Raw genomic sequence first — 55,994 nt, 5'->3', positions numbered from 1 at the left:
GCGAAGCGGCGGGGGCAGGAATGAAAAAAATAGCGGCCACGATGGCCTGGGTTTGCGCGTCCAACCTGGGCTACAGCCACGACCTGACGGCGCTGCCATTGGGCGACGGCAAGCTGTCGCAGGCGCCCAAGGTGGGCTGGATCTGGGCCTGCCATGTCGATCCGCAGGCGGGCGGCGCGCAGCGTGATGGGCCTTGGATCAACGCGGTCCAGGGCACCTATGACGCGACGGCCAAGGTTGTGGTGCCGGGGCAGGTGGGCTGGCCTTCGCAGTTCAGCCTGGCGGTGCGGCAGGACCAGCGCGTGTTCAGCAGCAACGACCTGCCCAACCACACCACGGGCACCTTCCCGGTGCCCAGCGATAGCGAGGCCTACCGCTACGACCGCAATCCCAACCGCGTCGGCGCGCAGACCATCCAGGTGGCTTGGCCGCTGTGGCCCGCGCTGGCGGGGCAGGCCAGTTGCGCGCCCGGGGCGCTCGGTTTTCTGTTGACGGGGGCGGTGCTGTTCAATGCGCTGGACGCACCGGGGCGCGACGCTGTGGCCCGTGAAACCCAGGACGCCTGCCAGGGCCACCCGCAGGAAAGCGGCGTGTACCACTACCACAGCCTCAGCAGTTGCATGCCCGACAAACGCGAGAGCGGCGGGCATTCCGCGCTGGTGGGCTATCTGCTGGACGGCTTTGGGCTGTACGGCCCGTATGGTGAAAACGGCCAGGCCTTGGCCAGCCAGGACCTGGACGAATGCCATGGCCACATCCACACCATCGCGTGGGAAGGCAAGCAAGTCGCCATGTACCACTACCACGCCACGCCGGACTTCCCCTACACCGCCGGCTGTCTGCGTGGCAAGTACAGCAACGCCGATGTGATGGCGCTCAGCGGCCCGCGTCCTCAGCGCGGGCAGGGTGGGCCCGTAGGTGGCGCGCCGCGCCCCATGGGCGGCCCGCCAGACCTGGAGCGTGCGGCGGCCAGGCTGGGTATTTCGGTCCAGAAACTGCACGACGCTCTGGGTGCGCCGCCGCCGGACCTGGGGGCGGCAGCGGGCCGGCTGGGTATCAGCGTGGATGCGCTGCGCTCGGCGCTGGATGCGTCACGTTAAGCGGGGGCCCACTATGCCGTTCTCATTTTCTTTCAGCCGCCTCTCGCTCAGAACCAAGCTCATCTGCTATCTGCTGGTGACCAGCCAGGTGTCCATCGCCATCGTGGGCGTGCTGTCGCACCAGCGTTTGATGCAGAAGTTCGACACCCTGGTGATGGGCGAGTCCAGTCGCAACTTCCAGGCCGATGTGCAGCAGTATTTCCGCACCTACGGAACCTGGGCCGAGGGCTTGCGGCACGAGCCCTTCCGTGCGTTTGCAGAGCGTCGGCGCGCCACCATGGCGCCGGATGCCGGGGGCGTGCTGCGCCCACCGCCGAACGAGCAGCTCGTCCCCGTGACCGAGTCTGGCGGGCGCCCTCCGCCGCCGGAAGACCTGCGTCGCCCGCCGTTCCGCTTCTATTTGTTTGATACGAACTTTCGGTCTTTGTTTGACCTCTCGCCCTACCACCCGGGCGATAGCATCCGGGACGAGGACAAAGCGCGTATGCAACCCATCTTGCTGGACGGCAAGGTGGTGGCGTATTCCTCGCCGCAGGGTGAAGTCAATTACTCTGCGCTGGACCTGGGCTACCTGGCCGCCATGCGCGAATCCCTGCTGGTGGGCACAGCGGCGGGCATGCTGTTAACCCTGTTGATAGGCGTGGTGCTGGGCAACCGCCTGAGCCACGCCCTGCGCAAGCTGACCCGCGCTGTGCACGCCATGGGCCAGGGCGATTTGCGCCAGCGTGTGCCGGTGGAGACGCAGGACGAAGCCGGCGTGCTGGCCCAGGCTTTCAACCGCATGAGCGATGAAATCGCCCAGCAGTACGAGGACCTGCGCAAGTCCCACGCCCAGATTGAGGCCATGGCAGCGCAGATGCGCGAGCTCAGCCTGCGCGATGTTTTGACCGGGCTGCACAACCGCCGCCATTTTGATGAGCAATGCGCGCAGTTCTTTGCTGCCGCACAGCGCTACCAGCGCCCGTTCAGCGTCATGCTGGGAGACATTGACCACTTCAAGAGCGTCAACGACAAGTTTTCCCATGCGACTGGGGACGAGGTGCTGCGCCGCATAGGGCAGATTTTGCAGACCACCATGCGTGCGTCTGACCTGGTCGCGCGCTATGGCGGAGAGGAGTTCGTGGTGGCATTCCCTGAAACGGACCTGCAGCACGCGCGTGAAGCGTGTGAGGTGCTGCGCCGCCGGGTCGAGACCTATCCCTGGCACGAGGTGCACCCCGATCTGCGCATCACCATCAGCCTGGGCTTGAGCAGTGACACAACGGTGGCCAGCTTCCATACCATGCTGGAGGCGGCCGACGCACAGCTCTACCGCGCCAAGCGCGAGGGCCGCAACCAGGTCTGTAGCGATGCGGCGATACCAGCTGCAGACTGACTACAAAAAGCCCCGCACCACCTGCGCCAGCCGTGCAAAGCTGGGCCCAATATCTTCCTCCGGCACCGCGCCGTAGCCCAGCAGCAGGCCTTTGTTCGCGGCGGGTTGTTGCAGGTGGTAGAGCGATAGCGGCCGGGTGCTGATGCCGGCGCGCTGGGCGGCATCGGCCACGGCGGCGTCGTCCACATGCGGGGGCAGGCCCAGCACCAGGTGCAGGCCGGCATCGCCGCCGATGACGGGCAGCTGGCCGCCAAACTCCTGGCCGATGGCGTGGATCAGCGCGTCGTGCCGGCTGCTGTACACGCCGCGCATGCGCCGGATGTGGGTGGCGTAGTGTCCTTCGGACAAGAACTGCGCCAGCACCGCCTGTTGCATGGTTTGCCCCTCGCGGAACAGCTCGTTGAGCGCACGCGCGAAGCCGTCCACCAGGTCGGGTGGCAGCACCAGGTAAGCGATGCGCAGGGCAGGGAACAGGGTTTTGGAAAACGTGCCCAGGTAGACCACCCGGCCATGTACGTCCAGGCCCTGCAACGCGGGCAGGGGGCGCGTGCCGTAGCGGAATTCGCTGTCGTAGTCGTCCTCTACCACCCACACGCCGTGCACCGCTGCGTAGTCCAGCAGCTGCTGGCGCCGGCCGTGGCCCATCAGCGCACCCAGCGGGTATTGGTGGGAAGGCGTGACGAACATCAGGCGCGGCGGCTGGCGCAGCTGCTCGGGTGACGGCGCCATGCCTTCGGCGTCCAGCGCCACCGGCTGCAGATCCAGCCCGTGGGCGCGCAGCACGCTACGGGCGCCCCAGTAGCCGGGGTCTTCCAGCCACACCTTGTCGCCCGGATCGCTGAGCAGCTGGGCCACCAGGTGCAGCGACTGTTGCGTGCCGCTGGTGATGACCACCTGCTCCGGGCTGCAGACCACGCCGCGCGTGCCCTGCAGGTAGTCGGACACGGCCTGGCGCAGGCCGGCGTCCCCCGGGCCGGTGGCGTAGGTCAGCTGGTCGGGCGTGTGCTTGCGCGCCAGCCGGGCCTGCAGCCGGCTCCACACCTGGGCGGGGAACATGCGCACCTCGGGCACGCCGGGGGTGAACGCGCCCCACTGCAACCGCGCGGCCCGGGCCTCGCTGACCAGCTGGCTGCCGCGCTTCGATAGCAGGGCACTGCGCGCGCGGGCGGGTGCGGCGCTGCGGTCTACCAGGCGCGGGCCTATGGCTGCCACATAGGTGCCACGGCCCACGCCGGCCTGCACATAGCCCTCCAGCGCCAGCTGTTCGTACACATGGACCACGGTGTTGCGTGCGATGCCCAGGGCCTGGGCCAGGGCGCGCGTGGGTGGCAGCTTGGTGTCCGCTGCCAGCACCTGCTGGCGTATGCCGCCCTGCAAGATGGTGTAGAGCTGTCGGTGGTCCGGCTGGCCGCTGTGCCGGTCGAACTGGCGCAGCACAAAGTCGGGCAGGGTGCTGGCCTTGGCCACCCGGTTGCGCTTAATTGGTTCCATAAAGTATTCGATATTGGTTCTAATTTTGGGGCCAAATTAATTTTAAACTTCGTCCCACTCACCACCTACCGTCTTCAAGGACCCTATGAACTCCGCTACTGATATTCAGCATCTCCGCCCAGCCACCGCTGCCAGCAACGCCGCCCTGGACGCGCGCCGCGTGGCTGCCACGCCGCGTGGTGTGGGCATCGGCACGCCGATGTACGCCGCCCGCGCTTTGAACGCCGAGCTGTGGGATGTGGAGGGCAGCCGCTTCATCGACTTCGCAGCGGGCATTGCGGTGCTGAACACCGGCCACCGCCACCCGCGCATGGTCGCCGCCATCCAGGCCCAACTGGACTGCTTCACCCACACCGCCTACCAAGTCATTCCCTATGAAAGCTCGGTGCACCTGGCCGAGCGTCTGAACGCACTGACCCCCGGCAGCCACGCCAAGAAAACCGCCTTCTTCACCACCGGTGCCGAAGCCGTTGAAAACGCCATCAAGATCGCCCGTGCCGCTACCCGCCGCCCCGGCGTGATCGCGCTGACCGGCGCCTTCCATGGCCGTACCTTTATGGGTATGGCGCTGACCGGCAAGGTCGTGCCCTACAAGGTCGGTTTCGGCCCCTTCCCTGGCAGCATCTACCACGTGCCAGCCCCCACGGAACTGCACGGTGTGACGGTGGACGACACGTTGCACGCCATCCAGCAGCTGTTCAAGTGCGATATCGACCCCGCGCAAGTGGCGGCCATCATCGTCGAACCCATCCAGGGCGAAGGCGGCTTCTATGTGATGCCGTCCGAGCTGTTCGTGGCCCTGCGTGCCCTGTGCGACCAGCACGGCATCTTGCTGATCGCCGATGAAATCCAGACCGGCTTCGCCCGCACCGGCAAGATGTTCGCCATGGACCACCACAGCGTGGTGCCCGACCTGATGACCATGGCCAAGAGCCTGGCCGGTGGCATGCCCTTGTCGGCCGTGTGCGGCCGCGCCGAAGTAATGGACGCGCCCGCCCCTGGCGGCCTGGGCGGCACCTACGCCGGCAACCCGCTGGCCATTGCCGCAGCCCATGCGGTGCTGGACGTGATCGAAGAAGAGCAACTGTGCGCCCGTGCCGAGCGCCTGGGCCAGGTGCTGAAAGCCCGCCTGGAAGGCCTGCGCGCTACCGTGCCGCAAATCGCTGAGATCCGTGGCCTGGGTTCGATGGTGGCGGTGGAATTCAACAAGGCCGACGGCAGCCCTGACGCCGACTTCACCAAGGCCGTGCAAAAGCGCGCGCTGGACGCGGGCCTGATCCTGCTGACCTGCGGCGTCTACGCCAACGTGATCCGCTTCCTGTTCCCGCTGACCATTGAAGACGGCGTGCTGGCCGAAGGTCTGGACATCCTCGCCGCCGCAATGACTGCGGCCTAACGCTCACCCCCAGGCTGCAGTGCTGCGCATCTTTCGCCAACCCCCTTGCAGGGGGCAACACCAGCAGCCTGGCAAAGCCAGTTCTGCGGTGTTTCTGGAAGGGACGTGCTTTGGCTCTGGCCAGTATCTGAATCGCTGCTACCGCCTCAACAGAAATACCAAATGACTACCACTCTGAACCTCAAAGACCCCACCCTGCTGCGCCAGCAGGCCTTCATCGCTGGCGCCTGGGTTGATGCCGACAACGGTGAAACCGTACCTGTCACCAACCCCGCCACTGGCGAGGTGCTGGGCACCGTGCCCATGTGCGGTACCGCCGAAACCGTGCGCGCCATTGCCGCCGCCGAAGTCGCCCAGCGCCAATGGCGCCATGTGTCGGGCAAAGACCGCGCCGCCATCCTGCGTAAGCTGAACGACCTGATGCTGCAGCACCAGGACGACCTGGCGCTGATACTCACCTCCGAGCAAGGCAAGCCCCTGGCCGAAGCCAAGGGCGAGATCGTGTACTCGGCCTCCTTCATCGAATGGTTTGCCGACGAGGCCCGCCGCAGCTATGGCGACACCATCCCCACGCCCAGCGCCGACCGCCGCCTGATGGCCATCAAGCAGCCCATCGGCGTGACGGCCGCCATTACGCCGTGGAACTTCCCCACCGCCATGCTGACCCGCAAGGCCGGCCCCGCGCTGGCGGCAGGTTGTTCCATGGTGGTCAAGCCCGCTACGCAAACCCCGTACTCGGCATTGGCCTTCGCTGAACTTGCCGACCGAGCCGGTGTGCCCAAGGGCTTGCTGTCGGTGCTGACCGGCTCGGCCAGCCAGATTGGCGGCGAGATGACGCGCAGCCCCATCGTGCGCAAGCTGACTTTCACCGGCTCCACCGAAGTGGGCCGCACGCTGATGCGCCAGTCCGCCGACACCATCAAGAAGCTGTCGCTGGAGCTGGGCGGCAACGCGCCCTTCATCGTGTTCGACGATGCCGACCTGGACGCCGCTGTGGATGGCGCCATGATTTCCAAGTACCGCAACACAGGCCAGACCTGCGTCTGCGCCAACCGCATCTACGTCCAGCGCGGCGTGCTGGAAGCCTTCACCGCCAAGCTGGTGGCCAAGGTCAATGCTTTGAAGGTGGGCAACGGCGTGGACGCTGGTAGCACCCAGGGCCCGCTGATCGACGCCAAGGCCGTGGCCAAGGTGAAAGAGCATATTGCTGACGCCGTAGCCAAAGGCGGCAAGGTGCTGGCCGGTGGCAAGACACATGCACTGGGTGGCCTATTCTTCGAGCCCACCGTCATCGGCGGCGCCACTGAAGACATGCTGTTCGCCCAGGACGAAACCTTCGGCCCGCTGGCCCCGATCTTTGTGTTCGACACCGAAGCCGAAGTCATTGAACGTGCCAACAACACCGAGTTCGGCCTGGCCGCCTACTTCTACAGCCGCGACATCGGCCGGGTGATGCGCGTGTCCGAGCAGATCGAGTCGGGCATGGTCGGCGTCAACACCGGTTTGATCTCTACCGCCGAAGCGCCCTTCGGTGGCGTCAAGCAATCCGGCCTGGGCCGTGAAGGCTCGAAGTACGGGCTGGAGGAGTTCATGGAGATCAAGTACATCTGCCTGGGTGGGTTGGATAAGTAGCCGCGCCGATGTATTCCCCTTGATCGGGGTTTAAAGCAAATAGCCACCTGGCGCAGGTTGTACCTGCACAGGTGGCTATTGTTTTTGTAGCATTATTCTGCGATAAGTGGTCTATATCGATGTGGCGTGGGGCCGGTTGGCTGTGCGCGAAATTGTGCCGCAGCATGTGTCGGACTTTCTGTCTGAGACTCGGGCTTTAAACCTTAGGAGAACCCATGACTGTTGATCTAAAGCTTTTGCACAAAATCGCATCTGTTCAGCTGCCGTATCGTGTTGCTATTGCCCACGAGTTGGCGCAGATTGCAGAGTACGAGCGGCTCGGCTATGTCGAAGTGGCGTGGGCGCCAATATCGAAAGGCCGGTATGACAATGGAACGCCAATTGGCGATACCTTGGTGAAGTTGATTACTGCCTCAGGGCGTCGTGCGTTGGCCGCTAAATGAGGAAACGCGCCATTTGATGTTGCAAATAGCCCCGTGGCGCAGGTAATACCTGCACGGGTGGCTATTGTTTTTGTAGCGTAGCTTCAAAGCAGCCGGGTCATGAACACGCTGTGCGGGTCCAGCTTGTAGCCGGCAAACGGCCCGCATTCCTGGAAGCCAAAAGCTTCGTACAGCCTGTGCGCAGCGGCGAAGCCAGGTGCGGGGCCAGTCTCCAGGCTGAGGCGCCGCAAGCCCTGCGCCTGGGCCTGTTCCACGATATGCGCCAGCAGTGCGCGTGCCACACCTTTGCGCAGATGCTGCTCGGCGGTGCGCATGGATTTGATCTCGGCGTGTTCGGCATCCAGTTGCTTCAAGGCGCCGCAGCCCAGCAGGTTGGCGCCGTCCCAGGCCGTCCAGAAGCGCACGTTGGGCTGGCGCAGGCCATTGAGGTCCAGTGCGTGCACGCTCTCGGGCGGCGACAGGGCGTGCATGCCGCGCATATGTTCTTCCAGCAGTGCGTGGACTTCAGGGCCTTGGAGATCGTCTAGTTGGATGCGCATGGGGGGGCTGCGAAATGAAGTGGGTGCAGACCACCATTTTCTACGGTTGAATGCCGCGCAATCCGCTGGGCGAGTAACTAGGTAATCCGCCGGCGCGAGGCAACGCGGGCCACATACACCGCCATTAACAGCGCGAACCCGGCTATCACCCACATCAGGCCGTTGCCGCCCACGGCATGCATGGCTGCAGCTGCCGCCAAGGGGCCGACGACCGCGCTGAGCGTGTAGACCATGGACACGGCGCTCATATTGCGCGCCATGCTGCCGCCGAGCGTTTTGGCGCTGGCGATGAGTGCCAGGGTCAAATAGGCGGTGACCAGGCCGCCCAGGCAGAACACTGCCGCGTGCAGCAGCAGCGGGCCCAGCGCACAGGTCAGGGCCAGCGCGACCACCGCGGTGCCGATGCAGCAGCACAGGCTGGCGAAGCCCATGCCCCGGTGGTCGGCCAACCAGCCGGCCACGTACTGCATCAGCAAACCGCCCAGGCCAAAGCTGGCTAGCAGGCTGGCGATCTGCGCGGCATCCAGTTGGCGTGCCGAGCCAAACACCGGGAACAGGCCGATGAAGGCCGACTCTGACATGCCCCCAAACAAAGCCACACCCACGCCCAGCAGAAAGATCTTTTCGCGTGGCAGCTGCCAAAACGGCGTTGCATCAGGTGCCTGTGCGGAGGCACTGGCGGCACGCGGCCTATCCTCATGCGCCCACAGCAAGGGCACCGCTGACACCAGCAAAAAGCCCATGCCCAGCCACAGGGGCGCCAGCCCCTCGATACCCCACCAGCCCGACATGGCCGGTGCCACGATGGGCGCCAGCGCAATCAGCGTTTCATGGAAGCCCACCAGGCGCCCACGCGCGTGGCTGGGGGCGATGTGGTACAGCCAGGGCTCAAGCCCAATCCAGCGCAGCCCTTGCCCAAACCCCGCCAGCAAACCCGCAGGTAACCACAGCGCCGAGATACCCAGCGCGATGGCCGCAAGGGCCAGGATGGAACACAGCAGCGCCGCCAAAATGGTGGGCCGTGCGCCAAACTGGCGCGTGAGCCGTGGCGCCACGCCCAGCCCCGGAAGCTGCCCCAGCCACAGCGAGGCGGCATACAGGCTGAGCTGCAACGCGGTCGCCCCTTGCTGTTCCAGCCACAGCGGCAGCACCACAAAAGGTATGCCGAATTGCCCGACCTGGGCAAAGGTGGAGACCGCGTTCAGCGCGGCGATGCTGCGCCAGTCATAGGTGGTGTTTTTCATGGGCGGGGGCTGGAAGCGCGGACGGCTTCCATCTGCGGGGGCTGCAACGGCATAGCCGTCGAATGCACAAAGTATCGCATCTGCCAAGTGCCGCATATTGCGCACTGCCGTCAATGCGGGAGGTCTTGGCTCGTAGCCCCATTTCCGAATTGAAACGAAATGCAGCATTAGTCCAAAGCTTGACATAGATCACGCGATGCGCCGCCGATCTGCACAACAGTCGCTATGCAGCTATGGATTCCCCTTGGCTGCTAACCAACGCGTGAGACATCCCCCCATGAACACCATTGCCGCCAGTTCTGTTGCATCGCCGCCTATCGCTGCTCGTGCACCGGGCACCCTGGGCCTTGGCCTGCTGGTGGCCCTGGTGGTGGGCTCCATCCTTGGCAGTGGCATTTTTGGCCTGCCGCAGAACATGGCGGCAGGGGCGGGTGCCGGCGCCATCCTGATTGGCTGGCTCATCACCGGCGTGGGTATGCTGACCCTGGCCCGCGTGTACCAAATACTCTCGCTGCGCAAGCCGGAGCTGGACAACGGCGTGTACGCCTATGCCCGCGCCTTGTCCGGCGAATACGTGGGCTTCAACTCGGCCTGGGGCTACTGGATCAGCGCCTGGATTGGCAACGTGGGCTACCTGGTCGCGGCCTTTGGTGCGCTGGGCTATTTCTTCCCGGTGCTGGGCGAGGGCAACACGCCTGCGGCCGTGCTGGGGGCCTCGGTCGCGCTGTGGGTGATCCATGCGCTGGTGCTGCGCGGCATACAGGGTGCGGCGGTGCTGAATGCCGTGGTCACGCTGGCCAAAGTGGTGCCGCTGCTGCTGTTCATCGTGCTGGTGGCCATGGCTTTCCAGGTGGATACCTTCCGGCTGGACTTTTGGGGCAATGCCCAGCTGGGCTCGGTGCTGGACCAGGTCAAAAGCACCATGCTGGTGACGGTGTGGGTGTTCATCGGCATCGAAGGCGCCAGCGTCTATTCGGCCCGGGCCCGGGAGCGCAAAGACGTGGGGCGTGCCACCGTCATCGGCTTTCTGCTGTGTTTGCTGCTGCTGATGGCGGTATCGCTGCTGTCGCTGGGCATCACCACCCAGCCTGAATTGGCCGCGCTGAAGAACCCGTCCATGGCCGGTGTGCTGGAGAAGGCGGTGGGTACCTGGGGCGCGGTCGCTATCACGCTGGGCTTGATCGTGTCCGTAGGCGGTGGCTTCCTGGCCTGGACGCTGCTGGCGGCGGAATCGCTGTTTACCCCGGCCGGCGGCGGTGTCATGCCATCCTGGCTGGCCAAGCAAAACCCCAAAGGCGTACCCGCCAACGCGCTGTGGTTGACCAACGGCATGGTGCAGGTGTTCTTGCTGGTCACGTTGTTCTGGAAGGCGTCCTACCTGGCGCTGATCTCGCTGTCTACCGCGATGATTTTGGTGCCGTATTTGTTCAGCGCCGTTTACGGCCTGGTGCTGTCCTGGCGCGGCGAAGGCCCGCAGGCCGCGCAGCACCGCAGTGACATCGCTGTTGCCGCTCTGGCCACGGTGTACTGCGGCTGGCTGCTGTACGCCGCCGGGCTGAAGTATTTGCTGCTTAGCGCCCTGTTGTACGCACCGGGTGCGGTGCTGTACATCGTGGCCAAACGCCAGCGCTCTGAAAAAGCCTTCACCCCTTGGGAATGGCTGGTGCTGGCGCTGCTGGTGGTACTGGCCCTGGTCGCCGCATATTTGCTCAGCATGGGCCAACTCAGCCTCTAGAAACGGACGCACCACCATGACAACCCTCCCCAAAGGCCTGTACTCCGAAGTCGGCCGCCTGCGCAAAGTGCTGGTTTGCCGCCCTGGCCTGGCGCAAAAGCGCCTGACCCCTGCCAACTGCCACGAGCTGCTGTTTGACGACGTGCTGTGGGTGGCGCAGGCCCGCAACGACCACGACGCCTTCACCTCGGCCATGGTCGATCGTGGGGTGGAGGTGCTGGAGCTGCACGACCTGCTGGCCGACACGCTCGCCATCCCAGTCGCTCGCACCTGGCTGCTGGACCGCAAGCTCAGCCCCAACTTTGTAGATGCAGAAACGGCGGCGCAGCTGCGCCCCTGGCTGGAAGCGCTGCCGTCGGCACTGTTGGCCCAGCACCTGATCGGCGGTGTCGCCCGGGCTGAGCTGCCGTTTGAGTTAGATGGCCTGCTGGCCCGTTGCGCCAGCCCCGCCGATTTTCTGCTGCCGCCACTGCCCAACGCACTGTTCACCCGCGACAACAGCTGCTGGATAGGCTCTGGCGTGGTGCTCAGCCCCATGTACTGGCCGGCCCGCCGCCAGGAGACCCTGCTGATGGCTGCGGTGTACCGCTTCCACCCCGTGTTTGCGGGCAGCGTCACCGAATGGTGGGGCGACCCGGACACCGACCACGGCCTAGCCTCGCTGGAAGGCGGTGACGTGATGCCGGTGGGCCACGGTGTGGTGCTGGTGGGCATGGGCGAACGCAGCTCGCCACAGGGTGTGAGCCAGCTCGCCCGGCGCCTGTTCGCGCAGGGGGCCGCCACCCATGTGCTGGCCGCGCAGCTGCCCAAATCACGCGGGGCCATGCACTTGGATACCGTGTTCAGCTTTTGCGACGTGGACCTGGTAACGGTGTTCCCCGACGTGGTGGACGCTATCCGCGTGCACAGCCTGCGCCCCGGCACAACCGAGGGCACGCTGGACGTGCGCACCGAGACACAGCCCTTCCTGGACGTGGTTGCCACCGCCATCGGTCTGCCCAGGCTGCGCAGCGTAGCCACCGGCGGCGACGCCTACGAGGCCGAACGCGAACAGTGGGACGACGGCAACAACCTGCTGGCCCTGGCTCCCGGCGTGGTCATGGCCTACAACCGCAACACCTACACCAACACCTTGCTGCGCAAAGCCGGGGTGGAGGTCATCACCGTGCCCAGCGGCGAGCTGGGGCGCGGGCGAGGCGGCAGCCACTGCATGTCCTGCCCCATAGAACGCGACCCCATCTAACCAGAGAAAACCCTATGGCCTTCAACCTCCGCAACCGCAGCCTGCTGACGCTGCAAGACTTCACACCCGAAGACATCCGCTACCTGCTGGACCTGGCCGCCGACCTGAAGCGCGCCAAGACAGCCGGCACAGAACACCCGCGGCTGCAAGGCAAGAACATCGCGCTGATCTTTGAAAAAGCCTCCACCCGCACCCGCTGCGCCTTCGAGGTGGCGGTGCACGACCAGGGCGGCCACGTCACCTACATCGACTCGGTGGGCTCGCAAATGGGCCACAAGGAATCGCTGAAAGACACGGCCCGCGTGCTGGGCCGCATGTACGACGGCATCGAGTACCGGGGCTTTCACCAGAGTGTGGTGGAGGACCTGGCGCGCTATTCCCACGTGCCGGTATGGAACGGCCTGACCGACGAAGCCCACCCCACCCAGGTGCTGGCCGACCTGCTGACCATGCAGGAGTTTGGCGAAAAGCCGCTGCATGAGCTGTCGTTCTGCTACCTGGGCGACGCACGTTTCAACATGGGCTGCTCGCTGCTGATTGGCGGCACGCAGATGGGCATGGACGTGCGCATCGCCGCTCCGCCAGAGCTGCAGCCACCGGCAGAACTGGTGGCGCAGATGCGTGAACTGGCCCGCAGCACCGGCGCGCGCATCACCCTGGAGACCGACCCGCTCAAAGCCGTGGCGCTGGCCGACTTCGTCTACACCGACGTATGGGTTTCCATGGGTGAGCCAGACGAGGTGTGGAAGAAGCGCATCGACCAGCTATTGCCCTACCAGGTCAACGCAGCGCTGATGCAGGCCACCCACAAACCGCGCTCGCGCTTCATGCACTGCCTGCCCGCTTTCCATAACCTGGACACCGAGGTGGGCCGCCAAGTCCACGAACGCTATGGCCTGAGCGAGATCGAGGTGACGGATGAAGTCTTCGAGTCCGATACCTCCATCGTCTTCAGCCAGGCCGAGAACCGCTTGCACACCATCAAGGCGGTGCTGGTGGCCACGCTGGCATGAAGATCGTCGTCGCCCTGGGGGGTAATGCGCTGCTGCGGCGCGGCCAGGCGCTGAGCGCCGGCAACCAGCTGGCCAACATCCGCCGCGCCGCCACCCAGCTGGCCCGCATCGCCAGCGACCACGCACTGGTATTGACGCACGGCAACGGGCCGCAAGTAGGCTTGTTGGCGCTGCAGTCCGCCGCCTATACCGACGTGGACAAGGTCGTGGAAAGCTACCCACTGGACGTGCTGGGGGCCGAGACCGACGGCATGATTGGCTACCTGCTGGAGCAGGAGCTGGCCAACCTGCTGCCTGCCACGCGCACCATCACCACGCTGCTGACGCGGGTCGAAGTCGATCCGCTGGACCCGGCATTTGCACACCCCAGCAAACCCATAGGCCCGATATACACCGCCAGCCAGGCGGCGCAGCTGGCCGCCGACAAGGGCTGGAACATGGCCGCTGACGGCGACAGCATGCGGCGCGTGGTCGCGTCGCCGCAGCCGCTGCGCGTGCTCGGCCTGGACGCCATCCGCTGGCTGCTGGAACATGAAGCGCTGGTGATTGCGGCCGGCGGCGGCGGCATCCCTGTGGCCAGGGGCGCCGACGGCCACAGCCTGCAGGGCGTGGAGGCGGTCATCGACAAGGACTTGTGCAGCAGCTTGCTGGCGCGCGACCTCCAGGCCGACTGCCTGGTGATCGCCACCGACGTGGCCGCCGTCTACCTGGACTGGGGCCAGCCCAGCCAGCGCGCGCTGGGCAAAGTCACACCCAAAGAGCTGGCGCAACACAGCTGGCCTGCGGGTTCGATGGGCCCCAAGGTGGCGGCCGCCTGCGCCTTCGTCGTTGCCACCGGGCAGCGCGCCGTGATCGGCTCGCTGGACGATATCGAAGCCCTGCTGGCCGGCACCGCTGGCACCCAAGTCTGCCCCGACCCGGTAGGGAGTGCCGCTGCACGATGATTTATAAAAAAAGTGCCTCTGGCGCAATGAATACCTGCGCATGCAGCTATAAAAACCATAGTAACTACAGGCTGCGCACAAGCGCCATGCTGGTGGCCGCCTGGATGCTGGCGGGCTGCGCATCGATGGCGCCGCCCTATGAAGCCCCCGTGCTGCCAGTTGCCAGCCACTACGCTCCCGAGTCCCACCAGGACGGCACCGCAGCCGCTACCACCGGCTGGCGTGACTACTTCCGCGAGCCCGCATTGCAAAGCCTGATCGCCCAGGCGCTGGCGCATAACCGCGACCTGCGCACCGCGGTGCTGCGGGTCGATGAGGCCCGCGCCGCCTACGGCATCCAGCGCGCAGACGCCTACCCCACGCTGGCGGCCCAGGCCGGCGCCACCCGCTCGCGCACCCCGGCGGACCTGAGCTTTACCGGCAAGCCGCTGCTGGGCAGCCAATACCAGGTGGGGTTGGGCATGGCCAGCTGGGAGATCGATTTCTGGGGCCGGGTGCGCAGCCTGCAAGACGCCGCGCTGCAGAGCTACCTGGCCACCGATGCGGCCCGCCAGGCGGCCACCGTGGCCCTGGTCGCCCAGGTGGCGAACAGCTACTTTGCGCTGCGCGAGCTGGACGAGCGCATCGCCCTGGCCCAGCAAACCACCACCAGCCGGGCCGAGAGCCTGCGCATCTTCCAGCGCCGGGTGGCGGTGGGCGCAACGTCCCGGCTGAACCTGACGCAGGTAGAAACACTGTTCACCCAGGCCCAGGCGCTGGCGGTGCAGTTGCAGCAGTCCCGCGCCACGCAAATGCACGCCCTGACCTTGCTGGTAGGTACGCCTGGTGATGTCGAATCCACCGCTGGCGCCCCGGACCTGGCGCTGGAATTGCGCGCAGGCTTGCCGTCTGACCTGCTGCTGCGGCGCCCCGACATCCTGGCTGCCGAGCACCAGCTGCAAGCCGCCAATGCCAATATCGGCGCTGCCCGTGCCGCCTTCTTTCCCCGCGTAGCCCTGACCAGCAGCTGGGGCACAGCCAGTGCCGAGCTGGACGGCTTGTTTGCAGGTGGCAGCCAGGCCTGGAGCTTCGCGCCCAGCATCTCGCTGCCGATATTCGACGCAGGCCGCCGCCGCAACAACCTGGCGCTGGCCGAGACCCGCCGCGACATCGCATTGGCCCAGTACGACAAAACAGTGCAAAGCGCCTTCCGCGACGTGTCTGATGCCTTGTCGGCCCGCCGCTGGCTGGCCGAGCAGACCGCCATCGCCCAGACCACGCTGGCCACCCAGACCGAACGCGCCCGCCTGTCGCAAATGCGCTTTGACAACGGCGCGGCCGCCTACCTGGACGTGCTGGACGCCCAGCGCGACCTGCTGGCCGCCCAGCAACAACTGGTGCAAACACGCTATGCCTTGCTGTCCAGCCGCGTCAGCCTGTATGCCGCCCTGGGCGGCGGCGCGCTGGAAAACACCTCTCCCTCAGAACACGGCACCCCATGACGAACGAACTCACCGTGGCCGCCAAACCGGCTACCCCACCACCACCACCACCACCAACGCCAACGCCAACGCCAACGCCAACGCCAACGCCAACGCCAACGCCAACGCCACCTTCGTTCATCCAGAAATGGAAACCCTGGCTGTTGGCTGCAGCCGCCGTGGCCGCGCTGGCGGCCGCCGGCTACTTTGTCTGGAACATGCTGCACCCGAAGGGCCCCGGCCCGGGCTTTGTCAGCAGCAATGGGCGCATAGAAGCCACCGAGATCAACGTGGCGGCCAAGCTCGGAGGCCGTGTGCAAGACCTGCTGGTCGACGAAGGCGAGTTGGTGCAGGCCGGGCAAGTACTTGGCCATATGCAAGTGCAAACGCTGGAAGCCCAGCGCGATGAAGCCCGCGCCCGTGCGCAGCAGGCCGTGACCGGCATTGACACCGCAGTGGCCCAGGTGGCCATGCGCGCCAGCGACCGCCAGGCTGCACAGGCCGTGGTGGCGCAGCGCATGAGCGAGTTCGACGCAGCGCAACTGCGTCTGCAGCGCTCGCAAATCCTGGCCCGCGAAGGTGCTTCGTCTGAACAGGAACTGGACGACGACCGCGCCCGCGTGCGCAGCGTGCAGGCGGCGGTAGATGCCGCCCGCGCCCAGGTGGCCGCCGCCAGTGCCGCAGTCGCCGCCGCCGAAACCCAGGTGACTGCCGCGCGCTCTGCCGTGCTGGCCGCCAACGCCACGGTGGTGCGTATCCAGGCCGACATGGACGACAGCGCCTTGACCGCACCGCGTGCGGGCCGGGTGCAATACCGCATTGCCCAGCCGGGCGAGGTGGTGGCCGCCGGCGGCAAGGTGCTCAGCCTGGTGGACCTGTCCGACGTCTACATGACCTTCTTCGTGCCCGAGGCCAGTGCCGGCCGGCTGGGCCTGGGCAGCGAAGTGCACCTGGTGCTGGACGCCGCACCGCAGTATGTGATTCCCAGCAAGATCTCGTTTGTGGCCAGCACCGCGCAGTTCACCCCGAAGACGGTGGAAACCGCCAGTGAACGGCAAAAGCTGATGTTCCGTGTGAAGGCGCAAATCGACCCCGCCTTGCTGCAAAAACACCTGCAGCAGGTGAAGACCGGCGTGCCCGGCATGGCCTGGATCAAAACCGACGCACAAAGCGCATGGCCTGCGGAGTTGACCGTCAAGGTGCCGCAGTGACGGCTGCCCCGGTTGCGCGGCTGGCAAACGTCCATCTGCACTACGGTAAGACGCAGGCACTGATCGACATCACGCTGGACCTGCCCGCCGGATGCATGGTGGGGCTGATCGGGCCGGACGGCGTGGGCAAGTCCAGCCTGCTGTCTTTGCTGGCCGGCGCGCGTGCGGTGCAGCAGGGCCAGGTAGAGGTGCTGAATGGCGACATGGCCAGCACCGCGCACCGCAACAGTGTGTGCCCGCGCATTGCCTACATGCCGCAAGGCCTGGGCAAGAACCTCTACCCCACCTTGTCGGTGGAGGAAAACCTGCAGTTCTTTGGCCGCCTGTTTGGCCACAACAGCGCCGAGCGCCGCCGCCGCATCGACAGCCTGACGCGCAGCACCGGGCTGCAAGCGTTTCTGTCGCGGCCAGCGGGCAAGCTCTCCGGCGGCATGAAGCAGAAGCTGGGCCTGTGCTGCGCGTTGATCCACGACCCCGACCTGCTGGTTCTGGACGAGCCCACCACCGGTGTGGACCCGCTATCGCGTCGCCAGTTCTGGGATCTGATCGACAGCATCCGCAGCGACCGCCCTGGCATGAGCGTGGTGGTGGCCACCGCCTACATGGAAGAGGCCGACCGCTTTGACTGGCTGGTGGCCATGGATGCCGGCTGCATACTGGCCCAAGGCGCGCCCGCCGAACTGCGCGCACGCACCGGCACCGAGACGCTGGAAGCGGCCTTCATCGCCCTGCTGCCCGAGGCCCAGCGGCACGACCACCATGCCATCCATGTGCCGCCGCTGGTGGAAACAACCCAGCCCGAGATCGCGATTGAAGCCCAGGGCTTGAGCATGCGCTTTGGCGATTTTCTGGCCGTGGACAAGGTGGACTTTCGCATCCGGCGCGGAGAGATTTTTGGTTTTCTGGGCTCCAACGGCTGCGGCAAATCCACCACCATGAAGATGCTGACCGGCCTGCTGCCCGCTACCGAAGGCCAGGCCCTGCTGTTTGGCAGCAAGGTGAACCCCAAGGACATCGCCACCCGCAGGCGCGTGGGCTATATGTCGCAGGCGTTCTCGCTGTATGGCGAGCTCACAGTCCAACAAAACCTGGTGCTGCATGCGCGCCTGTTCCAGGTGGCCGAGGCCGATATTCCGGCCCGCGTGGACGCCATGGTGCAGCGCTTTAACCTGCGCGAGGTGCAAAACAGCCTGCCCGAAAGCCTGCCGCTGGGCATACGCCAGCGCCTGTCTTTGGCGGTGGCCATGGTGCACAAACCCGAGCTGCTGATTCTGGACGAACCCACCTCCGGCGTGGACCCGGTGGCCCGCGACATGTTCTGGCAGCTGATGATCGACCTGGCCCGCAACGACCTGGTGACGATCTTCATCTCCACCCATTTCATGAACGAGGCCGAGCGCTGCGACCGCATCTCGCTGATGCACGCCGGCCGCGTGCTGGTGACCGACAGCCCGGCCGGCCTGGTGCAAAAGCGTGGCACCGAGAATCTGGAGCAGGCTTTCATCGCCTACCTGGAAGAGGCCGCACCTCCCGAACCTCCCGAACCTCCTGCACCCCAGGCCGACGCAGCGCCACAGCCCGCGAAGACTGCCAGAGCCGCGACCCGCCTACGCGGCTTCAGCTTTGCACGCGCCTGGAGCTACACCTTGCGCGAGTCGCTGGAGCTGCAGCGCGACCCGGTGCGCGCCGCACTGGCGCTGCTGGGCACGGCATTTTTGATGTGCATCATGGGCTACGGCATCAACCTGGATGTAGAGAACCTCTCCTACGCTGTGATGGACCAGGACCAAACGGCACTGAGCCAGAACTATGCGCTCAACCTCTCGGGTTCGCGCTACTTCATCGAGAAGCCCGCCATTGCCAGCTATGCCGAACTGGACCAGCGCATGCGCAGCGGCGAGCTGTCGCTGGCCATTGAAATACCCCACGGTTTCGGCCGCGACATTGAGCGCGGTACCCCGGTGCAAATGGGCGCCTGGGTCGATGGCGCCATGCCTGTACGGGCCGAAACCGTGCGCGGCTATGTGCAGGCCATGCACGCCACCTGGCTGGCCGACATGGCAACCCATAGGCTCGGCCAGTCGGTGGCAGCGCCCGCCAGTATCGAGACCCGCTACCGCTACAACCCGGATGTCCGAAGCCTGCCCGCCATGGTGCCGGCGGTGATCCCTATGCTGCTGATGATGATCCCGGCCATGCTGACGGCGCTGTCGGTGGTGCGCGAGAAAGAGATGGGCTCCATCATCAACCTCTACGTCACCCCAGTCACCCGCAGCGAGTTTTTGCTGGGCAAGCAGCTGCCCTACATCGGCCTGGCCATGTTCAACTTCTTCTTGATGGCGGCGCTGGCGGTGACCGTGTTTGACGTGCCCATCAAAGGCAGCTTTGCCACGCTGACGGTCGCGGCACTGGTGTTTGTGGTCAGCTCCACCGGCATTGGCCTGCTGGCCTCCACGTTCACCAAGAGCCAGATCGCTGCGATATTCGTGACCATGATCGGCACCATCATCCCCTGCGTGCAGTTTGCGGGCTTGACCAATCCTGTGTCCTCGCTCGAAGGCGTGGGGGCGATGGTTGGGCACATCTATCCCGCCGCGCATTTCTTGACCATCTGCCGGGGCGTGTTCAACAAGGCGCTGGATTTCTCCAACCTGGGTTCATCGTTCTGGCCTTTGCTACTGGCCGTGCCGGTCATCCTGGTCACGGCCATTGGGCTGTTGAAAAAGCAGGCCCGCTGAATGCGCATACCCAATATCTACCGCCTGGGTGTGAAGGAACTGTGGAGCCTGGTGCGCGACCCGATGATGCTGGTGCTGATCGCCTACACCTTCACCCTGTCGATCTATGTGGCGGCCACGGCCATGCCCGAGAGCCTGCACAACGCGCCGATTGCCATCGTGGACGAGGATGGTTCGCCGCTGTCGGCGCGCATCATCGCAAGCTTCTACCCACCGCACTTCAAGCCCCCCGCCATGGTGTCGCTAGCCGAAGTGGATGCGGGCATGGACAGCGGCCGGTACACCTTTGTGCTGGACATTCCGCCCAACTTCCAGCGTGACGTGCTGGCTGGGCAGTCCCCTGCAGTGCAGCTGAATGTGGACGCCACGCTGATGAGCCAGGCGTTCACCGGCAGTGGCTATATCCAGCAGATCGTGAGCAGCGAGGTGACTGAATTTGTGCAGCGCTACCGCAGCACTGCGGTGGCGCCGGTAGACCTGGTGCTGCACATGCGCTTCAACCCGAATCTGGAGCAAGCCTGGTTTGGGGCCTTGATGGAGATCATCAACAACGTCACCATGCTGTCCATCATCCTCACCGGTGCGGCGCTGATACGCGAACGTGAACACGGCACGCTGGAGCATCTGCTGGTGATGCCGGTCACGCCCACCGAGATCATGCTGGCCAAGGTGTGGTCCATGGGCCTGGTGGTGCTGCTGGCTGCGCTGACAGCCTTGGTGTTTGTGGTGCAGGGCGCGCTGGGCGTGCCGATCGAGGGGTCGGTGGCTTTGTTCATGCTGGCGGCTGCGCTGCACCTGTTTGCCACGACATCCCTGGGTATTTTTTTGGCTACCTTGGCGCGGTCCATGCCGCAGTTCGGCATGCTGCTGGTCTTGGTGCTGCTGCCGCTGCAGATGTTGTCCGGCGGGGCTACGCCACGCGAAAGCATGCCCGCATTGGTGCAAAACGTGATGCTGCTGGCCCCCACCACCCATTTCGTTTCGGTGGGCCAGGCTATTTTGTACCGGGGGGCCGGCCTGCCCGTGGTCTGGCCGCAGCTGCTGGCCATTCTGGTGATCGGCACGGTGTTCTTCTTTGCCGCTCTGGCACGGTTTCGCAAGACGATCAGCCAGATGGCTTGAGGGGAGGGTGCCGGTCCCGGAGGGGCGCGGCATAGGCCCCTACTACGTTCGCAGCGTAAGGCACCTTGCTTTCATGGCGCTGGCTGGTTCTCGGTTCCTGTAGGGCACACCACCCGGATCTCGCCCGCCATCGCCTGCACTCCGCCGGCGCCAAAGCTGCGCTCCACCAGCGTCACCCTGTCCCGCGCGCAGTGCACCAGGGTGCTGGCGCGGGTGCCGTAATGCGGCAGTTGGATAAATGCGGGCGACAGGCCGCGCTCCAGTTCCAGGGGGATGCCCGTGCTGGGCAGGTCCGCGTCGTCGGCTACGTGGGTGTCTGCCAGCAGCGGCCAGAGGGCGGCTTCCAGCGCGGGGCCGAGGTCGGCGGCATCGGCGGCGTGGTGGGTGTGCACAGCTTGGGCGAAGCCGCTACGCAGGTGCTGCAGCTTGGGCCAGGGGGTGTTGAAGTCGGCGTTCGATACGGCGTGCACGCCGGGGGCGGGGGCAAAGTGCCTGCGCTGCCGGCTTTCAAACGCGCGCAGATGCTGGCCGTCGAACAGCAGCAGGTTGAAGGGGTTGTAGCCGTCGGATTCGGCGGCCAGGGCTTGCGCAAATTCCTCGGCGGTTTGCTGGCCGTGTAAGAAAGCGGTGACGATGCCGCCGCGTGACGGGGCATGGGGGTTGTGCCGGCTGGGGTCGCGGTAGTTGGTGAGTGCGGCCAGCCGGCCACTGGGTGCGTGCAGGCCCATCCAGGTGCCGCCGCCTTGCAGGTCCTGGCCGGCGATGATGGGGCTTTCGGCCCAGTGGTGCAGAGTGAGGGTGGGGCGGACATAGAACTCGTCGCGGTTGGCGGCGATGGTCAGCGGGGCGGTGGCGCCGGGTTGCCACTGGAATGCGATCAGGCACATGGTATTTGCTATGGTTTTGGTAGCTGCTGGCGCAGCTAGCATGTGCGCTTAGCCCTTGTTCGGGCTGTAGCTCCACTGCGGCGTAATCCACAGTACGGCCAGCGAGAGCAGGGCCAGGGCGATGCTGCCGTAGAAGAACGGGGCAGCGTCGGCCAGGCGCAGGGGGTAGATCTTCCAGGCGGCCCCCAGGCCAATGGCATTGCCGCCAGCGGCCAGCATGGTGGTGGCCCAGTCGTGGAAGCGGCGCGCTTTGTTGGCGCTGGACGACCAGCGTGGCTCGGTGTTGTAGCTGGGCAGCTGCAGGTGTGCATCCTCCAGCTGTTCCATGGCGCACAGAAAGGTGCGCAGGTTGGTGATGGCGCGCTCGGCCTTGTAGTTCAGCAGGGCCAGGCAGATCGACGCCACCGGAAAGCCCAGGATCAGCCATTCGATGGGGGCAGGTGGTGCGCCAGGCGTGGGCCGCAGGGCCACCAGCGCTGCCAGCAGGCTGACCACCAAGGTGACATACAGGGCCAGTGCCTGCTGGCGTTGGACGATGCGGGCGTTTACCTCTTGGTAAGCGGCCATGAAGCGGTAGTTGGCGTCTACAAAAGTCTTGCTCATGCGGTGCTGGCGTCGGTGGGGCGGATGCGGCCCCGATTGTGCGCCAGCAGCGGCGCCTGTGTTTGTGGACTTAAAAATTGCAAGGATTTTGGCGCTCTAGCGCAGGTGGAATAAGCGCGGGTAGCTTCTTTTTTGATAGCAATAATTGGCCCAGGGATTTTTACCCAACATGCATTTGGCGCAGGCAATGTCGCCGTCGAAGATCTTGGCCTGCAGCAGGTCGCGGTATCGGGTGCAGTGCAGTATGTCGAAGGGCGGCAACTGGGGCACCATGTCGTGCGCATCGTTGAACGCGTCGTAGTCGGGCACGTTCTGCCTGAAGGCGTTAACGAAGTTGCTGTCGCCGGTTTTGGGCGATGCGAACAGGCAGGCGCTAGCGTTCAGGCCCAGGCGGCGCAAGTCCAGCGTCAGATCAGGCCTGGCTCTTGTCCTGGGCCAGTCTCAGGTAGCGCAACGCCCCTCGGCCCAGCTGCAGCAGACTGTGCAGGCGAGAGCGGCGGTACAGGCCCTGGCGCATAGGCTCTGTGTGCGGACGCAGCAGCTTGCGGGCCTCCCAGTAGGCCCAGCGCATCACCAGGGCATCACGGCGCAATATGTACTTGGCATAGAACGCGCCTCGCCCGGCGTAATAGCCGGCGTACAACCCGCGCAACTGCTCCGGTGTACGCCGGCCATGGTTGTGCTGGACCAGCAGGCCGGGCACGTACTCGATCAGCCCGCCAGCACGCACGACGCGGTACAGCATGTCCAGGTCTTCGGCCACACCGATGGCGCTGCCGGGGCCGATATTGGTGTCGAAGCGGCCCAGGCTACGCAGCCAGTCGGCCCGGAAGGCCATATTGCAGCCGATGATGGGAATGTTGTCCGGACTGAAACCGGCGAGCTTGGTGCGACTGGCTTGCAGGGATCGCTTGATGGTGACCGGCGCGTCCAGCGGATCGTGCAGCTCGACCCGCCCGCCTATGCATTGCGCAGCCGGGTGTGTGTGGAAATGCGCCACCACCGTGGCCACCCAGTCGTCGGCGACGAGGATGTCGTCGTCAATGAAAGCCACTACGTCGCCGCGCGCCAGGCCCAGCGCCTGGTTCAGCCCATTGGCTTTGCCACGCCTCGGCTCATACAGGGCCATCACGGCCATGGGCGCGGTAGCGGCAAAGTCCTGCAGCACGGCGGCGGTGTTGTCGCTGGAGGCGTTGTCCGCGACCAGTACCTCCCAGCGCAGGTCTGGCCCGGTGCGGTTGCGGGCCAAAGCGTCCAGCATGCGGCGCAGGTCGGCTGAGCGGTTGTAGGTGCTGATGATGACCGACAGGTCAAAAATGCCGGTGACAGCCATTGGGTTGCCATGAACAGGTTGCATCTGAGCCGATCGTGGGTTCTTTATCTTGGCAGACTATATCCATTGCCCCGGCCCGTGTGGCGTGGTGTTTGTACGCGGACTACAAGAGCACCCGGCCTTCGATGCAGGTGACGGAGTCTCCGCCCACCCACACCTGGCCGCCTGCGTCCTGGTAGACGTGCACCCGGCCCTGGCGGTTCAGGCGTGTGCCCTGGGCGGCCTGGTACTGGGTAGGGGCAAAGCCGTCGGCGATCAACCACTGGGCCAGGCTGGCGTTCAGGCTGCCGGTGACCGGGTCTTCGGGCACCTCGACGGCGGCGGCAAAGGCGCGTACCTCCAGCAGCGGGTCGGCTGGCGCGGTGTGGATGCCGGCCACGCCGACGCAGATGCCGGTGTTTTTCAGCGCCATGTGGTCGGGCTCCAGTGCCAGCACGGTCTGCGGGCTGTCCAGCAGCAGGCCCAGCCAGGGCAGGCCGTTGTCCAGCATTTGCGCGGCTAACAACTGTAGGGGTTTGAGCCCGAGGGCCGCGGTGATCTGCGCCATGAGCGCCGGTGTCAGCGTGCTGCGTTGCATAGGCGGCGCGGCAAACTGCAGACGGCTGCCGTCGCGGCGGATGCGCACCAGGCCGACCTGGCATTCCTGCACCACCAGGCCCGGCTGCTGCGGCTGGCCTCCGGCTTGCAGCCAGGCGTGGCAGCTGCCCAGCGTGGGGTGGCCGGCAAAGCGCAGCTCGCTCACCGGATCGAAGATGCGCACCCGGTAGTCGGCACCGGCTGCGCGGCCCTCAGGTGTGGGCGGTAGCAGAAAGGTGGTTTCGGACAGATGCGTCCAGTTGGCGAAGCGCTGCAGCTCGGCGTCGCTGAGGTCCGTGCCGTCCAGTACCACGGCCAGCGGGTTGCCCTGGTAGGGCGTGGCGGTGAATACATCGACTTGCTGGAATGGGCGAGTGGGCATGGCAGGCTCCATAAATAAAAAAGGCCGCTGGCGCAGGTATTACCTGCGCTGGTAGCTATTAAAAACCTAGCGTTTGGCTAGAGCAGCACGCTGCCACTGACGCAGGTGACTGACTCGCCGCCCACCCATACCTGGCCCTGCGCATCGCGTTCGATGTGGATGCGGCCGGCGCGGTCCAGGCAGCTGCCTTGGGACACCAGGTATTCCTCGGGCGCGTAGCCGTCGGCGATCAGCCACTGGGCCAGGCTGGCGTTCAGGCTGCCGGTCACCGGGTCTTCCAGAATGCCCACCGGGGCACCAAAGGCGCGCACTTCCAGGTGCGGCTCAGGCGCGCTGGCCGGGGCCGTCTTGCCAAAGGCGCGGGCCTCGCGGTTCGAGCGCACTATCAGTGGCGGCGCCGCGTCTTCCGTGGGGTAGATGCCCACCACGCCGACCTTGTGGCCCAGGTTCTTCAGCGCCAGCTGGTCGGGCTTGAGCTGCAGCACGGTGTGCGGGCTGTCCAGCAGCAGGCCCAGCCAGGGCGAGCCGTTGTCCAGCATCTGCGCGGCCACCACGTCGCGCGCCTTCAGGCCCAGGGCGGCGGCCAGCTGGGCCAGCAGCATAGGGCTGGGGGCACTGCGTTTGAGCGGCGGCGCGGCAAAGAACAGGCGGCTGTCGCGGCGGCGGATGCGCACCAGGCCAACCTGGCATTCCTGCACCACCACACCCGCTGTGTTCGGCTGGCCGCCGGCCTGCAGCCAGGCGTGGCAACTGCCCAGCGTGGGGTGGCCGGCAAAGCGCATTTCGTCGATGGGGCTGAAGATGCGCACCCGGTAATCGGCGCCAGCGGCCCGGCCCTCGGGCGTGGGCGGCAGCAGAAAGGCGGTCTCCGACAGATTGGTCCAGTTGGCAAAGCGCAGCATCTGCGCCTCGCTCAGACCTGTGCCGTCCATCACCACCGCCAGGGGGTTGCCCTGGTAGGGGGTGGGCGTGAAAACATCGACTTGCTGGAAAGGGCGTTGCAGTGCGGACATGGCGGGTGTTTCAGAGTGGCTGTCGGTGGTGTCCCCCAGTCCCCCCCGCCGGGGGAGAGGGGGATTGGGTGCGAGTTTAGAGGGCGCGAATGGCCGCGGCCAGGGCCTTGATGCCAATATTGATTTGCTCGACGCTGGCGGTCACAAAGGACAGGCGCATGGTGTGCGGGTCGGCGTTGTCGGCGTAGAAGGCGGTGCCGGGCACAAAGGCCACGCCCTGGTCCACCGCCTTGGGCAGCAGGTCCACGGCGTGGATGCCTTCGGGCAGGCGGGCCCACAGGAACATGCCGCCGTCGGGCGTGTTCCAGGTCACGCCGGCAGGCATTTCACGGGCCATGGCGGCCAGCATGGCGTCGCGCTGGGCCTTGTACAGGGTGCGGATGGTGGGTACATGGCGGGCCAGGAAGCCGTCTTGCATCACCGCCACCACCATGCGCTGGTTGAAGCTGGGGCTGTGCAGGTCGGCGGCCTGCTTGGCCTGCAGCAGCTTGGGCATCAGCGCCTTGGGGGCGATCACATAGCCCAGGCGCAGGCCGGGCGCCAGCACCTTGGAGAACGAGCCCATGTAGACGCAGCCCTCGGGGTTGCGGGCGGTCAGCGGCGCGGGCGGTGGCGCGTCGAACCACAGGTCGCCGTAGGGGTTGTCTTCGACCAGGGGCAGGCCGAGTGCGGCGGCGCGCTCCACCAGGGCGGCGCGACGGGCTTCGGTCATGGTGCGGCCAGTGGGGTTCTGGAAGTTGGGCAGCACGTAGAAGAAGCGGCCGTTGTCAGATTTGCGGGAAAGGTCGTCCAGGTCTACGCCCTCGCTATCGCTGGCCACGCTGACCACCTTGGGCTCCATCGGGGCAAAGGCCTGCAGCGCGCCCAGGTAGGTGGGGGTCTCCACCAGCACCTTGCTGTCCTTGTCGATCAGCACCTTGCCCAGCAGGTCCAGGCCTTGCTGCGAGCCGGTGGTGATCAGCACCTGGGCGGGCTCCACGTTCCAGGGCAGCTGGGCGGCGACGATCTCGCGCAGCGGGCCGTAGCCTTCGCTGGCGGCGTATTGCAATGCGCCCCGGCCGTCTTCGTGCAGCACCTTTTCGCAGGCAGCGGCGAATTCGGCTACCGGGAAGGTCTTGGGCGAGGGCAGGCCGCCGGCAAAACTGATGATGCCGGGACGTTCGGTGACCTTGAGGATTTCGCGGATGGCCGAGGAGTTCATCTTCTCGGTGCGGGCGGCCAGATGCCAGGGGTTCGCGGGGATGCTCATGGTGCTCTTTCAAGGGGCCGTACAGCACGGCAGGTGGTTACGTTTCGAGGTAAGTCAGATTGTCGGCTAGGACAGCATGGGCGCGAGCGAGGCAACCAGCAAAACTGCCATCAAACCGTTGAAAATGCGCCGGTAGTGGGGTATGCGCAACCAGTGGCGCAGGCGGCTGCCCGAGAAGGCCCACAGGCTGATGGCGGGTATGCCGACAATCGCAAACCAGGCGGCTGCGGCCAAGACCAGCGCGCGGCTGCTGTGGGCCGGCACATAGCTGCTAAATGCACCTACCGCCATCACCCAGGCTTTGGGGTTGACCCACTGGAAGCCGGCCGCGCCCCAGAAGCTGATGGGGTGGCTGGCCTCGGCGTCTTGGGGCGCGCCGGCAGTGGCCACGCCCCAGGCAAGGTACAGCAGATAGGCCGTGCCCAGCCATTTCAACACCAGGTAGAGCTGTGGCACTTGTTCAAACAGCAGGCCCAGCCCCAGGCCGACCGAAGCCAGCAGAATGAAGAAGCCGATCGACACCCCCGCCATATGCGGCAGCGTAGCGCGAAAACCGTGGTTCACGCCCGAGGCCAGCAGCATCAGGTTGTTCGGGCCGGGGGTGATAGAGCTGACGAAGGCAAACAGCGTCAGCGCGAAGAAGAGTTGGGTGCTCATGGTGTCTCCAGAACCATCAGTGAACGGGCATGCGCTTGCCGATGAAGACCACGGCGATCACCGCCAGGCCGAAGCCCACGGTCACCACGTCCAGCCTTTCGCCCAGTAGCGGCACGGCGAACAGCATGCTCAAAAACGGCTGCACCAGCTGCACCTGGCTGACGCGCACCGTGCCGCCCAGCGCCAGGCCCCGGTACCAGGCGAAGAAGCCCAGCCACTGCGAGAACACCGCCAGGTAGCCAAATGCCAGCCAGCTGGTGGGCTGCAGTGCGGCCGCTGGCCAGGTGATCGCCGCGCCGGGCACGGTCAGCGGCAGCGAGATCACCAGCGCCCAACAAATCACATGGTCGGCCCGCATGCGCCGCGACAGCAGGCCGCCGAAGCCGTAGCCTACGGCGCCAAATAGCATGGCCAGCAACAGCAGCACATCGGCGGACTGTATGGACAAGCCGCTGCCCGAGCGCAGCATCGCAAAGCCCACCACCAGCGCGCTGCCCAGGGCTGCACACAGCCAGAAGCCTTTGGATGGGCGTTGGCGGTGCAGCAGCGCACCGGCGGCGGCAGTGGTCAGCGGCAGCACACCGATGATCACGCTGGCGTGTACCGCTTCCACATGCCGCATGGCGATGGAGGTCAGCAGCGGGAAGCCGAACACCGCGCCCGAGGCGGTCAGGGCCAGCGGCCACCAGTCGGCGCGCTGCGGCAGCGGGGCCCGTGTGGCGAGCAAAAAGGCGATGGACAGCAGGCCCGCCGCAGCGGCGCGTGCCATGGCAATAAACACGCCGGACATTTGTGGATCGGCCGGCGTACCCACGGCCAGGCGCGTCATCGGCAGGGTCAGCGCAAAAATCACCACCCCCAGCAGGCCCAGCCACAGGCCGCGTTTTTCGGCGGCACTGAGCGAGGCAGGTGCGGTGTGCAGTACGGTGCTGTGCGGGGTAGACATGGCGTTTGGACCTGGAGTGGGCATTCAATGTAGTGGCAATACCAGCACACTAGCAGTACACTTTATGGCGTCAGTTCTTTAACTGTATTGATAAGAAAGGCAGCACAGACCTGGGTTAGCTGTCTGCCACCGTCTTTGGAAAGGGGTTCTCCATGCTCATGAAAGCCGCATCCCAGTCTTTGACCGAGCAGCTCGCCAGCCATTTCGCCGAGCGCATCCGCAGCCGCCTTCTGGCCGGCGGGGCGCGCCTGCCCTCGGTGCGGCAGTGCGCGCAGCAGCACCAGGTGAGCGCGTCCACCGTGGTGGCGGCCTACGACCGGCTGCTGGCCCTGGGCCTGGTAGAGGCCCGCAAGAACCGTGGTTTTTATGTGCGGGAAACGGCTCAGGCGCAGGATTCATCTGCGCTAGATGCTACGGATTCAGGAGCAAGCCGGGTGGCGCGCCGGCCCATCGATGCGGCAGCCCTGATGCGCGGCATGTTCCATGGCGACAGCGACAAGCCCCAGCCCGGCATGGGCGTGCTGCCGCCCGACTGGCTGGTGAACAACTTCATGCCCGCTGCGGTGCGCCGCGTGGCGGCCGGTACGGCCGACTTCACCCTGCGCTACGGCGAGCCGGCGGGCGACCTGGGCCTGCGCAAGACCCTGTCGCAAAAGCTGGCCGGCCTGCACATACCGGCCGCGCCCGAGCAGATCATCACCACCGTGGGCGCTACCCATGCGCTGGACATCGTCAGCCGCGCCTTGCTGCGCGCTGGCGACTATGTGATGGTGGAAGAGCCCGGCTGGGCGGTCGAGTTTGCCCGGCTCGAAGCCATGGGCATGCGCATGCTGCCGGTGCCGCGCAACGCCGAGGGGCCGGACCTGGCGGTGATGGCGCGCTACTGCGAGGCGCACAGCCCGAAGCTGTTCGTCAGCGTCAGTGTGCTGCACAACCCCACTGGCTACTGCCTGACGCCGGGCAGCGCGCACCGGGTGCTGACGTTGGCCAACGCGCATAACTTCTACATCGTCGAGGACGACACCTACAGCCACCTGGCGCCCGAGCACGCCACCCGCCTGTGTGTGCTGGACGGCCTGCAGCGCACGCTGTACGCCAGCGGGTTCTCCAAAATCCTGGCGCCGGGTTGGCGCGTGGGCTACCTGGCCGCGCCCGAGGCGCTGGTCGAGCGCCTGCTGGACACCAAGCTACTGGCCACCCTGACCACCCCGGCTTTGCTGGAAAAGGCGCTGGCCTGGTGCATAGACCAGGGCCAGCTGCGCCGCCACGCCGAGCGGGTGCGTACCCGGCTGGACCAGGCCCGTACCCGCAGCGTGCGTCTGGCGCTGGCGGCGGGCTGCACGTTTGCGTCCGAACCCGCAGGCCTGTTTGGCTGGGTAGATACCGGCGTGGATACCGATGCCCTGTCGCAGCGCATGCTGGACGCGGGCTATATGCTGGCGCCGGGCGGGCTGTTTCACCTGGCTCGCCCACCCAGCAGCCTGATGCGCATCAACTTCGCCAGCACCCAGGACGCGGCTTTCTGGCGGGTGTTCGAGCGGGTGCGCAATGGCACTTGATATGCTGGCGCGATGCTTTTAAGAGTTCCACTGCACCGTTTCCTGTGTGCCGCTTTGGCGGCCTGCCTGATGGCTCCGCTGCTGGCCTGGGCCCAGCCGTCCAGCGCAGACGAAGCGCTCGCCGACTGCGCCAGCCGCTACCCAGCGCTGGTGGCCACGCCAGACAGCCCGGTGCGCGACCGTGGTTTTCTGTGGCGTATCAGCAAGGGCGGCCACACCTCCTACCTGTACGGCACCATGCATATCGGCAAACCCGAGTGGGCCCGGCCAGGTCCGCAGACCCAGGCCGCGCTGGACGCGAGCCAGCAGCTGGCGCTGGAAATGGACGCTGTGCCCGCCACCGTCCAGGCCCTGATGGCCGGCTTGGCGCGCCAGCCCGACCAGGTGCTGGCTCCCTCCTTGGAGGCGCGGCTGCGCCAAGCCATGGCCCAAGCCTGCCTGCCCCCCGCTGTGAGCGACATGTTTGCGCCGGAAATGCAGGTGGCCACCTTGGCCATCGGCATGCTGCGCGCCGACGGATATGCGGGCGATTGGGGCGCAGACGTCCAGCTGGCCGCCACCGCCCACGCGCGCGCCATGCCGGTGGTGGGGCTGGAAACACCGCAAGACCAGGTGCGCTTGCTGCTGGCCACCAATGCCGAGGAGCGCAACGAGGGCGTCCAGGAGCAATTGGACGATATGGCTTCTGGCAAGGCACGGCGCATCGCTTTGCGCATGGTGCGCATGTGGGCCGAGTCCGATCACGCCACTTTGCAGGGCTACAAGGCCTGGTGCGAATGCTTGCCGAAGAACGACCGCGAACGTCGCGCAATGAAAGCCCTGCTGGACGACCGCAACCTCGGCATGGCCCAGGCCATAGACCGTCTGCATGGGCAGGGCAAAGCCGTCTTCGCCGCAGTTGGCAGCCTGCACATGGTGGGCCCCACCGGTATTCCGGCCTGGATGGCCCGGCACGGCTACCGGGTGCAGCGCGTGGTGTTTGGCCCTGCGGGCAAAATTTAAGCTGCGGCCGGCATGGTGCGCGTGCTGGCTGTATTTGCTATGACTTATGTAGCTTCTTGCGCATGTATTTACTGCGCTGGAGGTACTTTTCTCTATGTATTTTCGTAGGCTTCAGGCGTAGCGAAGAGCGCACAGGTGCGCAGTTTGACGCGCATCAAACTTCGTGGAATTCGGGGCTGTGTGGATGGCATGGGCTGCAGTTTGTTACCCATGGGCGGGGCATCCAACCTACACTGGCGTCCGCTACTTTTCATGGGGGTGGACTTATGGCTACACGCGCATTCGGTTTGGATAACCTCTTGGACGACCTTCGCAGCCGGTATGGAGAGGCTGATGCGGTCGTGGTGCAGCTCAAGGCCGAGTTGGACAAGCGGCGGCAGGACGAGCAGTTGCACCCCCTGGTGGAGCGGCGCGCCAAGAATTCCCCGGCCAAGTCCCATTCGCGGGCTGGCTGGCAGGGCAAGTTCAAATCGTCCCACGACGCACCGGCCAGCTTTTTGCACTAGCGCGTGGCAGGAGCCTCCCGCAGGCTCCGGGGCCAAGCCGCTACCAGCTGGCTTCGCGGTCAGGTGTGGAGCCGATCTTGTGGATGGACAGGTCGGCGCCGTCAAACTCTTCTTCGGCCGACAGGCGCAAGCCCATGGTGGCTTTGAGCGCGCCGTAGACCACGGTGCCAGCCAGCAGAGCCCAGCCCGCGCCCATCGCCGTGCCTATCAGCTGCGCCGACAGGCTGACACCGCCCATGCCACCCAGGGCTTTGCTGCCAAATATGCCCGCCGCGATGCCGCCCCAGGTGCCGCACAGGCCGTGCAGCGGCCACACGCCCAGCACGTCGTCGATCTTCCATTTGTTCTGCGTCAGGGTGAACATTTGCACAAAGATGGCGCCGGCCACGCCGCCCACCACCAGCGCGCCTAGCGGGTGCATCAGGTCGGAGCCGGCGCACACGGCGACCAGGCCGGCCAGCGGGCCGTTGTGCACAAAGCCGGGGTCGTTGCGGCCCAGCACCAGTGCCACCAGCGTGCCGCCCACCATGGCCATCAGCGAATTCACCGCCACCAGGCCGGAGATCTTGTCCAGCGTTTGCGCGCTCATCACGTTGAAGCCAAACCAGCCCACGCAGAGAATCCAGGCGCCCAGCGCCAGGAAGGGGATGTTCGATGGCGGATGGGCGCTGAGGCTGCCGTCCTTGCGGTAGCGGTTGCTGCGCGCACCTAGCAGCAGCACGGCCGGCAGCGCCAGCCAGCCGCCCAGGGCGTGCACCACGACGGAGCCGGCAAAGTCATGGAACTCGGCGCCGGTGGTGGCTTTCAGCCAGGCCTGCACGCCGAAATGCTGGTTCCAGGCAATGCCTTCATAGAAGGGGTAGACAAAGCCGACGATGACCGAGGTAGCGATCAGCTGCGGCCAGAAGCGCGCCCGCTCGGCGATGCCGCCGGAGATGATGGCCGGAATGGCGGCTGCGAAGGTCAGCAGGAAGAAGAACTTCACCAGCTCGTAGCCATTGCGCGCGGCCAACTGCTCGGCGCCGATGAAAAACGAGGTGCCATAAGCCACGGCGTAGCCCACCACGAAATACGCCACGGTGGATACCGAGAAGTCCACCATGATCTTGACCAGTGCATTGACCTGGTTCTTCTTGCGAACCGTACCGAGTTCTAAAAATGCGAAACCGGCGTGCATGGCCAGGACCATGATGCCGCCGAGCAGAATGAACAAGGCGTCTGCGCCCTGTTTTAGTGCTTCCATAGCTTCCTCAAGAGATGAATTGTTTTGTTTTGGTGCGCCAGAGCCGAATTGCACAGGCATGCGCCAAAACAAAGCAAGAACCGCACCATATATGTGCGAGTGCGCCATGCTGCTGGAATCTATGGTTTTGAATTGCTATGTTTTATATAGCTTGTGGCGTAGTTCTTGTATGCGCTAGAGCATCTTTTTGTATATATTCTCAAGGGACGCATGGCAGGCGCGGTAGGCGCCACCTCGGTGCATGGGGCCGGCTTAGGCGGCGAGCTTCAGCGCGGCCAGGGTGCGCAGCAGGGCGCGGTTCACGTCCTCCAGCGGCATGCCCAGCTGGTGGCAGAGCGCCCGGGTGGCGGTGCCGTGGCCGTTTTCCAGTGCGCAGGCAATCTGCAGCAGGGGCGCGTAGGGGCCACTGCCGTGCAGCGTGGCCGCGTAGATGCGGCTGGACAGCGGCACCCGGTGCAGCGCCGTGCCCAGGGGCTCGCCCATCAGCACGTCAATTTGCGAGAACAGGCCGCAGAGGTAGATCTCGCGGCTGAGCTCTTGCTCGGCGCCAGCGTGCATCAGGTGCTCCATCAGCTTGGCGCGCAGCACGATGGAGGCTTTGACCGGCCGCAGATTCGGGTCGCTGGAGGCGCCGGGCAAGATTTCATACAACCAGCGGCGCAGCGCCTGCAGGCCCAGCATCATCAGGCCGTGGCGCACCGATTCGATGGTGTTGCGCAGGCCCACAGAGGCCGAGTTGGCATAGGCCAGAAAGCGGAAGGTGAGTATGGGCTCGGCGCACAGCAGGGACTCAATGTGCTCGGTGCTGCGGTCTTCGTCCACGGCGCGGATCATTTGCAGCACGGCCTGGCGGTCCGGGCCGGTGGCCTTGTGCTGCAGGGCGTAGAGGATGTCTTCGTCCGGCCAGCCCAGCAGCGCGGCGGCGTTTTGCTGGTCCAGGCAATGCTCCATCAGCAGGCGGCTGGCAATGCCTTCGTACATTTGGCCAGCCTGCACCGGGCTGTGCAGCGCGCCTTGGGCACCGGCCCGCTTGCGCGCTGCGGTTTGCAAGGCGCTCAGCGCGGCCTGGGGCGACAGGTAGAGCAGGTGGGTGAAAAAGCAGCGCTCTAGCGCGCCACCGGGCAGCAGATCGGCCTCGCCGCGCCACACCATGCGCAGGCCGCGCCGGTGCGCGCGCTGCACGCGGTCGCTGATGGCGGGGGCTTGTAGCCAGTCGCCGCGCACTTCTATCCAGTGCCGGCTGCCGCTGGCCTGGTCCAGCAGGTCGCGCAGTAGCTCGGGTGACTTGGGGGAGAGGAGCCAGGGTGGGGTGCTCGCGTCGCCCTGTTCCTGCAGGGCGGCGAGCAGGTGGGCGGCATCTACGGCGGTGTCGGGCCGTGTTTCTATGAACAATTGCACCGCCGATAGCGCGCGGCGCCGGTCCCACAGTGGCCGGTATCCCAGGCTGACGCTGCCCAGCACGGTGGCGTTCATGGCATAAGGCTCAGCTGATGTAGTTGAACAGTGACAGCTTTTGTATCGATGCGTAGGACTGCAGGGCGGCCTGGTAGGCGGTTTGCTGGTTCTTCTGGTCGGCCACGGCGGCGTACATGTCGATGTCTTCCGCGTTAGAGCGGTCACTCTCGGCCTGTGTGGACTTGAGGGTTTGCGCGTCGGTGATGCGGTCGGCCCGGTTCAGCAGGTCGCCCGCGTGGCCACGGCTGGCGCTGATCTTGGCCAGGCTGTTGTCGATCTGTGCCAGGGAGATGGCCTGTTCCTGGTTGAAATTGGCGTCGGTGCTCTTGGCGCCGGTGGTGGTGGTGACGCCCGCTGGGTTCTTGGCATACATGGAGTCGATGGTGCGGTCCAGCACGCTGAAGATGCTGGGCCGGTTGGCCAGCACATTGGCGTTGACGTCCAGCGTGTCGCCGTTGCCTGGCGCACCGCGCACCACCATGGAGATGCCGCCCATGGTGATGGCCTGGCCGGCCGTGTAGGTCTGGGCCGCCGAGGTTGTGGCCGTGGTGTTATTGGTCACCGTGTAGGTGGTGGCGCCAGTGGCAGGGGGCACGGGGGCGGTGAAGTTGATGGTGTAGTCGGTGCCCTGGGCGGCCGTCAGAGTGGCGTCCACCACGGTGCCCACATCGGAAAACGCGGTACCGGTATTGGTGCTGCCCAAGCTGATGTTGAACACACCATTGCCCTGCGGTACGTCCATCCAGGTCGCGCGGCCATCCAGCGCGTAGGGGATGGCGACCGTGGTGGCCGAGGTCTGGCCTGGCAGTCCGTTGAAGCTGTAGTCAGGGTCTGGTACCACGCCATCGGCGCTGGTCTGGAACGGTGTGGCCGCACTGCCCAGGCCGTTGAATAGTGGCATGCCGTTGCTGTCCTTGGTGTTGGCCAGGGTCAGCAGTTCGTCCCGGATGCTGGTCAGTTGGTTGGCGATGGTTACTCGTTCGGCCGGGCTGTTGGCACCGTTGCCTGCCTGTGCCACCAGGTCTCGGAAGGAGGTGAGCAGGTTGCTGGCTTTACCCAGGGTGGACTCTGCCTGGCTGATAGAGCTGACCTGGTTGTTCAGGGCGCGGGCTTCCGTCTTGATACGTTCAATGCGGGTGGTGGCGCGCTCGGCCTGGCCGGCCCCGGTGGGGTCGTCGCTGGCGCGCAAGATCTTCTTGCCGGAGGTCACATTTTCTTGCAGCGACGAGAGCTGGGCATAGCGGCTGCTCAGGTTGCGCAATGCCTGGTCGTAGCCGTTGGCTGAGCCCAGACGGGTGAAGCTGTTGCTCATCTAACTCTCCTCGGGTATCAATGGCCAATGCTTTGCAGCATGCTGTCGAAAATGCTTTGCGAGATCTGGATCATCTTGGCCGATGCCTGGTAGGCCTGCTGGTATTGCAGCAGGCGAGCGGCTTCTTCGTCCAGGTTGACGCCGGAAACCCCGGTGCGCGATGTCTCCAGGTTGTCGGAGATCGATTTGGATACGTCGGCGGTGTACTGCACGCTTTGCACCTTGACGCCGACCTGCGACATCAGCGCGGCATAGCCGTCGGACAGCTTGGCGCCGTCGAACAGTTGTATGTCACGCAGGCCCATCAAGGCGCCTGCATTGCCTGCGTTGAGCTGGGCGAAGCTGGTGTTGGCCGGGCCCAGGGTCACAGTGTCGCCAGCTTGGGCCACGCCTGCCATGGTCAGCGACCAACCATTGGCGGGGTTCGTGGTGTCGGCGGGAATGGCCGTGCCTGGGCTGTAGGTAAATGTGCCGGCCACGTCCGAGCGGGTGTATGTGTTGGTGCCAGTGAAGGTCAGCGTAACGGCCGCCGGTATGGGCACAGACTTGGCCGTCAGGTTGCCGACCGACAGGCTGCCGGTATTGGTGGTGCCCATGCTGGCCTGCACCGGGCTGGACACGGCCAGCTGGCGGGGCGATGAGAAGGCGGCCGTGATCTTGGCTGCGGCGGTGTTGTACGGCTGCACCAAGAAGCTGTCGCCGGCGTTGGCGGTACCACCCATGGTCAGCATCAGGCCGTCATAGCTGCCGGTGGTGGCGTCGGGGGTGATGACGGTGTTGTCGGACTTGCGCGTTACCGTGAAGGTGCTGCTGGAGCTGTAGGTCACCAGGTAATCGGAGGCTTGCAGCTTGGCGACGTTGGCCGGGTCCACCGCAACGGCAACCGTGCCGCTGCCGGTGTTGGCAGGGGCACCTGCGCCATTCGCCATGACGACCGGGCTAAACAGATTGCCGCCGGGATTTCCGTCCAGGTCCAGACCCAGCTTGTGCTGCGCGTTGGCGACGGTGGTGATGCTGACGGCCAAGCGCCCGAGCAGGTTCTTGCCCTCGGCCAGGTCGGAGTTCTGAAATTTCAGCAGGCCGGCGATTTCGCCGCCACCCATCATGTTCTCGTCCAACACCACGCTGGAATTGCCGCGCACGATGGTGACCTGGCTGCGTGAAGCGTCCTGTGGATCGGCCTGCACCTTCAACGCGGCAGCGGTCGTTGCAAGCACCAGCGGCTGGCTACCAGAGGCCAGCACCGTGACGGTGCCATCGTCGGCCTCAATCTGGCTGGTTTGCACGTACTGGTTGAGTTGGTTGATCAGGTTGTCGCGTTTGTCCAGCAAGTCGTTGGGCGACTGCCCCGTTCCTTTGGCGCGCTGGATCTGCCCATTGACGGCGGCGATATTGGTGGTCAGCGTGTTGATCTGCGTGACTTTGTCCTGCAGCTCGGTGGTCAGGCCGCTCTGGATATTGTCCAGCTGCGATGCTGCGTCGTTGAAGCGGGCGGCGGCTTCGTTGGTGCGACTCAGCACCACGGTGCGCGCGGTCAGGTCGGTCGGGGCGCTGGATACGTCAGAGTACGCGTTCAGCATGTCATTGACCGCCGCGCCTAGTCCATTCTTGCCGCCGGTAAAGACGTTTTCCATCAGCAGCAGCTTGTTGGCGCGGGACACGTCCGATGTGGTGACCGACTTGGACAGGGCCGCTTGCCGCGTAAGGTATTCGTCGTGGTTACGTTGGATGGTCGCCAGGTCTACACCCTGGCCGATATAGCCACCACCCGTGAACTGGCCTTCGACCGTCTTCAGTACGACGGACTGGCGCGAATAGCCAACCGTATTGGCGTTGGAGATGTTGTTGCCAATGGTTTGCAACGCGGTTGCATTGACCACCAGCGCACGCGCCCCGAGATTGAGAAGGTCAGCCATGGTGCTCTCTTATGCGTAGGCCCGGCGCAGCTGCTGCGTGGTGCTGATGGCCCGGTTCAGCTTGGCGGCATAGTCGGGATCGGTGGCATAGCCGGCACGCTTGAGTTCGGTGGCATAGGCCTGGGCTGAGCCGGTTTGCTGGCGAGCCTGGGCGTAGCGTGGGTTGTCGTTGATGAGCTTGGCGTAGTCGCGGAACGAATCTTGGTACGAGTCGTAGGCGCGGAACTTGGCCTTGACCTTGCGCACCTCGCCGTTCACGACCTCGGTGGTGGTGACGGTGGCGGTCTTTCCGGTCCAACCCGCGCCGGCCTTGATGCCGAACAGGTTGAATGAGGTGCTGCCGTCGGCGTTCTTGATTTCATGTTTGCCCCAGCCGGTTTCATGGCCGGCCTGGCCCAGCATGTAGCTGGCGGGGATGCCGGTAGCCTGCTCCACCACAGAGGCGGCAGTGTTGTGCTTTTCCACAAACTCGGTTTGGCTGATGGTGGCCGGCTTGGCAGGAGCGGGGCTGGGTGCGGGGCCCATCTTGAGTCCTGAGCTGTCGTCGGGCACGGTCTGGCGTGACAGCTGGCGTTCAATGGCCGCCGAGATGCCGCCGGGTTGGCCAGACATCATGACCGAAAACTGCTGGTCCAGCAGGTCGGTGCCAAGGCTTTCGCCGGCGCTGTCCATCATGCCGGACTTGGTGGTCGCCTCGCGCATGCTTTTGATCAGCTCGCGCATGAACAGGGATTCCAGCTGCTTGGCGGTTTCCTTAATGGCGGCCGGGCTGTCTTTGCCGGCCTGCAGTTTCAGCGCGTTCAGCGACTTTGCGTCTGCAGCGAGCGAGTTGGTTGCGACGGAAGATGTCTGCTGGATGGACATATCAACCTTTCATCGTCTTAAACGCGGCCAAGCCAGGGGGCTGCCATATGGGTCATATAACCTCCAGCTCGGCATTCAATGCGCCTGCGGCCTTGATGGCTTGCAGGATGGCCAGCAGGTCCTGCGGTGTTGCACCCAGGGCGTTCAGGGCGCGCACCACGTCCGCCAGCTGGGGAGAGGGCGGCACCTGGATCAAGATGCCGGGCTCCTGCTTGATCTGGATATTGCTCTTTTCTGTGACCACGGTCTGGCCTTGGGACAGCGGGTTGGGCTGGCTAACCGACGGCGTGGTGCTGATGCTGATGGACAGGTTGCCGTGGGCGATGGCGCAAGGGCCGAGCGTGACGGACTGGTTCAGCACGATAGAACCGGTGCGCGAATTGATGACCACCTTGGCGGCTGGTGCAGAGGCTTCCAGCGGCAGTTCTTCCAGGTCGGCCAGGAAGTTGACGCGGGAGTTCGGGTCGTTGGGGGCTCGCACTTTGATGGTGCGACCATCCAGTGCATTCGCCAGGCCACGGCCCAGTTTGTTGTTGATGGCTTCGGCGACCCGGCGCGCGGTCTGGAAGTCGGAGGAGTTCAGCCCCAGCGTGATGAAGTCACCGTCTTGCAAGGGTGTCGGAACGCTGCGTTCTACCTGCGCGCCTTCGGGGATGCGGCCCGCGCTGAGGTGGTTGATCTGCACCTTGCTGCCGCCAGCGGCTGCGCCAGCGCCGGCCACCACCATATTGCCCTGGGCCATAGCGTAGATTTCACCGTCTGCGCCGCGCAGTGGGGTGGCAATCAGCAAGCCACCCTTGAGCGACTTGGCATTGCCCATCGAGGCGACGTTGATGTCAATTTTCTGGCCTGGCTGGGCGAATGCGGGCAACTGGGCAGTGACGATGACCGCTGCCACGTTCTTCAGCTGCAGCGACGAAGCCTGGCTGGCGGGTAGCGTGATGCCCATTTGCTGCAGATAGCTGCCCAGACTCTGGGAGGTGTAGGGCATTTGGGTGGTTTGGTCGCCGGTGCCATCCAAGCCCACCACCAGGCCGTAGCCGGTCAACTGGTTGCTACGTACGCCTTGTATTTCGGCCAGTTCCTTGATGCGCAAAGCCTGGGCCGGCAGGGCTGCCAGCATGCCGACGGCCATGCACAGCACTGACATCCATGTCGAAACACGGCGTGCTGGCTGACGGCGGAGGAAATGCATGGCGAACAACCTGTTCTACAGAGTGGTTCGGCCGATTTGGCTAAACCTTTAGCACTATTTTCCGGCGCATCAGAAAGGCAGAACGTTCAAAAAGAACCGGGACAACCAGCCTAATGCCTGGGCTTCGCCCTGCGCACCACGGCCCTTGGATTCAATGCGCGTATTCGCAACGGCCGAAGAGCTGACGATGCTGCCAGGCTGGACGGCGCGGGGGTCCACCGTGCCTGTGAAGCGCAGCACGTCCACGTTTTCGTTGACGCCGATCTGCTTTTCACCCGCCACGACCAGGTGCCCGTTGGGCAGGACCTGGACCACGGTAGCGGTAATGGAGCCGGTAAAGGTGTTGGCGCTGCTGGTGCCGCCCTTGCCAGAGAACGCGTTGGATGAATTTGCGCCTACGCCCAGTTTGCCCAGCATGCCGGTGCCGGTGAAGGGTAGGGCCGTCACGCTCGATGCTAGGGCGTCTTTGCGGTCGATGGTCGAGGTGGAGGTTTGGCTGGCTGTGACGTTTTCGACGATCTGAATGGTCAAGGTGTCACCCACCATACGGGGGCGCCGGTCTTCGAATCCGGGCCGGTAGCGGTTGGAGGAAAACAGGCTGCCCGTGGCGGGGCCGTTCGACTCCTGCGACATGTCGGGAATGGCGCGAGGTGTGGTTGCTTCGGAGAAGTCGACCTTGGGCGAGTTGTGTATGGTTGCGCAGCCGGTGCAGAGTAGGCCGAGTGCGAAAGCGGCAGTCAAGTGGATACGCATGGTGAAACTCCTCGCGTAGTTCTAGAGCTGTGCCAGCTTTTGCAGCATCTGGTCGGAGGTTTGCACGGCTTTTGAGTTCATCTCATAGGCGCGCTGGGTCTGGATCATGGTGACCAGTTCTTGCACCATGTTCACGTTCGAGCTTTCGACGAAGCCTTGCTTGATCACGCCCATGCCGCTGACGCCGGGGGTGCCGGTGGTGGGTTGGCCCGAGGCGGCGGTTTCGACGTACAGATTGCCGCCCTTGGGCTCCAGGCCGGCCGGGTTGATGAAGTTGGCCATGGTGATATTGCCCGCTGGCTGGGGCGTTGCATTGCCTGCCAGCATGACGGAGACGGAGCCGTCGGTGCTGATGGTGACGCTTTGGGCGTTCACCGGAATGGTGACGCCGCTGGCTACGGTCAGGCCTTCGGCTGTGACCAGGCGACCTTGCGAATCCACTTGGAAGGAGCCATCGCGGGTATAGCCTATGGTGCCATCCGATTGGTTGACCTGGAAGAAGCCGTTGCCGTTGATCGCGACGTCCAGGGTGTTGCCGGTTTGTTGCAGGCTGCCCTGAGCGAACGAGCGGGTAGTGGACACCGTGCGCACACCCAGGCCTAGGTGCAGGCCCGTGGGAAGCTGGTTTTGTTCCGTGCTGTTGGCGCCGACCTGGCGTAGGTTCTGGTAAATCAGATCCTCAAAAACCGCGTTGGCACGTTTGTAGCCCGTGGTCGAGGAGTTGGCCAGATTGTGCGAGATGACGTCCAGCTGGGTTTGCTGGGCTTCCATGCCGGTCTTGGCGATCCACAGGGAGTTGATCATGGCAGTTCTTTCTCTTTAGCGGGCGTTTCAGCCCTGTACGTTCAGCAGCTGGCTGGCGCTTTTGTCGTTGGTCTCGGCGGTTTGCAGCAGGCGCATCTGGGTTTCGAACTGGCGTGCCACTTGGATCATGCCGACCATGGTTTCCACGGCATTGACGTTGGAGCCTTCTATGGCGCCGGCCAGCAGCTTGGCCGTGCCATCCTGGGGCAGGGGGTCGCCGGAAGTGGCGCGAAACAGGCCGTCGTCGCCTCGTTTGAGCGGATCGTCGGTGGTTGGGGTCACCATCTTCAGGCGACCCAAGTTGGTGGGGGCTTGACCGGCCACCTTGGCACTGATGTTGCCGTCGCTGCCCAGGGTAATTTCTGCCCCATTGGGTACGTCGATAGGGCCGCCGCCGTCGGACAACACGGGCAGGCCGGTTGGCGTGACCAGGGTACTGGTGGGGGATATTTCAAACACGCCGGAACGGGTGTAGGCCTCGGTGCCGTCCAGGCCTTGTACGGCGAACCAGGCATTGCCCTGGGCCATGGCATCCAGATTGCGGCCGGTGCGCTGTACCGGGCCAGGTAGCTCCGAGTGGCCGGTGGTGGTTTCCAGTGCAAAGACGCGGGTGCTGGAGCCGGGGCCGTTCAAGGGTACCGAGCGGAATGCTGCCAGCTCTGCCCGAAAGCCGTTGGTGGACACGTTGGCCAGGTTGTTGGCCAGCACCGCTTGTCGGTTCGACGCGGTGTTGGCACCTGTCATCGCGGTGTAAATGATGTGGTCCATGGCGGGGCGTCCTCAGGCTGGCCAGCTTATTAGCGCAGGTTCACCAAGGTGGACATCACCTGGTCCTGGGTCTTGATGGTTTGTGCATTGGCCTGGTAGGCGCGCTGGGCGGTCATCATGTTGACCAGTTCCTTGGTCAGGTCCACGTTGGAGTCTTCCAGGGCGCCGGCACGCAGAGAGCCCAGGTTGCCGCTGCCGGGTACACCTTTGGCCGATGGGTCACCGCTGGACGGTGTGGCACGCCAGAAATTGCTGCCAATCGGTGCCAGGCCCTGCACATTCGTAAAGGTGGCCAGCTGGATTTGTCCAGCAGCCAGTGCCTTGCCATTGGAGTAGGTGCCCTGAACGATACCGCTCGTGTCGATGGTGATGGCGGTCAGCGTGCCGGGAGCCTGGCCGTTCTGGGTGGCAGTATTCACGGCGAATTTTGAGCCGTATTGGGTGGACCCATTGACATCCAGTGTGGCCGTCACCGTGCCGCCGGTGGCCGTTGGCAGCGTGAGGCTGGTCAGACTGGGTGAGATCGGGTTGCCGTTAACGTCATAGGTCAAGGTACCTTGTTTGGTCACTGTGCCACCGTTTACGCTGGCGTAGACGTCCCAGGTGTTGGCTGCGGTTTTGGTGAAATACATGCTCACCGGTATTTCCGCACCTTGGGCGTTGTAGGTGGTGATGGACGTGCCATAGGTTTGCAGCACTGGCACCAGCGCGGCGGGCGGTGGGCCACCGGTGGCCACGGCGGCGGATGCATCCAGGTTGAAGCCCAGTGTGATCGCCGATGTGGCGACTGCTGGGATTTCGCCGCCGGTGGGCAGTGTCAATGGGCCTATGGCGCCGCCGGTCGGAATGGTGCCGTCGGCGGCTGCGGTGAGTCCCAGAAGGTGGGCGCCATCATTGGTGATGATCTCACCGGATTTATTCAGCTTGAATGCGCCGTCCCGGCCATATGCCGTGCTGCCGTCGGTCAGTTGCAGCTGGAAGAAGCCGTTGCCGTTGATGGCTACGTCCAGCGAGTTGCCGGTGACGCTGATGTTGCCCTGGGTGAATTGCTGTGAGATGGTCTGCACTTCGACTCCGAGGCCCTTGCTCACACCGCCGGTACTACCCAAGGAAGAGGCGTACAGCTCCGCAAATTCGGCGCGCGAGGCTTTCATGCCGGTGGTGTTGGCGTTGGCGATGTTGTGGCCAATCACGTCCAGGTTTTGGCTGGAGGCGTTCAAGCCGGAAAGGCCTTGTTGAAAGCTCATGGAGTGCTCCTGAAAGTACGGTGAGAGAGGGGCTGGATTTACAGAATGGCTTTGACGTTGGCGTATGCCACCGACGATCCGTTCTGCAGCTGCAGATTCAGAACGTTGTTGTCGTTGCTGACGGCCACCACCTTGTTGCGTTGCAGTGAGGTTGTGGTCACGGCGGTTCCGCCATTGGTGGCCGTGACCTTGAAGCTCAGGTCGCCGGAGCCTGTGTAGGCCGAGGCATCCCATGTGAAGGCTTGGCGACCCTTTTCTTGGGCGCCCAGGTTGACGGTTCCCAGCACGGTTCCGCCGGCGGTGCTGACTTGCACCTTCACCGCATCGGCGTTAGCGCTCAGATCGAACGAGCCTTTGCCAACGCCATCTACGATATCCAGTGTGGAGCCTTCGGTGAGTACGTCATGGCCGATGGTGGCGCTGCCCTGTAGGGATTGCAGCGCCGCGATTTGCGTAGCCATGCTTTTCATGGTGTCGTTCAGCGTCTGTATGCCCGACACGGTGTTGATCTGCGCCAGTTGACTGGTCATCTGCGCGTTGTCCATGGGGTTCATGGGATCCTGGTTGTTCAGCTGGGCGACCAGAAGTTTCAGGAACCGGTCTTCGGAAGCAGCTGCCGTCGTGCTGTTGCTGCTGGACGTGGATGTTCCTGCGATGGAGCTGCTGACGGAGTTGATGGCGGAGTAATCCATGGCAGGGCTTCCTGAAAAAAATTATTGACCCATCTGCAGTGTTTTGAGCAGCAGGGTTTTGGCCGTGTTCATGACTTCGACGTTGTTCTGGTACGAGCGTGAAGCGGAAATCATGTTCACCATTTCGTCCACAGCGTTCACGTTGGAGTGGGTGACATAGCCGTCTGCGTCGGCCAAGGGGCTGGTCGGGTCCAGCACCTTGCGACCGGGTTGTTGGCTTTCCGTAATCTCTTTTACCTTGACGCCCGCAGCGCTTTCGGCGCCCATCAGCGTGGTTTGGAACACCACCTGGCGCGCTTTGTACGGCTGCTGGTCTGGCCCGGCCACTGCGTCCACGTTGGCCAGATTACTGGCCACCACGTTAAGGCGCTGTGACTGTGCGCTGATGGCGCTGCCAGAGACATTGAATATGGAAAACATGGACATGCGTCACTCCTTGAGGGCGGCCTGGGCTTATTGCCCCGTGATGGCGCTGAGCATGGTTTTGGCCTGCCCGTTGATGAAGCGCAGCGTGGCTTCGTAACGAACCGAGTTGTCTACAAAGTTGGCCCGTTCGCGGTCCAGATCTACTGTGTTGTTGTCAAGGTTAGGTTGACTTTGCACGCTGTAGCCAAGTTTCTGACCTCCACCAATGGTGCTGTCGCTCAACTCCGGCATGCTCATGTGCCTGGCGTCGGTTTTGCTGCCCGCAACCAAACCGGGGCTGGATGTGGCTGCTTCCATGGCGTCTTTGAACTTGAAGTCGCGCGCCACATAGCCGGGTGTGTCTACGTTGGCGATATTGCTGGCGATGGCGCGCTGGCGCTCAGCGCGCAGCACCAATGCCTTGCTCTGGAAATCAAGCCCACCCACCATTTTGTCCAACATGCGACACCTCGCGTTTTCGCTAGTTCGAGACATCCGGTGCCATCCCGGCTCTCGCGTTGGGCAAATTATTAAAAAACTTGAGCTTTTTGAGCCCTGGAAGAAGCGGGTGATTTCTGCCCAGTTCCCGGCTTTGTCTAGGAGTGTGTTTGCCTATAGTTCCGCAAGTTGCGGACCGAATCAGCGTGGTTTTCCGCGTGAGACCAGTCGGGGCATGGAGGTGTTATGCAGTTTCTTTCTTCCCTCAGGGGCGTGCGCCGTGGCGCCGGCGTCGCTTTGGTGGCCTTGTTGTTGTCCACAGGGGCCGAAGCCCAGGTGGAGTCAGAAGCGCTGACCCTGGGGCAGCGCTGGGTGGAGTCGGCCGTCGCCCAAGTGCCAAGCGATGTGCCCGGGGGCGGTGCGCCGTTACGCATGGAAGTGGTGGTGGGCGCGCTGGACACACGCTTGCGTTTGGCGCCGTGCGCCAAGGTTGAGCCTTACATTCCTGCTGGTACCCGCTTGTGGGGGAAAAGCCGCATAGGTCTGCGCTGCGTGGACGGCGCGGCACGCTGGAATGTCTTTTTGCCTGTAACGGTGAAGGCTTTCGGCCCGGCCTGGATAGCTAAATCGAATGTCAATGCAGGCGCCGTGCTGACGATGGCAGACGCCATGGCCGCGGAAGTGGACTGGGCGGATGATGTTTCGCCGGTTGTAGCCCTGCCGGAGCAGTGGGTGGGGCAGATCGCAACGCGCTCCTGGGGTGCCGGGCAGGCAATACGCCAATCTATGCTGAGGCCAGCCCAGGTGTTCCAGGCTGGGACGCAGATCCGGGTTGTGGCCCAGGGCACGGGTTTTCAGGTAACTTCGGATGGCCAGGCCATGACGGCAGGTGTGGTGGGCCAGGTCGCACGGGTGCGCATGGATAGCGGGCGTGTCATGTCTGGAATGGTGCTGGATGCCCGTACCGTCCGGATTGAAATGTAACAAGATCAGCTTTTTTACGCCAACGACTGTTTTTAGGGCTAAAGATTATGCGGATTCTGCCGAAACCATTGCTACGATGCTTCACGTTTGAGGCGGTTGGAGAGTGTGATGAAAATTGGAACAGGACAAGAGCTACCGGGAGCGGTTGGTTCTGCCAGCCTCAAAAAGGCCGAGCAGGACAAAAGCGCTGCGCCCGCCAGCATTGCGCAGCAGAGCGCCCAGACGGCGCCCTCGACAGGCGCCTCCGTGTCCGTTTCCACCTTGGCTCGCACCCTGGAAACAGCCGACCGGGGCGTCAGCTCCGACTTCGACAGCAAGAAGGTGGCCGAGCTGCGAGCTGCCATCAAGGACGGTACCTTCAAGGTCAATCCGGAGGCAATTGCCGGCAAATTGCTTTCCAACGCCCAGGAAATGCTGAGCGTCACCTCCAAGTAAGCGCATATTTGCTGTCTTCTCACCTGGGGCAATAGCCATGTTTGCATCCCGTTTGGAAAACAGTTTGTCCCAGGTTGAGCAGTTGCTGGGAGATGTTTCTGCCGCACTGCTGTCTGGCGAACCCCTGGTTTTGGAGTCCACCAGCTCTGCCTTGAGACAGGCTGTGGCGGGGTTGTCTGGTTTGTTGCAAGGTCCTGCGGCTTCAGCCCGACTAGACCAGGCGCTGCGCCAACGGCTGGAGCGGGTCTCGCTTACGCTGTCCCAGCAGCGCTCTAATTTATTGCGACGGGCTGTCGTGGTGGACCGGGCTCTGGCTGCGGTGTTGCCCCAGGCTGCACAAGCGCAGACCTACGGCAACGGCGCAAAGACATCGACTTATCGAGGCGGTGCGGCCCGCATATACGCGGCCATGGCGACCTGAGTGCTTCTTGACCCCGACAAAAAAGCCGCCCTGATGGAGCGGCTTTTTTCATGGAACCCACAGATAGCAAGCTCTAATGGCTGCGCATTTTGGCCCGCAGTCGGGCAATTGACTGGCTGTGCAGCTGGCAAACGCGAGACTCCGTGATCTCCAGCACCGCAGCGATTTCCTTCAAATTCAGATCGCTTTCGTAATACATGCTCATGATGTATTGCTCGCGTTCTGGCAGTGTCTTGATGGCTTCTACCAGCGATTCGCGCAGTCGGTGATCACGCAACAAGTGCAAGGGGTCTGCCGTCTCATCTGCCACGTGGCGGTCTAGGAAGCCGGCTTCGTCGTCCCCCCCGCCCGTCATATCTTCCAGGTAGATCAGTTGGGTGCCCCGCACCTTGCCCAGCAGGCTCTGGTATTCGGGTAGCGAGAGTTCTAGCTCGGCCGCAATTTCGGATTCCATGGGTCCACGCCCCAGCTTTTGCTCCAGCTTTTGAACTGCCCGTTCAATGTCTTTTTGACTTTTGCGAGAGCCGCGGGACATCCAGTCGCTATCGCGGAGTTCATCAATCATGGCGCCGCGTATACGCTGCGTGGCAAAGGTCTCAAACTGCACGCCCTGGGCGACTTCGTAGCGTGTCAATGCCTCCGACAAGCCGATCATGCCAACCTGTATCAGGTCGTCGAGTTCGATATTCGGTGGCAGCTTGGCAATCATGTGGTGCGCCAGCCGCCGAACCAGGGGCACGTACTGGCGAATCATGTGTTCGCGGTCCATGTGACCTTTGGCCGTATACATCAGCGGGCCCCCATGACGGAGATGCCTGAAACCCATGTTTTGTGGTGCGTTGCCGTGGACGTACCTTGTACGACCGGGGCGGCATTGGCCATGAGGCGCAGCACGAGGCTGCGGGCATCGTCCCACACGGGTTTGTGCTGCTGGAAGGAGCGCACCGTCATGAACTCGGTATTGCAGCCCAGGTATATCCGAGCGCATTTTTGCAGCACCCGGCCCGTGGTTCTTGCCAGGTTTTCTGCGCGTTGTATGGGAGAGGTTATGACCGGCACAATAATGGGTAACAGCCGCGCTTGCAGCAACAGATTCTTGATATTTTTATAGGCTTCCAGCACTGATTCTCGCAGTGATGTGACCGCCAAAAGGGGGCGCACCTCGCTATTTATCAGTAGCGAGGTCAACAAGGGAGCACTCCCGTAGAGTACGACGACGTCGCAGTTGCGAAACAAGTGGCCCAATGGCTGCAAAGGCATGGGGTGGTCCTGGCTGGCAAGCTGTGCCAGGCGACTCAACCCTCGCCGGGCTGGCACGATGTGCAGCGGCATCACGGGAGCCGGTGCGTCCTCTAGCCAGTGTGCGCTATCCAGTAGGTTCTGTAAACCGGGGTTGTCGTCCGACTCCTGGGTCGTGGCGTCCAGCACGGTCACGCGGTATTGCAACTCTTGTAAAGCGCCACAAACTTGCCACAGAAGTGGCAGTTCGGTGGACACATCTCCCTGGCTGACCATGGCGATCACGCTCCAAGCGGCTTTGGGTATCCATCGCCGTAAGCTTTCGCCTTGGTCGGCGCAGGATTCAAGCATGTACCCGTTCCTTGCGGTCAGGTTCGGGCTGGCCGGGCGAGAAGAAGAAGTTCAGGTCCAGCGCCTTGGGGTCGAATGCCGATTTGCTTGACGAGCGCATGGATGCGCGCACCAGCTTTTTGGCGTCGGCGGCTTCCCAGTCTTCTGGCACGCGTTGGCCGTTGCACACACCGCGCAGCACCAACTGGTGGCGGATGATGGCGTCCAGCGCAGGGCCCAATTTGGCGGCTTCGTCTACCTTGGACAGAATGGCTTGCTGTATTCCACGGGTCTTGAAGGAGGTGAGCACCTCGTCCAGCGTGTCTCCATGGCCGCCGGCGTTCACCACCAGCAGGCGGTTCACGCCTGGCAGATCCAGTACGTCCAGCATGTCACGCTTGCGTGGGTCTCTGGGGGCCAACCCCGTGGTATCGATAAGCACCATTTTCTTGTTGCTCAGCAAACCAAGCAGATCCTGCAAGGCGGCGCGGTCATGGGCCAGGTGGGCTACTACGCCCAGCATGCGCCCGTAAGCCCGCAATTGCTCATGGGCGGCGATCCGGTAGGTGTCGAGGGTGATCAGCCCAACGCTATTGGTGCCGTACATGCGCACGCATTGCGCTGCGAGCTTGGCTGCGGTGGTGGTTTTGCCCACACCTGTGGCGCCCACCAGTGCATAGACGCCACCTTCCTGCACCATGGACTGGGCACCTGCGTCGGTGTGCAAATTGCGCTCCAGTACATCCATCAACCAGCGAACGGCCTCTGCTGCGGTGGCTTCTTCGGGCAGGCGCTCAATAACGGCCCGCGCCAAGGTGGGGGAGTAGCCCGCCCGGATGAGCTTGAGCATCAGGTTCGACTGGATCGGATCGCTGTTGGCCTTGCCTAACCAGGCCATGGTGTTGAAGCGCTCTTCAATAAGGTCTTTCATGGACTGCAGCTCGTCCACGATACCTTTGGAGTTAATGACGGCGGATGCCTGGCTTGCTTTGGGTTTGCTAAATCCAGGTGTCGCCAGGGGGAGCGCATGGTTGGCCCGGGGAGGTGGTGCCGCAGGCTTGGGCTTCTCAGTGGGGGTGCGATGGGCTGACTTGGGAGGCAGGCCTTCGTCGTTGGGGCCGCTGACGGTTTCATGGCGGCGGCGCAGCATGCGCTCGCGCACATAGTCTTGGAACGACAGCGTGCTCATCGCCAGCTGTTCTGTGTCTTCCTGCACCGGGATTTGCGCCATGGCCTGCGTTGCGGCGGAGTTGGCTGCGGCCGGCATATTTTGGGCGGGCCGGCCTAAAGACTCTGCCACCTTGTCCAGTGCAGACAAGGCGTCCTCGGCGGTTGCCACCACTTCCACGCCGGTGGGCGTAGGGCGGTTTGACAGTATGAGTGTGCCTTCCCCAAAGACTGCACGGGCCTTGGCCAATGCTTCGCGAGATGTTGCAGCGTGAAAGCGTTGGATGTTCATGTCAGTGCACCTTTAAGAATCGGGCCAATGCGGATGGTGTGTGTTTCGGGGATTTCGCTGTGTGCCAGCACCTGCAAGCGGGGTGCAACGCGGCGCACCAGTCGGGAGATAGCATTGCGGATCTGGTCAGGTACCAGCAGGCAGGCGGGAACGCCCAGCTCTTCCTGCTGCATCGCGACATCGGCCACGTTGCGGGTCAGCAAGTCGGCAACGCCTGGATCCAGCGCCGGCCCGGCTGCGTTGCCCAGGGCCTGCACCAGCATGCGCTCCAGGCCTGGTTCGATGGCGATGACATTGAGCTCGCGGGTGGGGCCGTAGATCTGTTGCACGATGGCCGGCGACAACGCAATGCGTACGCGGCGGGCCAGGTCGGCTGGGTCTTGCGTATTGCCGGCGTGTTCGGCCAGGCATTCGACAATGGTGCGTATATCGCGGATGTGCACAGACTCTTCCAGCAGCAGCTGCAAGACTTTCTGGAACGTGGCGATAGACACCATTTTGGGAACCACCTCTTCGATCAATTTGGGAGCCAGTTTGCTGACATGTTCGACCAGCTGCTGCGTCTCTGTGCGGCTGAGCAACCGTGCCGCCTGCACTTGCATCAAGTGTGACAAATGTGTGGCCATCACGGTTTCCGAATCAACCACGGTAAAACCTGCCATTTGTGCGGCTTCCTTTTGCCGTTCATCGATCCAGTGGGCGGGCAAGCCGAAGGCCGGATCGGTGGTAGCTGTGCCAATCAGCGGCGTGGTGATGCCGCCTGGGTTGATCGCCAGGTGCATGCCGGGGAAGGCTTCGCCTTCTCCTACCACCACACCGCGCAGGGTGATGCGGTACGCGCTGGGCTTGAGCTCCAGGTTGTCGCGGACGTGCACGGGCGGTGGCAAGAAGCCCACCTCCTGGGCAAATTTGCGCCTGACCCCCTTGATGCGGGTCAGCAGGTCGCCGGGGCGGGTTTTATCTACCAGGGTGATGAGTCGATAGCCCAGCTCCAGGCCCAGCAGATCTACCGGCTGCAGGTCGTCCCAGGTGGCTTCGCCGTCGGTGGGCGGCGGACCGACGATTAAGGTCGAGTCCTGCGGAACGGGTCTATGGGCAATGGCCCAGGCCATATAGCCCAGCACGGCGGCTGTCGACAAGAACACGACATGCGGCATATTGGGAATAACGCCTATGAAACCCAAAATGCTAGCGGTGATGCCCAGCACCTTGGGTGATTCGAACAACTGGCCAATGATTTGCTTGCCAATGTCATCGTCCTTGCCGACCCGCGACACCACCATGGCTGCGGCGATGGAGATCAGTAGGCCAGGGATTTGCGCCACTAGCGCATCGCCAACTGCCAGCAAGATGTACGTGTCGGCAGCCTTGGAGGCCGTCAGACCATGCTGCAGCACGCCGATGGTGAAGCCGCCTACGATGTTGATCAGCAAGATCAAAATGCCAGCGATGGCGTCGCCGCGCACAAACTTGGAGGCACCGTCCATGGAGCCGAAGAAATCGGCTTCTTCTCCTACTTCTGCGCGACGGCGCTTAGCTTCCTTCTCGTTGATCAAGCCTGCGTTGAGGTCCGCGTCAACGGCCATTTGTTTGCCGGGCATGGCGTCCAGGGTGAACCGTGCGGACACTTCCGCAATACGCTCGGAGCCCTTGGTCACCACGACAAAGTTGATCACCACCAAGATGGCGAAAACGATCAAACCCACCGCAAAGTTGCCACCGATCAGAAAGTGCCCAAAGGCCTCGATTACCGCGCCGGCTGCGCCTGCGCCGGTATGGCCCTCGAGCAGCACTACACGCGTAGATGCCACGTTAAGCGACAGCCGCATCAATGTGGTGAGCAGCAGTACCGAGGGGAATGCAGCAAAGTCCAATGGCCGGGTCATGTAAGCCGCAACCATCATCACCATCAGTGCCACGGCAATATTGATGGTGAAGAAGGTGTCCAGCAGCCATGCTGGCATGGGCAGCACCATCATGGCAAGAATGGTCACCACCATGATGGGGGCCGAAACCCCTTGCACCAGGGATTTGTTGGTGTTGAACCATTTCTGCAATGACTGGAGTTGCGGGTTCACGTGGTCGCCTCAGCCAAAATGGTCTTGCTCAGCGGGTCCAGATCTGCTGGGACATGGGGCTGGGTGAAGCTGTCCGGCATTTGCCCTTCGCCTCGCATGGCGGCCTTAACCCGGTATACGTATGCCAGGACCTGTGCCACCGCGGTGTACAGGGCGGATGGGATTTCGCCGTCTATCTCTGCGTGTGCGTACAGGGCCCGTGCCAGCATGGGCGATTGCAGCACCGGAATGGAGTGGCTATTGGCTACGTCCCGTATCTTCATGGCCACCAGGTCTGCGCCTTTGGCGATGACCTGCGGTGCTGCCATGGTCTTTTCGTCGTATTTCAGGGCGACAGCAAAGTGGGTCGGGTTCATCACGACGAAATCAGCCTTGGGGACCGCGCTGACGCTGCTGCGCTGGGCGATCTCACGGGCGCGGGCGCGCATTTTGCCTTTCATCTGCGGGTTGCCGTCAGATTGTTTGTGTTCCTCCTTGACTTCCTGGTGCGACATCTTCAGCCGGGACTTCATCAGAAAGGTCTGCAGCGGCACGTCGATCACAGCCACAGCAAAAACGACCAACAACAGCATGCTCATGCCAGAGCTAATCCAGCTGGCCAGTTGCTGGATGGACAGCCTGCTGGGTTGCAGCATCAGCTGTCCCACGGATTCCAGGCTGTCTTTCAGGTACGTCCAGCTCACCGCAATCAGAATCGCGGTAATGACCAGCAGCTTCAGGATGTCCGTGACCTGCTCTTTGGAGAACAGGCGCCCCAGGCCGGAGATCGGATTGAGCCGGTTGAAGTCAGGCATCAGGGGTTTCAGGCTGATGATCCATCCACCCGAGGCGATGGCGCTGCCTATGGCGGCAGCCATGACGATGGCGGCAAATGCGGCGCTGGCGGCCATGCCTATCATGACCATGTCCTGCAGGCGGTCTACCATGCTGCCATTGTTGGCCAGGGTGCTGGCGTTGAACGACAGCTGTTGGGCTATGGCGAGCTGCAAATGCTCCAGCAGCGAGGGGGCGAGTACCAGAACCGCGACTGAACCCGTACCCAGCACGGCCAGGTGCGACAAATCCTTGGAGCGGGATGCCTGTCCGTCCTTGCGCGCTTGCTGTAGCTTGCGTTCGGTCGCGGGTAGGTTTTTGTCTTGACTGGATGAGTCCATGGCAATGGGGTTTTACGAAACCCGATTGTCGGCATCCGGTTTCCCACCTAAAGCCTGATAAGCAGGCTTTAGGTGGCTTAATTGCACGGAGGCGGCTGGGCTTTAGAAGCCCAGGCTGGCCAGCAGGTCATCGACCTGGGACTGGTCCGTCACCACGTCGGTGCGTGATTCGGGATCCACCACTGGTCCTTGCAGCTTTTCCGGTGCTTTGGGTGTGATGAACTGCGCCGCGTGGCTGGGTGCCGTTTGGATCAGTAATTCGATCAACTGCTTTTCAATCACTGCGGTCAAATTCACAACCCGGGCGATCACTTGACCAGTCAGGTCATGAAAGTCTTGGGCCATCATGATTTCGGTCAGATGGCCGTCGATTTCTTTGCTCGCTTTGTCTACGTCGGCTACAAAGTTGTAGACGGCGCCTGTGGCTACTGCGGCAACCGGGTCTTTCACAATCAGTGCGCCCATGCGGCTGGTTTCGGCCGCAATGAAGTCGTGCTGAATTTTGGCCAGATCGACCCGGCTGAGCACCTTTTCCGCAGCTTCACCCGTCAAGCGGGCGATATAAGTGAGGCGGCTTTGGGCGTCGGGCAGTTCCTCGACGCTGTCTTTCAGCTTGTCGGTGTAGCCGAGCTCATTCAATGAGTCGTGCAGCTGACGTGTAAGTAGACCGATTTTTTGGTGCACCTCGGGCTGCATGGCTCCGCCGCCTGCGGGTGGGGCGTCGTGGGCTGTCATGCTGGGATCAATCCATTCTTCTTGAGGATGTGCGTGAGCTTTTCCTCCAGGGTGGCCTTGGTGAACGGTTTCACGATATAGCCTGCCGCGCCACCTTGGGCTGCGGCCACGATATCTTCCTTGCGTGCTTCGGCGGTCACCATCAGAACGGGAAGGTGCTTGAGCTTTTCGTCGCCTTTGATGGACGCGAGGAGCTCAAAGCCATTCATGTTGGGCATGTTGATATCGCTCACCACGAAATCGAAGTGGATGCCGCTGCGCAGTTTTTGCAGGGCGGCGAGGCCGTCTTCAGCTTCTTCAGCGTCAGAGTAGCCGCTCTCTTTCAGCAGGTTTCGCACGATGCGGCGCATGGTGGAGAAGTCATCAACAATAAGAAAACGCAGGTCAGTTGCCACGGGTGACCCTTTCTAGGTGGGGTTTTAAAAAAAGTCGCATGGTTGCAATTCTCGGCATTTTCATGGTTTCTGCACGCCTTGCGATGGCTCTGGAGTGGATGTCATGTCTGTAACCTTCGGCGTTGCACTTGTTACGTCTGTGTCTATTGTCGCATTGCCCATCAGTCTTGCCTCGGCTTCGCGAGTCATGATCGTAATACTGATTCTGCGATTAATGGGGGCTAATGGGTTTTTTGTATCGATAAGGCTGCTGGCGGCCAGGCCCACGACGCGGGCCATTTTTTCGTCTGGCATGCCGGCCGCCACAAGTTCGCGCCGGGATGCATTTGCGCGGTCGGCGGAGAGTTCCCAATTGCTGTAGCCCCGTTCACCGTTGCCATAGGGTGTGCTATCGGTATGGCCGGCCAGGCTGATGCGGTTTTCTACCCCGTTCAGTGCAGAGCCGATCTCTCGCAATATTTCTCGCATATACGGCTTGACCAGGGCGCTGCCGCTGTCGAACATGGGGCGATTCTGTTCGTCCACGATCTGGATCTGCAGGCCATCAGGTGTGGTTTCCATGCGGATTTGAGAGCGGTACTCGGACAGCTTTGGGTTGTTGGTAATTAGTGCATCAATCTTGGCGCGGAGTGTGGAGATGCGCTTGGCGTCCTGTTTGGCGACTTCGGCCTTTGCGGCTGTTTCGTCCATCTTCTTCTTGGTGGGGTCGTCGCCCGAGCCGCGTGCCGCTTGTCCCACCGACTTGGTCAAATCGGTGCCCCCGCCGGACAAAATGCTATTGCTGGCGCCAGCTCCGCTGCCGCCTTGCATGGCGACTTTGAGCGGCGAAGTGAAATAATCAGACAGCCCTTTTTTGTCGCCTTCCGTGGTGGAGCCTAGCAGCCACATCAACAAGAAGAATGCCATCATGGCGGTCACAAAGTCGGCGTAAGCAATCTTCCAGGCGCCACCGTGCACGGCGTGGCCGCCCTTTTTGATCTTCTTGACGATGATCGGTTGAAGCTTTTTGCCTTCAGTCGCCATGCCGATATTTGCTCAGGTTATTTCTTGCCGCGCACATGGCTTTCCAGCTCGGCGAAAGTGGGTCTGTCGGGGGAGAACAGCACTTTGCGGCCAAACTCGATGGCTGTCGCAGGGTTGTAGCCCTGCATGCTGGCCAGCAGCGTGGTTTTCATGCACTGCAGCTCTTTGGCGCTGTCTTCGGTTTTTTGTTCGAGCAGGCCGCCCAGTGGCTCTACCACCCCGTAAGCCAGCAGAATACCCAGAAAGGTACCTACCAGGGCGGACGCGATCATCCCACCCAGCACGGCCGGCGGCTGGCCCACCGAGCCCATGGTGTTCACCACCCCCAGCACGGCGGCCACAATCCCGAAGGCCGGCAATGCACCCGCCAGGCGCGCAATGGCGGCGATGGGGGCGTGGGCTTCGGCATGGTGGGTGTCGATTTCACTGTCCATCAGCGATTCGATTTCATGGGCATTCAGATTGCCTGAGACCATCATGCGCAAATAGTCCGTCATGAACTCCACCACATGGTGGTCGCTGCCGACGGTCGGGTATTTTTTGAAAAGCTCGGATTCGTGGGGGGATTCCACGTCGCCTTCAATGGCCATCAGCCCTTCCTTGCGCGCCTTTTGCAGGATGTCATAGAGCAGCGACAACAGCTCCATATAGCGGGTCTTGGTGTATTTCGACCCTTTGAGTGCCTGTGGCAGCAAGGCCATGGTGGCCTTGAGCACTTTGGGCTGGTTGTTGACTGCGAATGCGCCCAGTGCGCCGCCAAAAATGGTGATCAACTCAAACGGCAGGGCGTGCAAGATCACGCTGATATTGCCACCGTGAAAGACGTACACGCCGAAGATACAACCCATGGAGACGGCGTAGCCGATGAGGACAATCATGTTTGGATGTTGGCAAGCGTTGTGGCGATAGGCTGGGCCGGTAGTGCCGGGACCAGCGGTTTGACCCTGTGTGTAAATGTATCGGATTTAAATGTGTTTGCACGGGGAGAAGGGCCCCAAAACGACGTCAAATCGGCCTTTGCCTCCGCTTGGTGCTGGTTATTCTTCCAGGGTACGAATATCCCATAGGCCCTGCGCCCCAGGGCGGCACGACCATGATTGACGCGACCACCGACAAAGCCCACCCGACGCGCGCGGATTCTCCCGTGGCGGAGGGCTTGCTGGCGCAGGCCATGGATGCGCACCGTCGCATGGACTACGCAGAGGCCGAAACGGCTTACCGCGCCTTTCTGCAAGATGAGCCTTTGAATG

The 55,994-nt window shown here is 63.6% G+C and carries 54 protein-coding genes (1 of these 54 running past the window's edge); 20 read left to right on the top strand and 34 right to left on the bottom strand.

Annotated elements, in window-relative coordinates:
* The first annotated feature begins 20 nt into the window (after positions 1-20).
* Entirely contained in the window at positions 21-1,100 is a 1,080-nt protein-coding gene (locus AC4BBN_RS07270) for a YHYH protein (RefSeq protein WP_490591271.1), read from the top strand.
* A gap of 13 nt (positions 1,101-1,113) precedes the next feature.
* On the top strand, positions 1,114-2,475 hold the full coding sequence (locus tag AC4BBN_RS07265) for a GGDEF domain-containing protein (protein ID WP_490591270.1): 1,362 nt from the start codon (positions 1,114-1,116) through the stop codon (positions 2,473-2,475).
* Here AC4BBN_RS07265 and pdxR read toward each other — a convergent pair whose 3' ends face one another.
* Positions 2,476-3,966, bottom strand: coding sequence for a MocR-like pyridoxine biosynthesis transcription factor PdxR (gene pdxR, locus AC4BBN_RS07260; RefSeq protein ID WP_490591269.1), 1,491 nt, complete (start codon positions 3,964-3,966; stop codon positions 2,476-2,478).
* A gap of 85 nt (positions 3,967-4,051) precedes the next feature.
* Between pdxR and gabT the strand changes: the two genes are divergently transcribed.
* From gabT to AC4BBN_RS07245, 3 genes are all read left to right on the top strand, one after another.
* Positions 4,052-5,362 carry a 4-aminobutyrate--2-oxoglutarate transaminase gene (gabT, locus tag AC4BBN_RS07255; protein WP_490591268.1) on the top strand — a complete coding sequence of 437 codons (1,311 nt, stop codon included), beginning with the start codon at positions 4,052-4,054 and terminating at the stop codon, positions 5,360-5,362.
* A 162-nt stretch (positions 5,363-5,524) separates the two neighbouring features.
* Positions 5,525-6,994, top strand: coding sequence for an NAD-dependent succinate-semialdehyde dehydrogenase (locus tag AC4BBN_RS07250; RefSeq protein WP_490591267.1), 1,470 nt, complete (start codon positions 5,525-5,527; stop codon positions 6,992-6,994).
* 215 nt (positions 6,995-7,209) lie between these two features.
* Positions 7,210-7,437: a hypothetical protein gene (locus AC4BBN_RS07245; protein WP_490591266.1), complete on the top strand. Its 228-nt coding sequence runs from the start codon at positions 7,210-7,212 to the stop codon at positions 7,435-7,437.
* Positions 7,438-7,520: 83 nt separating this feature from the next.
* On the opposite strand, the gene AC4BBN_RS07240 is transcribed toward AC4BBN_RS07245, so the two are convergent.
* Entirely contained in the window at positions 7,521-7,976 is a 456-nt protein-coding gene (locus AC4BBN_RS07240; RefSeq protein WP_490591265.1) for a GNAT family N-acetyltransferase, read from the bottom strand.
* 77 nt (positions 7,977-8,053) lie between these two features.
* Positions 8,054-9,220, bottom strand: coding sequence for an MFS transporter (locus tag AC4BBN_RS07235; protein ID WP_490591264.1), 1,167 nt, complete (start codon positions 9,218-9,220; stop codon positions 8,054-8,056).
* Between the two features lie 277 nt (positions 9,221-9,497).
* On the opposite strand from AC4BBN_RS07235, the gene arcD reads away from it, so the two are divergent.
* From arcD to AC4BBN_RS07195, 8 genes are all read left to right on the top strand, one after another.
* Complete coding sequence (gene arcD / locus AC4BBN_RS07230) at positions 9,498-10,955, top strand: arginine-ornithine antiporter (protein WP_490591263.1); 1,458 nt, start codon at positions 9,498-9,500, stop codon at positions 10,953-10,955.
* Positions 10,956-10,971: 16 nt separating this feature from the next.
* On the top strand, positions 10,972-12,198 hold the full coding sequence (locus AC4BBN_RS07225; protein WP_490591262.1) for an arginine deiminase: 1,227 nt from the start codon (positions 10,972-10,974) through the stop codon (positions 12,196-12,198).
* 14 nt (positions 12,199-12,212) lie between these two features.
* Positions 12,213-13,211, top strand: a complete 999-nt coding sequence (gene argF, locus AC4BBN_RS07220; protein ID WP_490591261.1) for an ornithine carbamoyltransferase — start codon at positions 12,213-12,215, stop codon at positions 13,209-13,211.
* Positions 13,208-14,155, top strand: coding sequence for a carbamate kinase (gene arcC / locus AC4BBN_RS07215; RefSeq protein WP_490591260.1), 948 nt, complete (start codon positions 13,208-13,210; stop codon positions 14,153-14,155). Before argF ends, arcC begins: the two co-directional genes overlap by 4 nt.
* Positions 14,156-14,241: 86 nt before the next feature.
* The gene (locus AC4BBN_RS07210) at positions 14,242-15,636 is read left to right on the top strand and encodes an efflux transporter outer membrane subunit (protein ID WP_490591259.1); all 1,395 of its coding nucleotides are present in this window, start codon (positions 14,242-14,244) and stop codon (positions 15,634-15,636) included.
* A gap of 197 nt (positions 15,637-15,833) precedes the next feature.
* The gene (locus AC4BBN_RS07205; RefSeq protein WP_490591406.1) at positions 15,834-16,826 is read left to right on the top strand and encodes an HlyD family secretion protein; all 993 of its coding nucleotides are present in this window, start codon (positions 15,834-15,836) and stop codon (positions 16,824-16,826) included.
* A complete protein-coding gene (gene rbbA / locus AC4BBN_RS07200) occupies positions 16,790-19,564 on the top strand; it encodes a ribosome-associated ATPase/putative transporter RbbA (RefSeq protein ID WP_490591258.1) in 2,775 nt (924 codons plus the stop codon). The genes AC4BBN_RS07205 and rbbA overlap by 37 nt, the downstream gene beginning before the upstream one ends.
* On the top strand, positions 19,565-20,686 hold the full coding sequence (locus AC4BBN_RS07195) for an ABC transporter permease (RefSeq protein WP_490591257.1): 1,122 nt from the start codon (positions 19,565-19,567) through the stop codon (positions 20,684-20,686).
* Between the two features lie 71 nt (positions 20,687-20,757).
* Here AC4BBN_RS07195 and AC4BBN_RS07190 read toward each other — a convergent pair whose 3' ends face one another.
* From AC4BBN_RS07190 to AC4BBN_RS07150, 9 genes are all read right to left on the bottom strand, one after another.
* Entirely contained in the window at positions 20,758-21,573 is an 816-nt protein-coding gene (locus AC4BBN_RS07190; protein WP_490591256.1) for an NRDE family protein, read from the bottom strand.
* Positions 21,574-21,621: 48 nt separating this feature from the next.
* A complete protein-coding gene (locus tag AC4BBN_RS07185; protein ID WP_490591255.1) occupies positions 21,622-22,176 on the bottom strand; it encodes a hypothetical protein in 555 nt (184 codons plus the stop codon).
* Positions 22,177-22,272: 96 nt separating this feature from the next.
* Positions 22,273-22,575, bottom strand: coding sequence for a hypothetical protein (locus AC4BBN_RS07180; RefSeq protein ID WP_490591254.1), 303 nt, complete (start codon positions 22,573-22,575; stop codon positions 22,273-22,275).
* A 13-nt stretch (positions 22,576-22,588) separates the two neighbouring features.
* Positions 22,589-23,509 carry a glycosyltransferase family 2 protein gene (locus AC4BBN_RS07175; protein WP_490591253.1) on the bottom strand — a complete coding sequence of 307 codons (921 nt, stop codon included), beginning with the start codon at positions 23,507-23,509 and terminating at the stop codon, positions 22,589-22,591.
* A 103-nt stretch (positions 23,510-23,612) separates the two neighbouring features.
* Positions 23,613-24,467, bottom strand: a complete 855-nt coding sequence (locus AC4BBN_RS07170) for a PhzF family phenazine biosynthesis protein (protein WP_490591252.1) — start codon at positions 24,465-24,467, stop codon at positions 23,613-23,615.
* Positions 24,468-24,544: 77 nt separating this feature from the next.
* Entirely contained in the window at positions 24,545-25,480 is a 936-nt protein-coding gene (locus AC4BBN_RS07165; protein ID WP_490591251.1) for a PhzF family phenazine biosynthesis protein, read from the bottom strand.
* A 76-nt stretch (positions 25,481-25,556) separates the two neighbouring features.
* Complete coding sequence (locus tag AC4BBN_RS07160; RefSeq protein WP_490591250.1) at positions 25,557-26,729, bottom strand: aminotransferase-like domain-containing protein; 1,173 nt, start codon at positions 26,727-26,729, stop codon at positions 25,557-25,559.
* Positions 26,730-26,795: 66 nt separating this feature from the next.
* Positions 26,796-27,386 (bottom strand): LysE family translocator, encoded by a 591-nt coding sequence (locus AC4BBN_RS07155; protein WP_490591249.1) that lies wholly within the window; start codon positions 27,384-27,386, stop codon positions 26,796-26,798.
* Positions 27,387-27,402: 16 nt separating this feature from the next.
* Positions 27,403-28,332 (bottom strand): DMT family transporter, encoded by a 930-nt coding sequence (locus tag AC4BBN_RS07150; protein WP_490591248.1) that lies wholly within the window; start codon positions 28,330-28,332, stop codon positions 27,403-27,405.
* Between the two features lie 152 nt (positions 28,333-28,484).
* Here AC4BBN_RS07150 and AC4BBN_RS07145 point away from each other — a divergent pair, with 152 nt between their 5' ends.
* From AC4BBN_RS07145 to AC4BBN_RS07135, 3 genes are all read left to right on the top strand, one after another.
* Positions 28,485-29,891, top strand: a complete 1,407-nt coding sequence (locus AC4BBN_RS07145; RefSeq protein ID WP_490591247.1) for an aminotransferase-like domain-containing protein — start codon at positions 28,485-28,487, stop codon at positions 29,889-29,891.
* 12 nt (positions 29,892-29,903) lie between these two features.
* On the top strand, positions 29,904-30,893 hold the full coding sequence (locus AC4BBN_RS07140; RefSeq protein ID WP_490591246.1) for a TraB/GumN family protein: 990 nt from the start codon (positions 29,904-29,906) through the stop codon (positions 30,891-30,893).
* A gap of 299 nt (positions 30,894-31,192) precedes the next feature.
* A complete protein-coding gene (locus AC4BBN_RS07135) occupies positions 31,193-31,399 on the top strand; it encodes a hypothetical protein (RefSeq protein ID WP_490591245.1) in 207 nt (68 codons plus the stop codon).
* Positions 31,400-31,439: 40 nt separating this feature from the next.
* On the opposite strand, the gene AC4BBN_RS07130 is transcribed toward AC4BBN_RS07135, so the two are convergent.
* The 13 genes from AC4BBN_RS07130 to flgB form a co-directional block, all read right to left on the bottom strand.
* The gene (locus AC4BBN_RS07130) at positions 31,440-32,642 is read right to left on the bottom strand and encodes an ammonium transporter (protein ID WP_490591244.1); all 1,203 of its coding nucleotides are present in this window, start codon (positions 32,640-32,642) and stop codon (positions 31,440-31,442) included.
* A gap of 252 nt (positions 32,643-32,894) precedes the next feature.
* On the bottom strand, positions 32,895-34,115 hold the full coding sequence (locus AC4BBN_RS07125) for an HDOD domain-containing protein (protein WP_490591243.1): 1,221 nt from the start codon (positions 34,113-34,115) through the stop codon (positions 32,895-32,897).
* Between the two features lie 10 nt (positions 34,116-34,125).
* A complete protein-coding gene (gene flgL, locus AC4BBN_RS07120) occupies positions 34,126-35,409 on the bottom strand; it encodes a flagellar hook-associated protein FlgL (RefSeq protein ID WP_490591242.1) in 1,284 nt (427 codons plus the stop codon).
* A gap of 17 nt (positions 35,410-35,426) precedes the next feature.
* Positions 35,427-37,325, bottom strand: a complete 1,899-nt coding sequence (gene flgK, locus AC4BBN_RS07115) for a flagellar hook-associated protein FlgK (RefSeq protein ID WP_490591241.1) — start codon at positions 37,323-37,325, stop codon at positions 35,427-35,429.
* 9 nt (positions 37,326-37,334) lie between these two features.
* Positions 37,335-38,189: a flagellar assembly peptidoglycan hydrolase FlgJ gene (gene flgJ, locus AC4BBN_RS07110; RefSeq protein WP_490591240.1), complete on the bottom strand. Its 855-nt coding sequence runs from the start codon at positions 38,187-38,189 to the stop codon at positions 37,335-37,337.
* A 52-nt stretch (positions 38,190-38,241) separates the two neighbouring features.
* Positions 38,242-39,339, bottom strand: a complete 1,098-nt coding sequence (locus AC4BBN_RS07105) for a flagellar basal body P-ring protein FlgI (RefSeq protein ID WP_490591405.1) — start codon at positions 39,337-39,339, stop codon at positions 38,242-38,244.
* 114 nt (positions 39,340-39,453) lie between these two features.
* On the bottom strand, positions 39,454-40,137 hold the full coding sequence (locus AC4BBN_RS07100) for a flagellar basal body L-ring protein FlgH (protein ID WP_490591239.1): 684 nt from the start codon (positions 40,135-40,137) through the stop codon (positions 39,454-39,456).
* 21 nt (positions 40,138-40,158) lie between these two features.
* Positions 40,159-40,941, bottom strand: coding sequence for a flagellar basal-body rod protein FlgG (gene flgG / locus AC4BBN_RS07095; RefSeq protein WP_490591238.1), 783 nt, complete (start codon positions 40,939-40,941; stop codon positions 40,159-40,161).
* Positions 40,942-40,968: 27 nt separating this feature from the next.
* A complete protein-coding gene (flgF, locus tag AC4BBN_RS07090) occupies positions 40,969-41,709 on the bottom strand; it encodes a flagellar basal-body rod protein FlgF (protein WP_490591237.1) in 741 nt (246 codons plus the stop codon).
* Between the two features lie 29 nt (positions 41,710-41,738).
* Positions 41,739-42,956: a flagellar hook protein FlgE gene (flgE, locus tag AC4BBN_RS07085; protein WP_490591236.1), complete on the bottom strand. Its 1,218-nt coding sequence runs from the start codon at positions 42,954-42,956 to the stop codon at positions 41,739-41,741.
* A gap of 38 nt (positions 42,957-42,994) precedes the next feature.
* Positions 42,995-43,648 (bottom strand): flagellar hook assembly protein FlgD, encoded by a 654-nt coding sequence (locus tag AC4BBN_RS07080; protein ID WP_490591235.1) that lies wholly within the window; start codon positions 43,646-43,648, stop codon positions 42,995-42,997.
* 21 nt (positions 43,649-43,669) lie between these two features.
* Positions 43,670-44,074 carry a flagellar basal body rod protein FlgC gene (gene flgC / locus AC4BBN_RS07075; RefSeq protein ID WP_490591234.1) on the bottom strand — a complete coding sequence of 135 codons (405 nt, stop codon included), beginning with the start codon at positions 44,072-44,074 and terminating at the stop codon, positions 43,670-43,672.
* 27 nt (positions 44,075-44,101) lie between these two features.
* Positions 44,102-44,515 (bottom strand): flagellar basal body rod protein FlgB, encoded by a 414-nt coding sequence (flgB, locus tag AC4BBN_RS07070; RefSeq protein ID WP_490591233.1) that lies wholly within the window; start codon positions 44,513-44,515, stop codon positions 44,102-44,104.
* 222 nt (positions 44,516-44,737) lie between these two features.
* Between flgB and flgA the strand changes: the two genes are divergently transcribed.
* From flgA to AC4BBN_RS07055, 3 genes are all read left to right on the top strand, one after another.
* Positions 44,738-45,475, top strand: coding sequence for a flagellar basal body P-ring formation chaperone FlgA (gene flgA / locus AC4BBN_RS07065; RefSeq protein ID WP_490591232.1), 738 nt, complete (start codon positions 44,738-44,740; stop codon positions 45,473-45,475).
* 108 nt (positions 45,476-45,583) lie between these two features.
* The gene (flgM, locus tag AC4BBN_RS07060) at positions 45,584-45,910 is read left to right on the top strand and encodes a flagellar biosynthesis anti-sigma factor FlgM (RefSeq protein WP_490591231.1); all 327 of its coding nucleotides are present in this window, start codon (positions 45,584-45,586) and stop codon (positions 45,908-45,910) included.
* A gap of 37 nt (positions 45,911-45,947) precedes the next feature.
* Positions 45,948-46,331, top strand: coding sequence for a hypothetical protein (locus AC4BBN_RS07055; protein WP_490591230.1), 384 nt, complete (start codon positions 45,948-45,950; stop codon positions 46,329-46,331).
* 73 nt (positions 46,332-46,404) lie between these two features.
* Here AC4BBN_RS07055 and AC4BBN_RS07050 read toward each other — a convergent pair whose 3' ends face one another.
* The 9 genes from AC4BBN_RS07050 to motA all read right to left on the bottom strand — a co-directional run bounded on the left by AC4BBN_RS07050 (position 46,405) and on the right by motA (position 55,622).
* Positions 46,405-47,121: an RNA polymerase sigma factor FliA gene (locus AC4BBN_RS07050; RefSeq protein WP_490591229.1), complete on the bottom strand. Its 717-nt coding sequence runs from the start codon at positions 47,119-47,121 to the stop codon at positions 46,405-46,407.
* Complete coding sequence (locus AC4BBN_RS07045; protein ID WP_490591228.1) at positions 47,121-47,921, bottom strand: P-loop NTPase family protein; 801 nt, start codon at positions 47,919-47,921, stop codon at positions 47,121-47,123. Before AC4BBN_RS07045 ends, AC4BBN_RS07050 begins: the two co-directional genes overlap by 1 nt.
* Positions 47,914-49,359 carry a flagellar biosynthesis GTPase FlhF gene (flhF, locus tag AC4BBN_RS07040; protein ID WP_490591227.1) on the bottom strand — a complete coding sequence of 482 codons (1,446 nt, stop codon included), beginning with the start codon at positions 49,357-49,359 and terminating at the stop codon, positions 47,914-47,916. The genes AC4BBN_RS07045 and flhF overlap by 8 nt, the downstream gene beginning before the upstream one ends.
* On the bottom strand, positions 49,356-51,437 hold the full coding sequence (gene flhA / locus AC4BBN_RS07035) for a flagellar biosynthesis protein FlhA (protein WP_490591226.1): 2,082 nt from the start codon (positions 51,435-51,437) through the stop codon (positions 49,356-49,358). Before flhA ends, flhF begins: the two co-directional genes overlap by 4 nt.
* Positions 51,434-52,591: an EscU/YscU/HrcU family type III secretion system export apparatus switch protein gene (locus AC4BBN_RS07030; protein ID WP_490591225.1), complete on the bottom strand. Its 1,158-nt coding sequence runs from the start codon at positions 52,589-52,591 to the stop codon at positions 51,434-51,436. Before AC4BBN_RS07030 ends, flhA begins: the two co-directional genes overlap by 4 nt.
* A gap of 102 nt (positions 52,592-52,693) precedes the next feature.
* Positions 52,694-53,326, bottom strand: coding sequence for a protein phosphatase CheZ (locus tag AC4BBN_RS07025; RefSeq protein WP_490591224.1), 633 nt, complete (start codon positions 53,324-53,326; stop codon positions 52,694-52,696).
* Entirely contained in the window at positions 53,323-53,721 is a 399-nt protein-coding gene (cheY, locus tag AC4BBN_RS07020) for a chemotaxis response regulator CheY (RefSeq protein WP_490591223.1), read from the bottom strand. Before cheY ends, AC4BBN_RS07025 begins: the two co-directional genes overlap by 4 nt.
* A gap of 60 nt (positions 53,722-53,781) precedes the next feature.
* On the bottom strand, positions 53,782-54,744 hold the full coding sequence (motB, locus tag AC4BBN_RS07015; RefSeq protein ID WP_490591222.1) for a flagellar motor protein MotB: 963 nt from the start codon (positions 54,742-54,744) through the stop codon (positions 53,782-53,784).
* A 17-nt stretch (positions 54,745-54,761) separates the two neighbouring features.
* Positions 54,762-55,622: a flagellar motor stator protein MotA gene (gene motA / locus AC4BBN_RS07010; RefSeq protein ID WP_490591221.1), complete on the bottom strand. Its 861-nt coding sequence runs from the start codon at positions 55,620-55,622 to the stop codon at positions 54,762-54,764.
* A gap of 215 nt (positions 55,623-55,837) precedes the next feature.
* On the opposite strand from motA, the gene AC4BBN_RS07005 reads away from it, so the two are divergent.
* On the top strand, positions 55,838-55,994 hold the 5' portion of the coding sequence (locus AC4BBN_RS07005) for a tetratricopeptide repeat protein (RefSeq protein WP_490591220.1). 5,900 nt of this gene lie beyond the right edge of the window; the window shows 157 of its 6,057 coding nt (coding positions 1-157); its start codon is at positions 55,838-55,840; its stop codon lies beyond the right edge, outside the window.

This window comes from Rhodoferax sp. SPJ21, assembly GCF_058216335.1.
The sequence above is the reverse complement of the archived record's forward strand: the minus strand, read 5'-3'. Positions and strand labels throughout refer to the sequence as shown.

Coding starts and splice junctions, on each gene's coding strand:
- flgK (WP_490591241.1), bottom strand. CDS start 37,325: ATGGCTGACCTTCTCAATCTCGGGGCGCGTGCGCTGGTGGTCAATGCA.
- AC4BBN_RS07205 (WP_490591406.1), top strand. CDS start 15,834: ATGCTGCACCCGAAGGGCCCCGGCCCGGGCTTTGTCAGCAGCAATGGG.
- AC4BBN_RS07265 (WP_490591270.1), top strand. CDS start 1,114: ATGCCGTTCTCATTTTCTTTCAGCCGCCTCTCGCTCAGAACCAAGCTC.
- AC4BBN_RS07175 (WP_490591253.1), bottom strand. CDS start 23,509: ATGGCTGTCACCGGCATTTTTGACCTGTCGGTCATCATCAGCACCTAC.
- flgM (WP_490591231.1), top strand. CDS start 45,584: ATGAAAATTGGAACAGGACAAGAGCTACCGGGAGCGGTTGGTTCTGCC.
- AC4BBN_RS07080 (WP_490591235.1), bottom strand. CDS start 43,648: ATGGATTACTCCGCCATCAACTCCGTCAGCAGCTCCATCGCAGGAACA.
- AC4BBN_RS07210 (WP_490591259.1), top strand. CDS start 14,242: ATGCTGGTGGCCGCCTGGATGCTGGCGGGCTGCGCATCGATGGCGCCG.
- flgA (WP_490591232.1), top strand. CDS start 44,738: ATGCAGTTTCTTTCTTCCCTCAGGGGCGTGCGCCGTGGCGCCGGCGTC.
- flgF (WP_490591237.1), bottom strand. CDS start 41,709: ATGGACCACATCATTTACACCGCGATGACAGGTGCCAACACCGCGTCG.
- AC4BBN_RS07185 (WP_490591255.1), bottom strand. CDS start 22,176: ATGAGCAAGACTTTTGTAGACGCCAACTACCGCTTCATGGCCGCTTAC.
- flgL (WP_490591242.1), bottom strand. CDS start 35,409: ATGAGCAACAGCTTCACCCGTCTGGGCTCAGCCAACGGCTACGACCAG.
- motA (WP_490591221.1), bottom strand. CDS start 55,622: ATGATTGTCCTCATCGGCTACGCCGTCTCCATGGGTTGTATCTTCGGC.
- AC4BBN_RS07250 (WP_490591267.1), top strand. CDS start 5,525: ATGACTACCACTCTGAACCTCAAAGACCCCACCCTGCTGCGCCAGCAG.
- AC4BBN_RS07050 (WP_490591229.1), bottom strand. CDS start 47,121: ATGTATACGGCCAAAGGTCACATGGACCGCGAACACATGATTCGCCAG.
- pdxR (WP_490591269.1), bottom strand. CDS start 3,966: ATGGAACCAATTAAGCGCAACCGGGTGGCCAAGGCCAGCACCCTGCCC.
- arcD (WP_490591263.1), top strand. CDS start 9,498: ATGAACACCATTGCCGCCAGTTCTGTTGCATCGCCGCCTATCGCTGCT.
- AC4BBN_RS07160 (WP_490591250.1), bottom strand. CDS start 26,729: ATGAGCATCCCCGCGAACCCCTGGCATCTGGCCGCCCGCACCGAGAAG.
- AC4BBN_RS07055 (WP_490591230.1), top strand. CDS start 45,948: ATGTTTGCATCCCGTTTGGAAAACAGTTTGTCCCAGGTTGAGCAGTTG.
- arcC (WP_490591260.1), top strand. CDS start 13,208: ATGAAGATCGTCGTCGCCCTGGGGGGTAATGCGCTGCTGCGGCGCGGC.
- flgC (WP_490591234.1), bottom strand. CDS start 44,074: ATGTCCATGTTTTCCATATTCAATGTCTCTGGCAGCGCCATCAGCGCA.
- AC4BBN_RS07030 (WP_490591225.1), bottom strand. CDS start 52,591: ATGGACTCATCCAGTCAAGACAAAAACCTACCCGCGACCGAACGCAAG.
- motB (WP_490591222.1), bottom strand. CDS start 54,744: ATGGCGACTGAAGGCAAAAAGCTTCAACCGATCATCGTCAAGAAGATC.
- AC4BBN_RS07105 (WP_490591405.1), bottom strand. CDS start 39,339: ATGTCAGTGCTGTGCATGGCCGTCGGCATGCTGGCAGCCCTGCCGGCC.
- AC4BBN_RS07145 (WP_490591247.1), top strand. CDS start 28,485: ATGCTCATGAAAGCCGCATCCCAGTCTTTGACCGAGCAGCTCGCCAGC.
- AC4BBN_RS07025 (WP_490591224.1), bottom strand. CDS start 53,326: ATGACAGCCCACGACGCCCCACCCGCAGGCGGCGGAGCCATGCAGCCC.
- flgB (WP_490591233.1), bottom strand. CDS start 44,515: ATGTTGGACAAAATGGTGGGTGGGCTTGATTTCCAGAGCAAGGCATTG.
- AC4BBN_RS07045 (WP_490591228.1), bottom strand. CDS start 47,921: ATGCTTGAATCCTGCGCCGACCAAGGCGAAAGCTTACGGCGATGGATA.
- flgG (WP_490591238.1), bottom strand. CDS start 40,941: ATGATCAACTCCCTGTGGATCGCCAAGACCGGCATGGAAGCCCAGCAA.
- flhF (WP_490591227.1), bottom strand. CDS start 49,359: ATGAACATCCAACGCTTTCACGCTGCAACATCTCGCGAAGCATTGGCC.
- AC4BBN_RS07195 (WP_490591257.1), top strand. CDS start 19,565: ATGCGCATACCCAATATCTACCGCCTGGGTGTGAAGGAACTGTGGAGC.
- AC4BBN_RS07270 (WP_490591271.1), top strand. CDS start 21: ATGAAAAAAATAGCGGCCACGATGGCCTGGGTTTGCGCGTCCAACCTG.
- flgJ (WP_490591240.1), bottom strand. CDS start 38,189: ATGTCCATCCAGCAGACATCTTCCGTCGCAACCAACTCGCTCGCTGCA.
- AC4BBN_RS07155 (WP_490591249.1), bottom strand. CDS start 27,386: ATGAGCACCCAACTCTTCTTCGCGCTGACGCTGTTTGCCTTCGTCAGC.
- flgE (WP_490591236.1), bottom strand. CDS start 42,956: ATGAGCTTTCAACAAGGCCTTTCCGGCTTGAACGCCTCCAGCCAAAAC.
- AC4BBN_RS07130 (WP_490591244.1), bottom strand. CDS start 32,642: ATGGAAGCACTAAAACAGGGCGCAGACGCCTTGTTCATTCTGCTCGGC.
- argF (WP_490591261.1), top strand. CDS start 12,213: ATGGCCTTCAACCTCCGCAACCGCAGCCTGCTGACGCTGCAAGACTTC.
- AC4BBN_RS07100 (WP_490591239.1), bottom strand. CDS start 40,137: ATGCGTATCCACTTGACTGCCGCTTTCGCACTCGGCCTACTCTGCACC.
- AC4BBN_RS07240 (WP_490591265.1), bottom strand. CDS start 7,976: ATGCGCATCCAACTAGACGATCTCCAAGGCCCTGAAGTCCACGCACTG.
- AC4BBN_RS07170 (WP_490591252.1), bottom strand. CDS start 24,467: ATGCCCACTCGCCCATTCCAGCAAGTCGATGTATTCACCGCCACGCCC.
- AC4BBN_RS07190 (WP_490591256.1), bottom strand. CDS start 21,573: ATGTGCCTGATCGCATTCCAGTGGCAACCCGGCGCCACCGCCCCGCTG.
- AC4BBN_RS07150 (WP_490591248.1), bottom strand. CDS start 28,332: ATGTCTACCCCGCACAGCACCGTACTGCACACCGCACCTGCCTCGCTC.
- AC4BBN_RS07245 (WP_490591266.1), top strand. CDS start 7,210: ATGACTGTTGATCTAAAGCTTTTGCACAAAATCGCATCTGTTCAGCTG.
- AC4BBN_RS07125 (WP_490591243.1), bottom strand. CDS start 34,115: ATGAACGCCACCGTGCTGGGCAGCGTCAGCCTGGGATACCGGCCACTG.
- AC4BBN_RS07225 (WP_490591262.1), top strand. CDS start 10,972: ATGACAACCCTCCCCAAAGGCCTGTACTCCGAAGTCGGCCGCCTGCGC.
- AC4BBN_RS07235 (WP_490591264.1), bottom strand. CDS start 9,220: ATGAAAAACACCACCTATGACTGGCGCAGCATCGCCGCGCTGAACGCG.
- gabT (WP_490591268.1), top strand. CDS start 4,052: ATGAACTCCGCTACTGATATTCAGCATCTCCGCCCAGCCACCGCTGCC.
- rbbA (WP_490591258.1), top strand. CDS start 16,790: ATGGCCTGCGGAGTTGACCGTCAAGGTGCCGCAGTGACGGCTGCCCCG.
- AC4BBN_RS07165 (WP_490591251.1), bottom strand. CDS start 25,480: ATGTCCGCACTGCAACGCCCTTTCCAGCAAGTCGATGTTTTCACGCCC.
- AC4BBN_RS07140 (WP_490591246.1), top strand. CDS start 29,904: ATGCTTTTAAGAGTTCCACTGCACCGTTTCCTGTGTGCCGCTTTGGCG.